The sequence below is a fragment of the Rothia mucilaginosa genome, assembly GCF_964210535.1.
In the GTDB taxonomy this organism is placed as follows: domain Bacteria; phylum Actinomycetota; class Actinomycetes; order Actinomycetales; family Micrococcaceae; genus Rothia; species Rothia mucilaginosa_F.
Genome location: NZ_CAXOMR010000002.1, coordinates 115,344 through 162,292, shown reverse-complemented (window position 1 = coordinate 162,292; position 46,949 = coordinate 115,344). Strand labels below are relative to the sequence as shown.

Annotated in this window: 35 protein-coding genes (1 of these 35 only partly in view); 10 read left to right on the top strand and 25 right to left on the bottom strand. The window is 61.4% G+C overall.

The features are described from left to right. Window positions 1-23: 23 nt before the first annotated feature. The 5 genes from AB8C10_RS01855 to AB8C10_RS01835 all read right to left on the bottom strand — a co-directional run bounded on the left by AB8C10_RS01855 (window position 24) and on the right by AB8C10_RS01835 (window position 4,998). Window positions 24-353 (bottom strand): metal-sulfur cluster assembly factor, encoded by a 330-nt coding sequence (locus tag AB8C10_RS01855; protein ID WP_060824818.1) that lies wholly within the window; start codon window positions 351-353, stop codon window positions 24-26. Between the two features lie 39 nt (window positions 354-392). Then, the gene (gene sufC / locus AB8C10_RS01850) at window positions 393-1,151 is read right to left on the bottom strand and encodes a Fe-S cluster assembly ATPase SufC (protein WP_368866653.1); all 759 of its coding nucleotides are present in this window, start codon (window positions 1,149-1,151) and stop codon (window positions 393-395) included. A gap of 19 nt (window positions 1,152-1,170) precedes the next feature. Beyond that, window positions 1,171-2,445, bottom strand: a complete 1,275-nt coding sequence (gene sufD, locus AB8C10_RS01845) for a Fe-S cluster assembly protein SufD (RefSeq protein WP_368866652.1) — start codon at window positions 2,443-2,445, stop codon at window positions 1,171-1,173. After that, window positions 2,445-3,902: a Fe-S cluster assembly protein SufB gene (gene sufB, locus AB8C10_RS01840; RefSeq protein ID WP_070643258.1), complete on the bottom strand. Its 1,458-nt coding sequence runs from the start codon at window positions 3,900-3,902 to the stop codon at window positions 2,445-2,447. Before sufB ends, sufD begins: the two co-directional genes overlap by 1 nt. 217 nt (window positions 3,903-4,119) lie before the next feature. After that, the gene (locus AB8C10_RS01835) at window positions 4,120-4,998 is read right to left on the bottom strand and encodes a helix-turn-helix transcriptional regulator (protein WP_219101480.1); all 879 of its coding nucleotides are present in this window, start codon (window positions 4,996-4,998) and stop codon (window positions 4,120-4,122) included. 176 nt (window positions 4,999-5,174) lie between these two features. Here AB8C10_RS01835 and AB8C10_RS01830 point away from each other — a divergent pair, with 176 nt between their 5' ends. The 8 genes from AB8C10_RS01830 (at window position 5,175) to AB8C10_RS01795 (ending at window position 15,684) form a co-directional block, all read left to right on the top strand. Then, a complete protein-coding gene (locus tag AB8C10_RS01830) occupies window positions 5,175-6,308 on the top strand; it encodes an ABC transporter ATP-binding protein (protein ID WP_368866651.1) in 1,134 nt (377 codons plus the stop codon). Continuing rightward, on the top strand, window positions 6,305-7,219 hold the full coding sequence (locus tag AB8C10_RS01825) for an ABC transporter permease (protein ID WP_368866650.1): 915 nt from the start codon (window positions 6,305-6,307) through the stop codon (window positions 7,217-7,219). Before AB8C10_RS01830 ends, AB8C10_RS01825 begins: the two co-directional genes overlap by 4 nt. 683 nt (window positions 7,220-7,902) lie before the next feature. Next, window positions 7,903-10,005, top strand: a complete 2,103-nt coding sequence (tkt, locus tag AB8C10_RS01820) for a transketolase (protein WP_368866649.1) — start codon at window positions 7,903-7,905, stop codon at window positions 10,003-10,005. Between the two features lie 200 nt (window positions 10,006-10,205). Next, window positions 10,206-11,306, top strand: coding sequence for a transaldolase (tal, locus tag AB8C10_RS01815; RefSeq protein ID WP_368866648.1), 1,101 nt, complete (start codon window positions 10,206-10,208; stop codon window positions 11,304-11,306). Between the two features lie 293 nt (window positions 11,307-11,599). Continuing rightward, window positions 11,600-13,147, top strand: coding sequence for a glucose-6-phosphate dehydrogenase (zwf, locus tag AB8C10_RS01810; protein WP_368866647.1), 1,548 nt, complete (start codon window positions 11,600-11,602; stop codon window positions 13,145-13,147). Further along, window positions 13,144-14,130, top strand: a complete 987-nt coding sequence (locus AB8C10_RS01805; protein ID WP_005506118.1) for a glucose-6-phosphate dehydrogenase assembly protein OpcA — start codon at window positions 13,144-13,146, stop codon at window positions 14,128-14,130. Before zwf ends, AB8C10_RS01805 begins: the two co-directional genes overlap by 4 nt. Further along, window positions 14,123-15,217, top strand: coding sequence for a 6-phosphogluconolactonase (locus AB8C10_RS01800; protein ID WP_049347572.1), 1,095 nt, complete (start codon window positions 14,123-14,125; stop codon window positions 15,215-15,217). Before AB8C10_RS01805 ends, AB8C10_RS01800 begins: the two co-directional genes overlap by 8 nt. A gap of 119 nt (window positions 15,218-15,336) precedes the next feature. Next, on the top strand, window positions 15,337-15,684 hold the full coding sequence (locus AB8C10_RS01795; RefSeq protein WP_049345365.1) for a type II toxin-antitoxin system HicB family antitoxin: 348 nt from the start codon (window positions 15,337-15,339) through the stop codon (window positions 15,682-15,684). A 153-nt stretch (window positions 15,685-15,837) separates the two neighbouring features. Here the strand turns inward: AB8C10_RS01795 and AB8C10_RS01790 are convergent, their stop codons facing one another. The 14 genes from AB8C10_RS01790 to leuS form a co-directional block, all read right to left on the bottom strand. Continuing rightward, a complete protein-coding gene (locus AB8C10_RS01790; protein ID WP_368866646.1) occupies window positions 15,838-18,426 on the bottom strand; it encodes a hypothetical protein in 2,589 nt (862 codons plus the stop codon). A 473-nt stretch (window positions 18,427-18,899) separates the two neighbouring features. Beyond that, entirely contained in the window at window positions 18,900-21,233 is a 2,334-nt protein-coding gene (locus tag AB8C10_RS01785; protein WP_368866645.1) for a DUF6493 family protein, read from the bottom strand. Next, a complete protein-coding gene (locus AB8C10_RS01780) occupies window positions 21,226-24,129 on the bottom strand; it encodes an endonuclease (RefSeq protein WP_368866644.1) in 2,904 nt (967 codons plus the stop codon). The genes AB8C10_RS01785 and AB8C10_RS01780 overlap by 8 nt, the downstream gene beginning before the upstream one ends. 78 nt (window positions 24,130-24,207) lie before the next feature. Beyond that, window positions 24,208-26,973 carry a DUF6493 family protein gene (locus AB8C10_RS01775; protein ID WP_368866643.1) on the bottom strand — a complete coding sequence of 922 codons (2,766 nt, stop codon included), beginning with the start codon at window positions 26,971-26,973 and terminating at the stop codon, window positions 24,208-24,210. 69 nt (window positions 26,974-27,042) lie between these two features. Next, entirely contained in the window at window positions 27,043-28,452 is a 1,410-nt protein-coding gene (locus tag AB8C10_RS01770; RefSeq protein WP_368866642.1) for an SWIM zinc finger family protein, read from the bottom strand. Window positions 28,453-28,642: 190 nt separating this feature from the next. Next, window positions 28,643-28,900 (bottom strand): preprotein translocase subunit SecG, encoded by a 258-nt coding sequence (gene secG / locus AB8C10_RS01765; RefSeq protein WP_012903590.1) that lies wholly within the window; start codon window positions 28,898-28,900, stop codon window positions 28,643-28,645. 108 nt (window positions 28,901-29,008) lie between these two features. Continuing rightward, complete coding sequence (locus tag AB8C10_RS01760; protein ID WP_049349692.1) at window positions 29,009-29,473, bottom strand: hypothetical protein; 465 nt, start codon at window positions 29,471-29,473, stop codon at window positions 29,009-29,011. Window positions 29,474-29,699: 226 nt separating this feature from the next. Next, window positions 29,700-30,476: a triose-phosphate isomerase gene (gene tpiA / locus AB8C10_RS01755; protein WP_005509126.1), complete on the bottom strand. Its 777-nt coding sequence runs from the start codon at window positions 30,474-30,476 to the stop codon at window positions 29,700-29,702. A 258-nt stretch (window positions 30,477-30,734) separates the two neighbouring features. Next, entirely contained in the window at window positions 30,735-31,586 is an 852-nt protein-coding gene (locus tag AB8C10_RS01750; RefSeq protein ID WP_368866641.1) for a DUF6318 family protein, read from the bottom strand. A gap of 16 nt (window positions 31,587-31,602) precedes the next feature. Next, window positions 31,603-32,193: a DUF6318 family protein gene (locus AB8C10_RS01745; RefSeq protein WP_368866640.1), complete on the bottom strand. Its 591-nt coding sequence runs from the start codon at window positions 32,191-32,193 to the stop codon at window positions 31,603-31,605. 419 nt (window positions 32,194-32,612) lie between these two features. After that, on the bottom strand, window positions 32,613-33,836 hold the full coding sequence (locus AB8C10_RS01740; RefSeq protein WP_070830725.1) for a phosphoglycerate kinase: 1,224 nt from the start codon (window positions 33,834-33,836) through the stop codon (window positions 32,613-32,615). A gap of 345 nt (window positions 33,837-34,181) precedes the next feature. Next, the gene (gene gap, locus AB8C10_RS01735; RefSeq protein WP_005506148.1) at window positions 34,182-35,186 is read right to left on the bottom strand and encodes a type I glyceraldehyde-3-phosphate dehydrogenase; all 1,005 of its coding nucleotides are present in this window, start codon (window positions 35,184-35,186) and stop codon (window positions 34,182-34,184) included. Between the two features lie 581 nt (window positions 35,187-35,767). Continuing rightward, complete coding sequence (locus AB8C10_RS01730) at window positions 35,768-36,826, bottom strand: DegV family protein (RefSeq protein WP_368866639.1); 1,059 nt, start codon at window positions 36,824-36,826, stop codon at window positions 35,768-35,770. Window positions 36,827-37,020: 194 nt separating this feature from the next. Beyond that, complete coding sequence (gene leuS / locus AB8C10_RS01725) at window positions 37,021-39,522, bottom strand: leucine--tRNA ligase (protein ID WP_439958516.1); 2,502 nt, start codon at window positions 39,520-39,522, stop codon at window positions 37,021-37,023. A gap of 216 nt (window positions 39,523-39,738) precedes the next feature. Here leuS and AB8C10_RS01720 point away from each other — a divergent pair, with 216 nt between their 5' ends. Beyond that, a complete protein-coding gene (locus AB8C10_RS01720; RefSeq protein WP_368866637.1) occupies window positions 39,739-40,782 on the top strand; it encodes an alpha/beta fold hydrolase in 1,044 nt (347 codons plus the stop codon). 23 nt (window positions 40,783-40,805) lie between these two features. Continuing rightward, window positions 40,806-41,933, top strand: coding sequence for a glycosyltransferase family 4 protein (locus tag AB8C10_RS01715; RefSeq protein WP_368866636.1), 1,128 nt, complete (start codon window positions 40,806-40,808; stop codon window positions 41,931-41,933). Between the two features lie 280 nt (window positions 41,934-42,213). Here the strand turns inward: AB8C10_RS01715 and AB8C10_RS01710 are convergent, their stop codons facing one another. The 6 genes from AB8C10_RS01710 to AB8C10_RS01685 form a co-directional block, all read right to left on the bottom strand. Continuing rightward, entirely contained in the window at window positions 42,214-42,456 is a 243-nt protein-coding gene (locus AB8C10_RS01710) for a DNA mismatch repair protein (protein WP_368866635.1), read from the bottom strand. Between the two features lie 362 nt (window positions 42,457-42,818). Continuing rightward, entirely contained in the window at window positions 42,819-43,070 is a 252-nt protein-coding gene (locus AB8C10_RS01705; protein ID WP_368866634.1) for a DNA mismatch repair protein, read from the bottom strand. 230 nt (window positions 43,071-43,300) lie between these two features. Beyond that, window positions 43,301-43,912 carry a hypothetical protein gene (locus AB8C10_RS01700; RefSeq protein ID WP_368866633.1) on the bottom strand — a complete coding sequence of 204 codons (612 nt, stop codon included), beginning with the start codon at window positions 43,910-43,912 and terminating at the stop codon, window positions 43,301-43,303. Window positions 43,913-43,941: 29 nt separating this feature from the next. Then, the gene (locus AB8C10_RS01695) at window positions 43,942-44,622 is read right to left on the bottom strand and encodes a hypothetical protein (RefSeq protein WP_368866632.1); all 681 of its coding nucleotides are present in this window, start codon (window positions 44,620-44,622) and stop codon (window positions 43,942-43,944) included. 144 nt (window positions 44,623-44,766) lie between these two features. Continuing rightward, complete coding sequence (locus tag AB8C10_RS01690; RefSeq protein WP_368866631.1) at window positions 44,767-45,288, bottom strand: hypothetical protein; 522 nt, start codon at window positions 45,286-45,288, stop codon at window positions 44,767-44,769. A gap of 219 nt (window positions 45,289-45,507) precedes the next feature. Further along, window positions 45,508-46,949 carry the 3' portion of a primosomal protein N' gene (locus tag AB8C10_RS01685; protein ID WP_368866630.1) on the bottom strand. The gene runs 925 nt beyond the window's last position, so only the last 1,442 of its 2,367 coding nucleotides appear in the window; the start codon falls outside the window, past its right edge — the gene reads right to left on this strand; the stop codon is at window positions 45,508-45,510.

The following is a 46,949-nucleotide window of genomic DNA, read 5'->3' as shown; positions in this document are numbered from 1 at the left end:
GTGTTTATTCAGCGTCTAGGAGCTTAGATGTTGAAGCCCAGCGCGCGCATCATATCGCGGCCGTCCTCAGTAATACGCTCCGGACCCCACGGCGGCATCCAAACCCAGTTCACACGCCAAGAATCAACCAGGTTATCCAGGTTCGCCTGAACCTGCTCCTCAATAACCTCCTGCAGCGGGCACGCTGCGGTGGTCAGAGTCAGGTCCAGAATGAGGGTTCCATCCTCATCCCAGCGCAGACCGTAGAGCAGACCGAGGTCAACAATATTGACACCGAGCTCCGGGTCAATGACCTCCTTGAGGGCTTCCTCAATTTCTTCCTGAGGAACACGACCCTGCACAGTCTCAGTCATAGTTCTATCTTTCTGTCAGAATCCGGTCAGGGAAGAAGCTTACTTCTTACTCACGTAAGCTACGTAGCCCTCTTCTTCCAGGCGGTCAGCCAGTTCGGGGCCGCCCTGGTCAACCATCTTGCCGTCCACGAACACGTGCACGAACTGCGGCTTGATGTAGCGCAGGATGCGGGTGTAGTGGGTAATCAGCATGACGCCCATGTCGTTAGCCTCGTGCGCACGGTTAACGCCCTCAGACACGATCTTCAGTGCGTCAACGTCCAGACCGGAGTCGGTCTCGTCCAGGATGCCGAACTTGGGCTTGAGCAGCTCCAGCTGAAGGATCTCGTGGCGCTTCTTCTCACCACCGGAGAAGCCCTCGTTCACGTTACGTGCGATGAACGCGGGGTCAATCTCCAGGTTCTTCATGGCTTCCTTAACGTCCTTGGTCCAGGTACGCAGGGAGGGAGCCTTGCCGTCCACTGCGGTCTTAGCGGAGCGCAGGAAGTTCGACATGGTCACGCCGGGAATCTCAACCGGGTACTGCATTGCGAGGAAGAGGCCGGCGCGGGCACGCTCGTCAACGCTCATCTCGGTGATGTCCTGGCCGTCGAGCAGGATCTGACCGGAGTCAACCTGGTACTTGGGGTGGCCAGCAATGGTGGAAGCCAGAGTGGACTTACCGGAACCGTTCGGGCCCATGATTGCGTGAATCTCGCCCGAGTTGATGGTCAGGTTAACGCCCTTCAGGATGGGCTTGGTGGTTTCGTCGTCGAGGATAACCGAGACGTGAAGGTCCTTGATTTCAAGAGTAGACATTGATTTCTCCTGGTAAAGCTTAGTTGTTGCTGAGGGCGAGCTCTGCCTCAAGGGCCTCGGTGAGCTGCTCTTCAAGTTCGGGAACACGAATCTGCTGAATGATCTCGTTCAGGAAGCCGCGCACGACCAGACGGCGTGCCTCAGCCTCCGGAATACCGCGAGCCTGCAGGTACCACAGGTGCTGCTCATCGAGCTGGCCGGTGGTGGATGCGTGGCCGGCGCCCTCAATCAGGCCGGTCTCAATCTCCAGGTTCGGCACGGAGTCGGCGCGGGGGCCAACTTCCAGCAACAGGTTACGGTTCAGCTCGTAGGTGTCGGTGCCTTCTGCATCCTTACCAATCAGAACGTCACCAACCCATACGGAGTGCGCACCCTTACCCTGTAGCGCACCCTTGTAGGTCACGCGGGACTTGCAGTTGGGTACGGAGTGGTCCACGAACAGGCGGGACTCAATGTGCTGGCCAGCGTCTACGAAGTACAGGCCGTACATTTCAGTCTCAGCGCCGGGAGCGGTGAACTTGGTGGAGGGGGTCACACGCACCAGGTCGCCGCCGAGGGACACCACAACGTGCTTGAAGCGTGCGTTGCGGCCCAGCTTAGCGTAGTGTGCGGAGGCGTGAATTGCGTCGTCAGCCCACTGCTGCACAGAAACAACGTTCAGCTCAGCCTCGTCGTTCACCACGAACTCAACGTTCTGTGCCAGGACGGTGGAGCCGGTGTGGCGCAGAACCACGACAGCCTTCGAGAAGGGCTTAGCCTCAATCACGATGTGCTGCGCGGCAGGCTCGTTGCCGGTGCCGGTGATGTCGATTTCCACGTGCTCAGCCAGTTCAGCTTCGGCGGGGATGGTCACCACGGTTGCCTCGGTGAAGCTGGACCATGCGTTCGCTGCCACACGGTCCTCGGGGATACCTGCGGAGCCGATGCGTGCATCCTCGCGGGAGACGGTCTCAACCTGAACCTGCTCGGGTGCAGTGATCTGCGGTGCCGGTGCGGTGCCGGTCAGCTTCTCCAGGTGCAGGCCGCCCAGACGCTTCAGCGGGGTGAAGCGCCAGTCCTCTTCACGACCGGTCAGGGGTGCGAAGTCCTCCACGTTGTAGGAGGTCTTACGCTCTGCACGGGATGCTTCGAGTACCTTCTGGACGTTGTTCGGGTTGGAGCCCTGGTGGTGTGCCTCGGTGGCACGGTACAGGGTGTCATCGTGGGCGAACTCGGTGGCGAGCTTCTCACCCTCCTGGTCCATGCCGGGGATGATCGGGGAGTGGTAACCCAGGGTTTCTTCGTTGGTCGGCATTAGCCCACAGATCCTTCCATCTGAAGTTCGATCAGGCGGTTCAGTTCGAGTGCGTACTCCATCGGCAGCTCACGGGCGATAGGCTCAACGAAGCCGCGGACGATCATCGCCATTGCTTCTTCTTCGCTCAGGCCGCGCTGCATCAGGTAGAACAGCTGGTCCTCGGAGACGCGGGAAACGGTCGCCTCGTGACCCATGGTCACATCGTCCTCGCGGACATCCACATAGGGGTAGGTGTCGGAGCGGGAGATGGTGTCCACCAGCAGTGCGTCACAGACCACGGAGGACTTGGAGTGCTTAGCGCCCTCACGAACCTGAACCAGGCCACGGTATGCGCTACGACCGCCGTTACGTGCCACGGACTTGGACACAATGGTCGAGGAGGTGTTCGGTGCAATGTGAACCATCTTCGAACCGGTGTCCTGGTGCTGACCCTCACCCGCGAATGCGATGGACAGGGTCTCACCCTTAGCGTGCTCGCCGACCATATAAACAGCCGGGTACTTCTGGGTGACCTTCGAACCGATGTTGCCGTCCACCCATTCCATGGTGGCGCCCTCGTGCGCAACCGCGCGCTTGGTCACCAGGTTATAGACGTTGTTCGACCAGTTCTGGATGGTGGTGTAGCGAACGCGTGCGTTCTTCTTCAGCACAATCTCAACCACTGCGGAGTGCAGGGAGTCGGACTTGTAGATGGGGGCGGTGCAGCCCTCAATGTAGTGAACGTAGGAGTCTTCGTCCGCAATAATCAGGGTGCGTTCGAACTGGCCCATGTTCTCGGTGTTAATGCGGAAGTACGCCTGCAGCGGGATCTCCACGTGAACTCCCGGGGGAACGTACACGAAGGAGCCACCGGACCATACGGCGGTGTTCAGCGCGGAGAACTTGTTGTCACCAATCGGGATGATGGAGCCGAAGTATTCCTTGAACAGTTCGGGGTATTCGCGCAGACCGGTGTCGGTGTCGACGAAGATCACGCCCTGCTTCTCCAGGTCCTCACGGATCTGGTGGTACACGACCTCAGACTCGTACTGTGCAGCCACACCCGCGACGAGGGAGTTACGCTCCGCCTCGGGGATACCCAGGCGCTCGTAGGTGGTGCGGATGTCCTCGGGCAGCTCCTCCCAAGAAGCCGCCTGACCCTCGGTCGAACGCACGAAGTACTTGATGTTGTCGAAGTCGATTTCGGAAAGATCCGCGCCCCAGGTGGGCATGGGCTTACGCTCGAAGAACTTCAGCGCCTTCAGACGCATGTCCAGCATCCACTGGGGTTCGTTCTTCTTTGCAGAGATGTCGCGCACGACGTCCTCATCCAGGCCGCGCTTTGCTACCTGGCCTGCTTCGTCGGAGTCTGCCCAACCGTACTCGTAGTTGCCAATGCCCTCGAGTTCGGGGTTCATCTCCAGGATCTCTGAAATGACGGTGTCGTTGGCGTTCTGCCCAACTTTCTCAGTCATTACGGCCTTTCTTCGATGGTTATTACATTTCTCGCCGCCACCTGCCGGTTGCAGGCGCGGTAGTTGAGGGGGCTGATACCGCGCTCAACCACAATGCGTGACGCGGTGTACGCAGTGTGCTTGCGGTGTACACCGCGTGGTTGCGGGCGGATTTCAGCGTGCGGCTCGCACCCTTGACGGGTTCATCGGGGTGTGCCGCTGGGTACTGCGGTGATCGTTACGCGGAAGGTTCTTCCGAAGGTTTCCCTGCGGATTCTTCTGCGTTCTTCTCACTCTCAGCGGTGACGCGATTCAGGGGCACGTGCGTGGTACACACGTGAGCACCCGAAGCCATGGTTGAAAGCCTACGAACATCAACGCCGAGCAGATCAGAAATAATCCCGGTTTCCTGCTCGCAGAACACTTGGAAGTCTCCAGCGAGGTCGCGTACCGGGCAGTGACCCTGACAGAGCTGAATACTTGCCAGGAAATGCTCGGGAACAGTTCGTCCTGCAGGAGGAGCGGTGACCTGCGCGGTCGCCACGAAACCGTCCTTACTCATTGCCTCTGCGAGTGCCTGCGCTCGGGCTGCCACATCGTCACCGGCGGCTTCTACGACGGGTCGGTAGCGGGCTTCCATTTCTGCGGCGCGGGCGGAGGCGAAAGCTTCGAGAGCTTCCTGGCCGACCGTGTCGCGGAGCATTTGCAGGGCTTCGCGGGCGATGATGAGGTAGTCGTTGCCGAGGCGTTCGTGGCCCTGGGGGGCGATCACGTAGCGGCGGGCGGGTCGTCCGGCTCCGGCGCCGTGCTTTTTGATGGGCGCGACCTCGATCATGTTGTTGGATTCGAGGGCGTCGAGGTGGCGGCGTACCGCTGCGGGGGTGAGGCTGAGGAGTTCACCGAGGGTTGCTGCGGATACGGGGCCGTTGTTGAGGACTTCACGCAGGACGCGGTCCCTGGTGCGTTCTTCTGCCTCGGCTTTGCGCTTGGATGTGCGTGCCGCGGAGGACTTTGTACTGGAAGCACCAGTAGAGCCCGAGGCGGCGGTTCGGGTGCCGTTTCGGGTCTGCGCCTCGTTCGTTGAGACGCGCTGAGGGGTCTTATTCACGGAATACACAAATAAAGTATGTCCTAATTAGTTTTTCTTTGGCTAGTTAGGTACCCCTACTTGCTAACTTTTCTACCTTAGGGTGAACTTTTAAGTCGTAACAAGTGTGCCTTAAACGTGAGTTAGGGCATAAGATGAAGGGGGCACACACGCTCATTCATCGAAAAAATCGAAAGTGACTGTCTATGGAGACCACCACCGCGGGCCAGCAGGACCACCCGGGGCGTACATCCGCCACGCCAACGGCACACGCTGAGCACCACACGGAGCCCAGCGCCTCCCCCACCGCACGACGACGCATCATCACCGAAGAACCGGCGCTCAGTATTAAAGACCTCATCAAAGAGTTCAAACCCTCACGCGCCTTCCGAACCAAATACCCCGAACGGCTCACCGCCAGCGGGCTCTACCGCGCCGTCAACAAGGTCAACCTGCGCGTCTTCCCCGGCGAGGTGGTCGTCCTCCTCGGAGCCAACGGCGCCGGCAAAACCACGACCCTCGCCTGCGCGCAGGGTCTGCTCAAACCCACCCGCGGTACCGTGCGCCTCCTCGGAGAAAACCCGCTACAGGCAGACCCGGAGCTGCGTGCCAAGGTCGGCATTATGCTCCAGGACGGCGGCCTGCCCAACGCCATGCACCCCATCCCGCTGCTGGAACACATCTCCACCATGTACACCGACCCGTACCCGGTCGAAGAGCTGGCAGAACGCCTCGGCATTGATGCCTTCAACGGCACCACGATTCGCCGCCTTTCGGGCGGTCAGAAGCAGCGTGTCTCCCTGGCTGCCGCCCTCATCGGCCGCCCGGACGTGCTCTTCCTCGACGAGCCCTCCGCAGGCCTGGACCCGCAATCCCGCAACGTCGTCTTCGACATCATTCGTGAACAGCGTGAACTCGGCACCGCCATTGTGCTCACCACGCACCTGATTGACGACGCGCAGAAGCTCGCCGACTACGTGTACATCATTGAAAACGGCACCACGGTTCAGGAAGGTACCGTCTCCGAGCTCATTGCCAGCGACGGCACGAACCGCCTGCAGTACACACTGGATGCACCCACCCCCACCCGTGAGCAACTGCTGCCCGCGCATCTGCGTGCCGGTGTGGAGCTCATCGAGAAGGTGCCCTACACCCCGGCTCGTGACGGCGCACCCTCCGTGCCTGGCGAGTATGAGCTGGTCGGCGCGCTACGCCCCGAGCATCTGGCGGCATTCACCTCCGCTCTCGCTGAGCGTTACCTCATGCCGATTTCTCTCACCATGGAACCGAAGACTCTTGAGGATGTCTTCCTCGACATTTCAGGACGTGATATCCGATGAGCAACACCGCACGCACTAACAACAACCGGGCTGCAGAAAACACTGTAAAAAACCCGGCAGAAGAGAGCCGAGCGGAAGGGAACCGAATGGAAGAAAGCGCCGTAGACACCCGTCCCAAGGTCTCTTCTATTGACGAAGATGAGGAGTACATTCCCCCGCGCGCAAACTACCCGCTCGTGCGCGTCATCGAGCAGGGCCGCTACGAGACCATGGCGATGCTCCGCAACGGCGAGCAGCTGATGCTGAACATTATTTTTCCCGTCATGGCGCTTATCGCCCTGCGTTTCACCGGTCTGATTGATGAGTACGCGAACTCGGTCGGTGTATCCCGCATGGACGCGGCGGTCCCCGGCGTTCTGGCGCTCTGCGTGATTTCTACGGCACTGTCCGGTCAGGGCATTGCGACCGGTTTTGATCGCCGCTACGGCGTGCTGCGATTCCTGGCGACCACTCCCCTGGGCCGCAACGGCCTGATCATGGGCAAATGCATTGCGGTGCTGGTGGTTGTGGCGATTCAGTTCACGCTGGTTGCGGTGCTCGGCTACGGTCTGGGCTGGCGCCCGGACGCTATCGCCGTCTCGCGCTCCATCATCACAATGCTCATGGGTGCCGGCGCGTTTACGGCACTGGGCCTGCTCATCGCCGGTACGGTGCGCGCGGAGGCGACCCTCGCCATCGTGAATATTGCCTGGGTGATTCTTGCCGGCGCCGGCGGCGTGGTGTTCCCGCTCAAGTCCTTCCCCGACTGGTACGCCGGGGTTGTGGCATGGTCCCCCTCGGCGGCTCTGGGCGATGCGCTGCGCGGCAACTTCATTCAGCATCAGTGGCTCGCCGAACCGCACTGGGTAATCATCGTGTGGACCGTGGTCATTGGGTTTATTGCCTCGCGCAAGTTCAAGTGGTCTGACTAGCTCAAATGGTCTGACTAGAGGCGGTTTAAAGTAACCGCAGGTTAAAAGGCGGGCGCCGGATATGTTCCGACCATATCCGGCGCCCATTTATTTAACACAAACCTTTAGCCTCAACCACACACAATGTGCACGGTCAGAGACTAAAAGATAGCACCCTTCTCCAGAACCTTATATCTCGCCACCACAGCAAGATAATCATCAGTTCCCACGCGGAGGAGGGGCTTCAATCACCGAGATGCAGACCGACCCAACCACTGTTTCGGTCCGCAACCTTCCTGCTCAACCTTAACATGAGCTTCACCACTTACACAAAAATTGTTACGTTACTGAACAATATTCAGCGCATAGCTCAGAAACACAGCTCAAACGTTCACCGTGAAATCCGCGGAGCCCGCGTTGTAGCGTCGCTTTTTCTCCATCTCAGCCCCGTATCACCCTGTGAATGTCTGCATTCACACACCGGATACTGCCGCCCAGTGAACTATCCTGTTAAAACGAAAGGGTCGAAACAACTCTCCGGACGCCCCGCACACAGCACCCCGTGTGCCCCGCACCTACCCTGGTACCTACCCCGTCACCTACCGGCGCGGGAATAAGCACCCCGGAAGGCACGTTACACCCGACGGACAGCGCGCTAGCACAAGCCTGCTGGCGCATCCACTCACGTTGCGAAAGGAACCCACGTGGCAGAGAACTTCCAGTGGACAGAAACCGACCAGCGCGCCGTAGATACCGCACGTATCCTCGCCGCTGACGCCGTAGAGAAGGTCGGCTCCGGCCACCCCGGTACCGCAATGAGCCTGGCGCCGGTCGCCTACCTGCTCTTCCAGAAGGTCATGAACCAGGATCCCTCCGACGACCGCTGGGAAGGCCGTGACCGCTTCATCCTGTCCCCCGGCCACACCTCCCTCACCCTGTACACTCAGCTGTTCCTCGGCGGCTACGGCCTCGAAATGAGCGACCTGGAAGCCCTGCGCACCTGGGGCGCCCTCACCCCCGGCCACCCCGAATACAAGCACACCAAGGGCGTAGAAATCACCACCGGCCCGCTCGGCCAGGGCCTAGCATCCGCTGTTGGTTTCGCCTACGCACAGCGCCGTATGCGCGGCATGTTCGACCCCGAAGCAGCACCGGGCACCTCCCCCTTCGACCACCACGTCTACGTCATCGCCTCCGAAGGTGACGTGCAGGAAGGCGTCACCGCCGAGGCGTGCGCGCTCGCAGGTCACCAGGAGCTCGGCAACCTGATCATCGTCTGGGACCGCAACCACATCTCCATTGAGGAAGACACCGACGTTGCCTTCACCGAGGACGTAGCAAAGCGCTACGAGTCCTACGGTTGGGATGTTCAGCGCGTGGACTGGACCCGCACCGGCGACTACGTTGAGGACGTCGCAGAACTGTACGCCGCTATTGAGCGTGCAAAGGCTGTCACCGACAAGCCCTCCTTCATTGAGCTGCGCACCGTCATCGGCTACCCTGCACCCACCAAGCAGAACACCGGCGCAGTACACGGCTCCAAGCTCGGCGCTGAAGAGGTCGCCGCAACCAAGGAACTGCTCGGCTTCGACCCCGCCAAGAGCTTCTTCATCGAGGAGAACGTCCTGGCACACACCCGCCAGCTTGTCGAGCGCGGCGCGGCTGCACATAAGGCATGGGACGAGAAGTTCGAGGCATGGGCTAAGGCAAACCCCGAGCGCGCCGAACTGTACAAGCGCCTCGTCGCAGGCGAACTGCCCGCAGACTACAAGGCTGCTTTCCCCGTGTTCGAGGCTGGCACCTCCGTGGCAACCCGCGCAGCATCCGGCACCGTCATCAACGCTATTGCTGACACCTTCCCCGAGCTGTGGGGCGGCTCCGCTGACCTCGCCGGCTCGAACCTGACCACCATCAAGGGTGCAGAGTCCTTCAACCCGGCATCTCGTAGCACCGAAGACTGGACCGGCAACCCCTACGGCCGCGTTCTGCACTTCGGTATTCGCGAGCAGGCTGCCGCAGCCATCGTGAACGGTATTGTGCTCTCCTCCCCGACCCGCGCGTTCTCGGGCACCTTCTTCGTGTTCTCCGACTACCAGCGCCCGGCTGTTCGCCTCTCCGCGCTGATGGGCGTTCCCGCACTGTACGTGTGGACCCACGACTCCATCGGTGTGGGCGAGGACGGCCCTACCCACCAGCCGATCGAGCACCTCTCCTCGCTGCGCGCTATCCCCGGCTTCGACGTGGTTCGCCCCGCGGACGCTAACGAAACCGCCGTCGCATGGCGCACCATCCTGGAGAAGTCCGACCGCCCCGCAGGTATCGTGCTCTCCCGCCAGAACCTGCCCGTCTGGGCTCGTGAGGACGTGCACGCGGACGCTGAGGGTGAGAAGTTCGCTTCCGCTGAGGGCACCGCACGCGGCGGCTACATCATGGCTGACACCGAGGGCACCCCGGACGTCATCCTGATCGCTACCGGTTCCGAGGTTGAGCTGGCTATCCAGGCTCGCGCAACCCTCGCCGAGCAGGGCATCGCGGCACGCGTGGTTTCCATGCCCTCGCGCGAGTGGTTCGCTGAGCAGGACGCAGAGTACCGCGAGTCGGTCCTGCCCTCCTCGGTTGCAGCCCGCGTCTCCGTCGAGGCTGGCCTGGCAATGAGCTGGTACGACCTGCTCGGCACCGCCGGCCGCGCCGTGTCCATCGAGCACTTCGGTGCATCCGCTGACGCGAAGACCCTGTACCGCGAATTCGGTATCACCGCAGAGGCTGTCGTGGCTGCCGCTAAGGAATCCATCGACGCCGCTAAGTAAGCAGTAACAACGCCGCGGTAACTGCCGCGCACACTGCGCCCCCTCCTGTACGGGCTCCTCTGTACGGGTGGGGTGCAGACGCAACGGGTAGGCTCCGGCTGACCACTCAGCCGGAGCCTCCCGCCGCCCAGAAGATTTCACTGATATCTCAATTTTCAATTTCGATATTTCAATCTCGACAAAGAATCGAAGGTTTTCACATGTCTGAGTCCACTCAGAAGCTTTCCGACGCCGGTGTCTCCATCTGGCTTGACGACCTCTCCCGCGATCGTCTGACCAGCGGCAACCTTGCCGAACTCATCAAGACCCACAACGTTGTCGGCGTGACCACCAACCCCACCATCTTCGCTGGCGCGCTCTCCAAGGGCGCCGCATACGCCGAGCAGATGCGTGAGCTTGCCGCCGCCGGCGCAAGCGTTGAAGAAGCAGTGTTCGCCGCAACCTGCGACGACGTGCGCAACGCCTGCGACGTATTCGAACCCGTCTACAAGGCATCCAACGGTTTTGACGGCCGCGTCTCCATCGAGGTTGACCCCCGCCTGGCACGCGACGCTGAAGGCACCGCCAAGATGGCACGTGAACTCTACGAGCGCGTGGGCCGCGAAAACGTCATGATTAAGATCCCCGCAACCCAGGAAGGTCTGCGCCCCATCGCAGAAACCCTGGCAGCTGGCATCAGCGTGAACGTGACCCTGATCTTCTCCCTGACCCGCTACCGCGAGGTCATCAACGCCTACATGCTCGGCCTGGAGCAGGCGCTGGAGAACGGTAAGGACCTGTCCACCATCCACTCGGTCGCATCCTTCTTCGTCTCCCGCGTAGACACCGAAATTGATGCACGCCTCGAAGCTGCCGGCGGCGACGCTGTGCAGCTCAAGGGCAAGGCAGGTCTGGCGAACGCACGCCTCGCCTACGAGGTCTTCGAGGAAATGTTCTCCTCCGAGCGTTGGGCACGCCTGCAGGCACACGGCGCGAACGTACAGCGCCCGCTGTGGGCATCCACCGGCGTGAAGGACCCCGCACTGCCCGACACCCTGTACGTGACCGGCCTGGTTGCACCCAACACCGTGAACACCATGCCCGAGGCAACCCTGAACGCTGTTGCCGACCACGGCGAGGTCACCGGCAACACCATCGTTCCGAACTACTCCGAGTCCAACGAGGTTCTGGACGCTATCTCCGCTTACGTCTCCTACCCGGAGGTCGTGGAGAAGCTCGAGGTCGAGGGCCTGTCCAAGTTCGACGTCTCCTGGGAAGAGCTGCTGCAGACCGTCCGTGAGGCACTCGAGCAGGCCAAGTAGCCGCTAGTAGCCGCCGAACTATAGCGCGGCACTAACCGCTGTCGGTGTGCACCGCCCGATGCGCACCGCGGCACCGCACCCTAATCCGCCGGGATTTTCGTCAGGGTTCCCGCCCGAGCTTCACCACTCAGGCCACCCCGGAGAATCTCGGCGGGTTAGGTGCCCCTCATATCATTCCGTCAAAAACCGGTACAATACAGGGACACACCTTCCAGAATGCGGCATCGCCTCCGCGCGACAAGGTACGAACCGCGCGCCGCACGAACCAACCAAGGCAATCAAAGGAATATATTGTGACTATCGGTCATGAAGCGAACCCTCTCAGGGACACTCGCGACCGCCGCATTACCCGCATTGCGGGGCCGTCCGCGCTCGTCTTCTTTGGCGTAACCGGTGACCTGGCCCGCAAGAAGCTGCTTCCGGCAGTGTATGACCTCATGAACCGCGGTTTGCTCCCGCCGAGCTTCGGCCTTGTCGGCTTCGGCCGCCGCCCCTGGAGCGATGACGACTTCCGCTCCTACGTGCGTGAATCTGTTGAGGCAAACGCCCGCACCCCCTTCCGCGAAGACGTATGGAACCAGTTCCAGCAGGGCATACGATTCGTCGTTGGTGCCTTCGACGACGACGCAGCCTATGAACAGCTCAAGAGCACCCTCGCAGAGCTCGACGAGCGTGGCGCTCACGGCAACCACGCCTTCTACCTCTCCATCCCCCCGAAGGCATTCGAGCAGGTCCTCACCAAGCTCGCCGAACACGACCTCGCATCGCGCGATAACGACACCGTCAACCCTGTCGATGGTTGGCGCCGCGTGGTCATTGAGAAGCCCTTCGGCCACAACCTTGAGAGCGCACGCGAACTGAACTCCATCGTGGAGGCAGTCTTCCCGCCCGACGCCGTGTTCCGCATCGACCACTACCTGGGCAAGGAAACCGTTCAGAACATCCTGGCGATGCGTTTCTCCAACCAGATGTTCGAGCCCCTCTGGAATTCCCACTACGTGGATCACGTCCAGATCACCATGGCTGAAGACATCGGCATCGGCTCCCGCGCAGGCTACTATGACGGCGTGGGTGCGGCCCGCGACGTCATCCAGAACCACCTGCTGCAGCTGCTCGCCCTCACCGCCATGGAAGAGCCCCTCAGCCTCGACGCGAAGCACCTGCGCGCCGAAAAGGCGAAGGTCCTCGAAGCTGTGCGCATCGACGACCTGCCGAACTCCTTCGCACTCGGCCAGTACGCCGCAGGCTACCAGGGCGGCGAACACGTCAACGGTTTCTTCGACGAGAACGACATCCCCGCAGACTCCCGCACCGAAACCTTCGCAGCGCTGAAGGTGTCCATCGCCAACCGCCGCTGGGAAGGCACCCCCTTCTACCTGCGCGCCGGCAAGCGCCTGGGCCGCCGAGTCACCGAAATCGCCGTGGTCTTCAAGAAGTCCTCCGACCGTCTCTTCGGCGAACGTGAAAACCCGCAGGTCGGCCAGAACGCCATCGTCATCCGCGTGCAGCCCGACGAAGGCATGACCATCCGATTCTCCGCGAAGGTGCCCGGCACCCAGATGGAAATCCGCGACGTCAACATGGACTTCGGCTACGGCCACTCCTTCACCGAAGAGTCCCCCGAAGCCTACGAACGCCTCATCCTGGACGTTCTGCTCGGCGAGCCGCCGCTGTTCCCCCGCCACGAAGAAGTTGAGCTCTCCTGGAAGATCCTCGACCCCTTCGAAGAGTACTGGGAAGAAAACCGCATTAAGCCTGAACCCTACGAGTCCGGTTCGTGGGGTCCGCGTTCAGCACACGAGATGCTTGAGCGTGACAACCGCGCTTGGAGGCGCCCGTGATCTCGCACCTGCATAACACCACCGTTTCCGCTATCAACAAGGAACTGAGCCACCTGACTGCCGCCAACGGTAGCCTCAGCAGCGGACGAGTTCTCACCCTTGTTGTCCTCGCGGAAAAGGGCCACTCCCGCGAAGCAATGCGCGCCGCAATTCGTGCCTCCCACGAACACCCGAGCCGCATTATTGTGCACATCTCTCACGACCCGCTCGACCCGGACCAGCTGGATGCAGAAATCCACCTCGGCGGCGACACCGGCGCATCCGAGATGATTGTTCTGCGCGGCTGGGGTAGCGCATCCCGCCCGACCGAAGCACTGATCTCCGGTCTGTTGCTGCCGGACTCCCCGATTGTGGTCTGGTGGCCGCACTCGGTGCCCGAGAACCCGGCACAGCACTCCATCGGTCGTATCGCGCAGCGTCGCATTACCGACTCTGCACGCGCCGACGACCCGAAGGAAGCGCTGCGCAAGCTCACCGACGTATTCCGTGCAGGCGACACCGACCTGGCATGGACCCGCCTCACCCTGTGGCGCACCCAGCTGGCGGCGCTCATGGAGCAGATGCCTTCCTCCCCCGTACGCCGCGTGGTTGTGTGGGGTTCGAGCAAGTCCCCGTCCGTGGTGCTACTCGGTACGTGGCTCGGCTGGAAGCTTGAAGCGCCCGTACACCTCGCCACCATCGGCGCGGCAAACCGTGGCCTGTACCGCGTCAGCATTGAGCGTGAAGACGGTTCCGTGACGATGTTCCGCCCCGGCATTTCCGTGGCGACCATCTCCACCCCGTACGCGCCCGATCAGCAGATTGCGCTGCCGGTGCGTACCCTCGCCGAGTGTATCTCTGAGGAGCTGCGCCGCCTCGACCCGGACGACACCTACGGTGACGTGCTGAAGCAGGCGCTGTGCACCGTAACCCTCGTGGACGATACCTGCCAGCCTGAAGACATGCTGGATCTCGAAGAATACCCGGAGGTTTTCGATGCCTAAGATTCAGAACATGGGCGCATCCACCCCCACCCTGGTGGCGCACCCGACCCGCGACGCTCTCGCAGCGGACGCGGTGACCCGCATCCTCGACATCATTGAGCACGTGCTCTCTGAGCGCACGATCGCCCACATTTCGCTGACCGGCGGCACGATGGGTATCGCCACTTTGAAGGCGTGGGCTGAGAACGAGCGCGTGAAGGATATCGACTGGTCCCGCGTGCACTTCTGGTTCTCCGATGAGCGTTTCGTACCCGAGCGTAGCCCCGAACGTAATGACGGTCAGGCTATTGAGGTGCTGCTCGCTCCCCTGCTGTCGCACGGCCTGGTCGTGGGCAATGTGCACCGCATGGGTCCGTCCGATATTTTCACCGGTCTTGAGGCTGCGGCTGAGCACTACGCCTTTGAGATGCGCGACTACGCCGGTTCTGCACCGGCTGTGAGCGTGCAGATGCCCGAGGGCGCAACCGAACTGCCGCTGGCTGGCGGTCACGGTGGCGGCGCAGGTCACGAGCACGGCGGCTCCGGCGGCTGTGGTTGTGGTGGCGGCGGTTGCGGCTCTTCCGCACCCGAGCAGTCCATCGAAGAGACCACTCTCGAAGACTTTGACGCTGAGGCTGCTGAGCCCGCAGGTGGTTGCGGATGCGGCGGCGGAGGCTGCGGTGGTGGCGGTGGCGGCCAGTGGCCCGCACCGGTCTTTGATATCACCCTGCTGGGCATGGGCCCGGACGGTCATATTGCTTCCCTGTTCCCGGGCCGTAAGCAGGTTCTGCTGGGTACCGGTCTGCCGGAGGACCCGGTTGAGGGCGGTAAGGCTGTGACCGTGATGGTGTCCGATTCGCCGAAGCCGCCGGCTGAGCGCGTGTCGGTGACCCTACCGATTATCAATAATTCGCGTCACGTGTTCTTCCTCATCACCGGTGAGGATAAGCAGGATGCGACCAGCCGCCTTCTGGCTGGCGCGAAGCTGGACGCTGAGGACCTGAACGCGCAGCTGCTGTTGGAAACCCCGGCGGTGGGTGCGCGTGGTAAGAAGCAGACCCTGATTTTTGCAACTGAGGAGTCGCTGGCTCCTGAGAACCGCCCCTAAGGTTCGGTTCTGAACTGCATTGGATAAAGGGTGGAGCCCCGGATAGTTTCAACTACCCGGGGCTTTTCTCTATGGTTTTAAACCAGCCCGAAATGGTACCAGAAGTGGTACTATAAAGTATGCTGAGTCACACTCTCCCCCGCCAAGAGCTCTACACCTACCGCGTGGAGTGGTCTGAAGACGACCAGGAATTTGTCGGAACCGTTGCCGAATTCCCCAGCCTCTCGTACCTGGCCCCAACCTCGACCGAAGCATTCGCAGGTATTCGAGAAGTCGTCGCCGACACCCTCGAAATTCTTGAAGAAGACGGCCGCGAGGCACCCGAACCGTTCTCCCTGCGTTCCTTCTCGGGACGATTCAACCTACGTGTTTCACCGCAATTGCATCGTCGTTTGGTCCAGCAGGCAGCGCTTTCTCACCAGAGCCTGAACCAGTACGTGAGCCAACAGCTCGAGGCAGTCGCCTAAGTAAACCAGTACATCTTCATCATCCAACGAAGATTCTAAAATGTTATGACATGACAAAAAGGGTGGAGCCCCGGATAGTTGCTATCCGGGGCTCCACCCTTTGCTATGCCCGTCTACTTCTCAGGGGTGGTAGGATTCTGCAGCTCTTGCTCCTTACGAAGATTCCTCCCCCTCGAAGCCCACGTACAGTGCCGCCAGCGACGGAACCGTCGCCTCCAGCACCTCCTGCGCCTCCTCGGGGCTCGCCGCAAGCTTCGCGCCGGTCAGCTGCAGGTACTCGCGCACCGTCATGGGCTGCGCCCAGTCAAAGTGCTCACGCACGGCGGTGATGTTCGCGCCAGACTGCAACACGTTAATACCGTGGGCAAGACCGATATCCGTCACCTTCACGATGGCGTCGGTCTCCTCCGGGATGTCGTACGGGTCGCGGTTCTGCAGATCCACGATGAACGGCAGCACACCGCGGCTCTCAGCGCGCAAGGTGAACTTGGTGTGCACCTGGCTCACCTCGTGCACCTCGCCCACGCCCACGGCGGGCACCACCATGAAGCCCGCCTGCAGGTCGTTCACCGCGGCCAGGGTGTGTGCCTCCCCGAAGCCGGAGTACAGCTGCACCACCGGCACGAGGTAGCACACCTCCGCCTTGAGCGCCTTGCGAGCCTCAATGTCGATGTACTCCCAGGCGCCGCCGGTACCGTCGGTAATGTCGCCGGAGTGGTGCGCGTAGATGGCGCCCTGGCTGTTCTTCACGGTCTGCGACCAGTAGCTGATCTTGTCCATGTAGTTGCCTTCGGCGTCGAACATCATCAGCGACAGGTCAATGTCCACGCCCTCATCCCAGAAGCAGAAGAGGCGGATCACGCCGGTGGGCGGCAGGTGCACCGTCGAGGTGTTGTAGCGGCCCATGCCGTCCAGGGAGGGGCGGGCGCTGCGGGTGTTCAGCGGCATGATCGTATCACCCACCTGCTCGGGCAGGTAGATGCTGGTCTCGGCAAGGCGACCAGACAGGCCAATCTCGACCAGGCGCTCCAGCAGGTCCAGCACCGCCGGATTGTACTCGCGCGCCGGAATCATGGTGGCGATGCCGGTCTTGGACAGGTTCATGCGCTGTGGGGCGGCAGGCTGAGCCTTCTGAGTGGAAGCCGCGACACGCTGAGTGTTTCGCGGGCTCTCGGGAACAGAGGTGTGCGGGTTAGACAGGCCGGCGTTACGGTCAAAGAACGAGCCCAGCGGGTTCGGGATGCCCGCGTTCTGCATGAGGTTCTGAACCCTCGCGACACCCTCCGGATTGCGGCGCGCGTAGTCAGCGAGCTCCCGGTCCTCCTGCACCGCCACCGGGTTGGCGGGGCGCTCCTTCGGCGGGTTCGCGAGCGCATTACGCTGCAGGGTCACCAGGTTGCGGATCTGCACCAGGATGGGCGCGGAAACGCGTGGCGCCACGGCGGCAAACGCGTCAAAGATGACCTGCTGGCCGGGGCTCGGCGCGGTGTCGATGCCGTAGCGCGGAGCCTCGAAAGCATCCAGGGCGCGCACCAGCTGGCGCGCAAACACGCCGGGGCGGGTAGAGAGCAGACGTGCCACGTTCTGCGCATCCCGGGTTGCGTAGGCGCGGTCCACCAGCGATTCGAAGCTGTACACTTCGCCGCGGTACAGGTCGTCAGCCCAGCGGCTCAGCGCGGTCAGTGACGGGTAGTCGCCGGGGTGAATCGCCTTGACGAGGCGCTTGTACATTTCGGCGGCGGGTGCGCTGTCGTAGCGGGCACCGACCGGGTCAGCCTCCAGTACCCGGTTGAGCAGGTGCGCGATGCGGGTGCGTTCGTTACGGCGTAGCTTCAGGCGCGGCGCGATGCTCAGGCTCAGGTCCCCCACCGTGCCGTTGTAACGCAGGCGCGAGTAGGCGGCGGCGAGGGCGAGCGCCTCCTTCATGGTGCGTAGGTGCTCAGCGTCTTCGGGGTGCAGGCAGGCGGCGATGAACACGCGGTTTTCGCGGCTGGTGTTCTCCGGTCGGGCAGCCGGCAGCGCGTCATGCTGGGCGAGGAAACGGCGCAACGCCACCAGGTCGCGCTGGTCGGTCTGGTTGTACGCCTGCTGCTGACCGAGCAGCTGCTGGTAGAGGGCACCCGCCATGATCAGGGCGTTCTGCACGCCGCTGACCATCTGCAGGGGTCGGCGGTTGCGTTCCATACTGGTGAAGTTGGAGCGGCTCATCGGCTGCTGCCACTCGTAGGGCACGTAGTTCTCGGGCAGGCCGCCAAGGATTCGCTCGGTGCCGTCCGGGTTGTAGTACGGGTTGGAGAGGTAGTGCATGATCTGCTCGGTGTAGCGCTGCTCGTCGGTGAGCGTCAGGGCGCGCAGATCAAAGTCGCGGCGGAACACGCGGCCGGGACGGTAGCCGTATTCGTAGGACCAGATGGTTGCGAACAGGGCAAATTCGTTGGCGCTGGCGTTCAGCGCCTGGGCGAGGGACTCAGGGCTGAGGGTCAGACCGCAATTGCTCAGGACGGATACTCGCCCCAGGTCGGTGTCGAATGCGCCGGAGTGGTGCAGGTCGTTAATGCTCGAGTAGTTCGAGCGGTAGTAGGGGCCGTACAGGTCGGTGAAGACGTACACGCCGTAGCGGCGCATCAGGATGAGGCGCACGAGGGGGCTGAGGCCCTCGGGCGCTTCGCCGTGAAGGTAGGCGGATTCGTTGAGGTAGGGTGATTCCTGCAGGTAGGGGGATGCGTCGTAGGGGGTAGTCACGGGTCGTCCTTTCCGTTGGTCTCACCCGACTGTCACCGTCGGTGGTGTGTCTATGTTCTTATCGTAGCGGCGTGGGCGCGGGTTGTCGCGGGGTTTGGTCATCGGTGACCTGCGGGGGTACATATTCGCGGGGTAACAGGCGGTTACGTATCGCGGAGCCTGGGCGGCACTTATCCGTTGCTTGTTGATCGGTCGCTTGCTGATCTGTTGGCCGCTTATCTGTCAGCCGCGTGGGAACTGGGTTAAAAGAAAAAATGGCGGGAAGCGAAGAATCCGATAAATATAGGAAAGATATTTCAGAAAGTAGGACTCTTCATGATCCGCCATTACCTATAGAGTACTCCCGCCCCGCGACGGCAGTCAAGCCGTTTCGTCACCGAAGCATACTAGGGGTTTCTACTAGGGGGTTTCTACCCGCCGGTGAGGCTCTAGCTAAGGGGCAAGTAGCCTCACCGGCAGGTAGATTTTTCGGGCTAGGACTCCCCGAGCAGGGCGAGCGCGGCTTCGCGGGCGGCAAGCGCCTCCTCCGTCACGCGCGGGGTCACCGCGGCCAGGGCGCGCAGTGCTTTCGCCAGCACGGTAGAGCCCTTCATCTTCGGCTCCAGCTCGGCGGGAATCTCAACCGGCGTACCGTACAGCTCGGCAAGCTCCACGGTAAGCTTCACAAGGGACGCACCCTGACCCACCTGCGGAGCCAACGGAAGGATCCGGCGCACCGTCTGGAAGACAGACCACCCCGCCAAGGGACTCAACGAAGCGGCATCGTTCAACGTCTGCACCAGACGATTCGCCCCGAACCAGCCGTGCTCCAGAAGGTACCCGAGCTCACTGGCGAAAAGGTGCGCATCCCAGTTGCCGCGGTCAATGAGGGAGGCAATCGTCTCCGCCGTCAACGCACGACGCTCCGGGGCGTACACTACAGAAGCCCACGCCAGGAAGTTATACGACGGCACACCCAGAGCACGCTCCGCCGCACCGAGCGTCTGCATAATCTCCTCAAAACCGTGAAGACGAGAGAACTGATACACGCTCAGCAGCGGCTTATACTGCGCCGCCAGAAGGTCCGGGTTGTGGCGCATCGCCCAGGCGTACCAGCCGCATACTAGGGCAACAGACGGCACCTCGGCATGTTCCAGAGAACGCCCCGGATACTCCACACAGGCACCAGCCACCGTGTATGCCGCCGCCGTGAACGTACTCCGCTCCGTGGCAAGCTCCTCCCCCGGCACCTGCCACAGCTCATAGGTGGAATCATTCACCTCATACTCGCCGTGCAGAACCTTCGGAAACGCCTCACGGTATGACTTGAAACGAATCACCGTACGCTCAAAAGAACGCTCCACCGCAGGTAACGGCTCAGCCAGCAGAGGCGCAAAGCCCTGCCCAGCCGCGCCCTCGCTACTATAGGGCTGATCCCCGAACGCTACGCGAAGCTGCTCGTGGAACAGCGCCGTGGGCGACCGGTACGCCCAATATTCGCTACCCTTGCGCGGGTACCCCTTGAAGTGAAAATCAGCACCCTGAAAACGACCCGTGTGCTCGGTGAGTGCTGCCTGCGGGTCAGGGTCTGCGGCGTGCACATGCTGAACCAGCAGACGGTACGCCAGATACCGCAATTGGTCGCGACCGTCATGCCAGGCACGGCTCAGGTAGCGGCGCAGATGCTTCTGAAAAGCGGGACTGAACTCAATGACTCGCCCCTCCTGATGCGCCCGATGCAGGTAGTTCAGCAGCGCCGGGATGCGGCGGGCAGACTGCTCCCTCTCGTTGAGGTGGTAGAGGGCGAACAGCAGCTCTTCGCAGTCCCGGTCGCTGCGAATAGCATCCCGGGTAGCTTCGGAGGCGCGCCCCGCCTGCGGCGCCGCGTTGAGGGCGGCATTCACCTCCGATGCTGAGAGCCCAAGGGCAGGGACATCCGGAATCCGCACACTACGGGGCGGCTGATCTGAGGCAGGCTGAATCGAACTAGGCTGTGCAGGCACAGTGTCAGGGCACAGCTTCTGCGCGCGATCGCGCAGCTCCAGAGGAAGAACCTCCACAGCATCCTGCGCGTAAACAGACACCTCCCCGGCACATTCCGGCACCGCCCGAACACACAACTCAAGCACCTTCAAACCGGCAGTCATCAGCTTCTTCTCACGCCGGAACAGCAACTGCGCGGCGGCAGGTAGCGCCTCCGCCACTAGGGCTTGAAGCTCACCAGCAGTCAGCGGCACCTGACCGGCAGAGGTAGAACCGCCAGACGGCGCGCAGACCTGCAGAATACTCTGCAACATCTGCGCACCCACAGCAGCCGTGGTCGCCACCGGCGAAGCCAACAACGCCGGAATCAGCGCACCGTGCCGAGCATAGGATTGCGCCTGACCTACCAAAGCCTGCTTACGTTCAGCACCGCGCAGCCCCTTCGGAACCGCCGTCAGAGCCTCAAAAGCACGCGAGAAAACGCGGGCGTTCTGCGGCGCATAATCACGTAGCAACGCCTGAACGCACTCCTGCTCAATCCGGGCTCGATACTGCGGAAAACGCTCCGCCAAATACACCAGCAAATCATGACCGCAAATAGTCAGCTGCGCATCATAAATAAACCAGAGTGCTAGACCATTCGAGGGCATGGCGCCCTCCACGGTAAACAGCGCCCAGATTTTTTCCCAGTGTTCCGGATGCTCCCTGAAAAACTCGGCAATCACCTCATCATCCATAGAGCGCATGGAACGACCCGGCACAATACGCCACAGGAACTCCTGCAGGTATTCGGCGCTCCACGAAGGTTTAGCCGACTGCACGCTATCAGGCACGGTATTAGGCACCGCGCTCACCCAGTAGCGCGAGCGCGGCCTCGCGGGCGGCAAGCGCCTCCTCGGTCACGCGCGGGGTCACCGCAGCCAGGGCGCGCAGGCTCTTCGCCAGCACCGTGGACCCCTTCATCTTCGGCTCCAGCTCGGCGGGAATCTCAACCGGCGTGCCGTACAGTTCGGCAAGCTCCACCGCCAGGCGCACATAGTCGCCGCCCTTCGTCAGCTCACCAACCATCGGCAGGAGCAGACGCAGAACCTGCAGCACACGCCAACCCGCCAGAACGCCAATACCCGACACCTCACGCAGGGTCGCCACCAGGCGATTCGCAAGGACCATCCCGTCCTCCAGAGCCCACTTCAGGGTCTCTGCGAAGGTGGATGCATCCAGCAGGCCCGCCTCAAAGAGCGCCGCGATAGCTTCTGCCGCCGCCAGACGGTACTCGGGGTTCTTCGCGCTCGCCACATAGCCGAGCAGAGTGCAAGTCGGAGCGCCCACCTGCACGGTGGATTCCCTCAGCGCGCGCATCAGCACGGGGACGGGGGTTACGGTCTTCTCCTCAATGCACTCCGAAGCGGCAAAAAGGAAGTATGCAGAGAGCAGGTCCGGGTTGTTCTGAAGCAGCCATGAGGACCACTCAGTCAGTGCCATCATGAAGTCGCCCTGCCAGCCGTACGATTCAGAAGCATTCGGTTGGAAAGCGAAGGGAATAAACGCGGTGTTAAGAGCCTCGTAGGCGATAGCCTCCTCGGGGCTCATGCCAGCGGTTGCACGGCTCAGCACCTCGCGTGCCTCATCCACGGTATCCGTGATATCGCTCTCGACCTGCCACATCGGTTCATGACGAACAAAGTCGGCGGCAATAAATTCTCCGGTGACTTCTCCCGCTTGGCTAGCTTTACGGTATTCCTCAACCTTGCTGTCATTAAGGCCCGAAGAATAGATGCTCCAGGGGATATCCAGGGCAGAAACAGTGCGATAAGTCCAGTCGCTGTAGGTCAGCTGACGGGCGGGGAGCGGTGCGCTCAGCAGGGGCACCGTGCGACCTTCCGTGTGGTACTCTCCCCCGGCGGCGACGGCACGCATCTGTTCCCGGAAAATCTCGTGGAGGTCGCGGTAGCCTTCTAGCGACGTGTAGCCGGGGTCCCAGAGGTGGTGCTTATTCTGGACGACCAGGCGCACCATCTCTTCCGTAGAAATGAGCTTGCTATGATCGCTGGAGCGCCGCCATATCAGCTGGCTACGTTCAAAACGCTGCATAATCGAAGCCATTTCGGAAATTTCCTCAGACTTGTATCCCGCAGCCTCGGCGTTAGCCTCCAACACGGCGCAGAGCGCAGGCATGTACGCGACGTTGTTGTAGCTGTAATGGTCAGCAATTTTGCGCAGGGTGCGAAGCTGCTGCTGTTCCACCGGTGCAAGCTTGCCGGTCGCCGCAAAGTGGTAAAGGCGCGCCAGGTTCTCTCCCCGGGTGGTGGGAGATTCGTCCCCGGTAATTCGACCCGAGGTGGTGTTCGATTCCTCAGTAATGAGGGTGCAGAACTCATTCAAGTCCGCGATGGACGCGACGGGTTCTCGGTGCTCAACGCCGGGCAACAGCACCGGCGGCACCTCTACGGAGGCGCCCGCCGCCTCCGCCTCTTCCGCCTGTGGTAGGCGGTCTTCGGGCAGGCAGGCTTCCGCGGCGCCGCGCAATTCCAGGGGTAGCACCTCGTAGGCTTCGAGGACGCGCTCAGCAACATAGTTGGCGAGCGCCACCTGCTCGGCGGTTTGCGCCTTCTTGCGCTTGGCCTTGCTCACGCCGGCGTACTGGGTGGCGATGAGCTTGAGCAGGCGCAGGGCGCCGCGCTGAATCTTCTTCTCGGTGCGGTACAGGTTCGCGCCGAGCGCGTCGATGAGCTGTTCCAGGTCGAGCTGTTCGAGGAGCTGCAGGTCGGGGGTCTTCTGCAGGGCGGCGGGTGCGCAGGCTTTGAGGACGTTCTGCAGCATGGCCTGGGCGAATCCGACGGAGGCGCTGGGCTCCGCAGTGAGGACAGCCATGAGCTGCCCGAGTCGTGCCCGGTTTTCTGCGTCGGTGGGCTGCAGGTCCGTGTAGACGGAGTGGAACGCTGCCGAGTTGAAGGCGCTGAAATCGCTGGTCAGGCCGCGTAGCAGGGCGTCCAGGATCTCGTCGCGAATATCGAAGTATTCGCCCATGAGGCGGCAGAGTTCCGCGCTTTCGCCCATGTAGTTGCCGTAGCCCTTGAAAAGCACCCCTTCGGTGCGGAAGATTGCCCAGAATTCCTGGTCGAGCAGGGTCATGTCACGGGTGAAGAAGGTCTTGAGCTGGGCGTGGTTGCTGGTGCTTCCCTTCTTCACGCAGGGCAGGGCCTCGTGCAGGAAAAGGACCAGGTATTCGGGGGCATCGCAGCTCAGGTTGCGGGCGCGAAGCAGCGTGTAGCAGGTTTCCCAAATTTTCTTCGAACGAGCCCAGGAGTTGGGCAGCCCCTCAATAAAACGCAGAATCCACTCGTCAGGGCGTTCCGTGGCACCGAGTAGGAACGCGTCAATCAGCTGCTGATCCGGGCGCCCTTCCCAGAGCAGGGTGCGCATGGCGCGACCGGCGGAGCGGTGGTATTCCCACGGGTCGCCGTCGGGGGTGCGCACGAGCGCCCCGGCAACATAGGCGGCGAGCGGGGTGCGGTTAATGTGGTCGCTACCGATGACGCTCCTGGGGGTGAGGGTTCGGGCGAGGGAGGCGCGTTCCTCCTCGGTGGCGCCGGTGATGACGGCGTGGTATTCCTGCACGTCAGTTGATTCTGCCGCCATGAGGGCTTTGAGGGCGGCGCGGCGCTCTTCGAGGGTGCGCTCGCCGGCGCTATGTTCGCCGGTGCCGTGCTGGCTGGGGTTCGGCTGGGCGGTATCAGTCATTGGTACCTGCTTTCGGAGTTGATGGTGAATGGTTGTGAAGAGTTGAACGGAAACGTTGAACGGGTGCGGGCGGGGCGGTTAGCCTTGCACCTGGTTGAGGATATTCCGGGCGTACCGCGCCTTCTGCGAAGAACCGGTCAGCGTACCCAACCAGGCACGCAGCGGCTCATCCACGAGCTCCGCACGGGTGGCGGGGTCGAGAGTCGCCAATGCCTGGCTGAAGGCGCCCAGCAGCTTACCGAGCGAGTTCGCCCCGGTATCCAGGTGCGGTATGAGGCGCGCGAAGAAGCGCACCGCCGCCCGCGCATCCAGCTGGGCGAAGTCGGTGAGGGCGAGCGCCCAACGGTTCAGCATTGCCAGCGGCACAAAGTTCACGAAACCGGTGGTGGCGTCCTCAAGGCTGAGCTGATCGTCCAGCACGCGGTGCATGATTTCCACGGCGAGGGAACGAATCTCAACGCGCTGTTCCGAGAAGCCCGCGGCAAACACGAAGGCGCATGCAGGACCCCACGCGCCGGGGTGCACCGCCAACGCCAAATACAGGCTCCGGTCGAAGGCGCTGTGATCCAAGATGTACCAGTTGCTGCTAGCGCAGTAGTACGCCAGCGGTTCTGCCCGCGAGGGGTAGAGCAGGGCGTACTGTCCTTCTTCGTCATGGTGGGCGGTGGCGAGGCCGCGGAAAGCGTTCAGCTCGGGGGTGGAAGCACCGTGCGCCACTCCGTTCAGCTGAAGGCCCCAGCTGGTTTCCCTCTGGGCTACCGTGATGGATTCTAGGTAGGGGTTGATGCGCCCGGTGGCGAGGGTGCCGTCAAGGGCGGAGCGGAGCACGCGAATCTGGGTAGGAGCAGAGCGCGGAGCGTCCTCCTGAGCGTTCTTCACGTATTGCTCTTCGAGGCTTTCAAGCAGGGTCAGCGCCTCAGCGCGGCGGCGCTGTGCGTCCTGTCGCTGCTCGTCGGTAGCGTACGGAGGCAACACCTCGGGCACACGCACACGCAGTAGCGCCGCCGTGAAATCCTGGCGTAGGATGGGGGCTCCATCAGCCAGGTTCTTGGCGTACCGGCGCACCAGGGTATCCGGATGCACCCACCCGCCGAACAGTTCGGGGGTGGCGAGCGGCGTGTAGCTCTGCCTGCTCTGCAGCACGCCGAGGGAATCCTTGAAGCCGGTGCTGAAGAACGTGGCGTGGCGGGAGTACATGGTGTGCAGGTTCGGCACCGTACCGGGGTCTTCCTTCGGAGTCATCTCCGACGCCTTCGGGCGCTCACGCAGCTTCCCCGCGGCGGCAAGAACCGTCAAGTGCGCGCGCATGTCGAACCATGTCAAACCCCAGTGGTTCAGCTTTTTCAGGCAGATAGGAACAAGCTGTTCGAGCAGTTTGGGGCTCTGCGCGGTGCCGTCGGCGCTGAGCAGGTAGGCGGTGAGCAGTTCCAGCTCCAGCTCGCATCCGGCGTGCGTTTCGGGAAGTTCCGCTTCATTGAGCGTATTGGGGGTGGCGCAGGGCGCGACCTGATGGTGCAGGAGTGCACGGGCGCGTTCTTGCACGTCGGATGCGGTCACGGGGCGCACGGGGGTGTCCCAGTACCGGTGGATTACGGCGCGGGAGGCGGCGAGCGCCTCCGCGGCGGCGGCCTCAATGTCAGCAGCTTCAGTGAGGGCTGCGTCTTCCGTGCCGCTCCCCCGGCTATTCTCCGGGCTGTACCCATCTTCGAGGAGCGGCGAGCCCTGAATCTGAGCCACAACGAGCGGATCCAGCTGGGAGCGGTAGTCGCGGTAGAGTTCGCGGGCACGCTCAGCGAACACAACAGCGTCGGCGCTCGCATTGTCTGCGGCACCCGCTTGCACCCATTCTTCAAGGTGTTTGAGGGCGGCTGCCTGCACCTGCGCGTGGGTGTGGCTGAGTGCCATAACTACCGCATCTTCGCAGGCGGCAGCGTCGAGGGTGCCCGCACGGTACAGCGCCTGGAGCATGGTTAGGATTTTGAGTGCGTTTGCCTTGGTTCCGGCGCATACGGCGGGTGCCGCGTGGGCGAAAGCGGCGGCATCCAGCGCCTGCGGGTTTTTGGTCCAGAGACGGTGAATATGCTGCACGCCGAGGGTCACGCTCGGGCCGATGGGCGAGGAGAAAAGCGTCAGAAATTCGCTCTGACGTGCCGCGATTTCTTCGGCGGTGAGTTTGAGCCCGGTGACCAGGCGCGAGAACCAACCCACCCGGTACGCCGGAAAATCGCTCATGAGGGAGCTCAGGAGCGCATCAATCAGGCGGTCACGGCTGATTAGCCCGGTTTCGGTGGCTTCGATGAGGGCGCAGGACCAGCCGGGGTTATTCTCCTTCTGCCCGGGCTTGTAGGAGTCGCGCTGGGTGAGGGATACGTCCCGGTTGCCTTCGACGGCGAGCATGCCCCAGATGAGTTCTTCGCGGAGCTGCTCGTCCTCGCGCAGCAGCGGAAGAATCAGCTCGGACTCGCAGTTGATGAGGGCGGTGTAGTATTCCTCATTGTGTTCGAGGCGCGCCCTGCCATAGAGCTCAGCTAGGCGCATGGCAACACTTCCGGTGAACCAGCCGAACTCTGCGTAGGCTTTAACGCGGTCCTGCGTGACGGTTCCGGGCGTGTTTTTACCGAGCTGGGAGCCGTAGGGGGTGGTGGTGATGTCGAAGTACTGCCAGCGGCGGTAAATCTGCTCGAGGGTGCCACCAACCGCCAGAATGTTGGCGAGGTTGCGGTTGAAGTGCATGATGTCGCTCCAGGTTTTCTGTTGCCTGCGGAGCGGGTGGATGACTTCGCCGGGGAGCGGCTCGGTGATGACCCCTTCGGGGAAGGTGTGCGTTTCGGGTCGTGCGTTCATGGTGGTCTTTCGGGTGGAAGCTGAGGCGAGCTTTTGGGGCGTCGTCTTTTAGTGCGGTGCGTGGTGTGTCTAGCCGGCGGCGTGTGCTCGGTAAAGAATACTGACCGCCAGCGCGTGCTTGCAGGGGCCTCGCGTACCGCGGTACTTCAACCACCAGGGGCAGGAGCAGAGGTACCCCTCCACAGCGTACGGGTCGGCGGGCAGCACCACGGTGTACGTGTTCGCGCCACTGCGCACACTGTACTCACCGGTGCCGTGCTCCCCTGCCCCGACCCGCTCAATAGCGCCGGAGTCGGCAAGCTTTTTCGCGCCGACTAGGCGCGGGTGCATGGCGGTCAGCGCCTCCGGATGCACGGGCAGCGGGCGGTGGAAATACTCGCCAGCATGCGCGTCAAAACCAACCTGACCGGAGGAAGCCAGCAGGGCGAGAGCGTCGCGGGTTGCCGCCTCATCCAGGCCGGCACGGGCAGACATGACGGGCACGTCAATGCGCGGCTCGAAGGAAAGCAGTACGCTGAGCATGTCAGCGTTCTGGGCGGTGTTCGGGTTAGACAGCGCCTGCAGCACGGATCCCTCACCGGAGAACCCGCGTGACTTTTCGGGGCTCAAACCAATGCTCAGGCGTGCGCCGGGCAGGTGCGCCACCCACACGCTGGGCACGGGCGCGTTACCGGCGCTCACGGGCTCACTGTACGCGTCCAGGCGCTGAATGTGGCGGATGAGCGGCTCAAGCACGCGCAGACGCTCGGGGCCCGCCACGCATACGGATCCGGCGGTGGCGCGGGTGGCGAGGCGCAGGGACCGCACGGCACGGGTTGCCCACAGGACCGCCTTGGTGCTGGAGTTGCGCGGCAGGGAGTGGATGAAGGTTCGGGCGGCGGCAGCGTCCAGGCTGTGCACGGGGCTCATGCGGGATGAGAGCATCTGCGTTTCTGCAAAGCCTTTGAGCCAGCGGATGGGTAGCGGCACTTTTTCTTCCATGACGGAGCCGTCAAGGGTGGTGGTGAGTAGCCCGTCGTCGCCGACGTTCAGGTGGATGGGCTCCCCTGCCCTGAGGGAGGCGAGCGCGGCGCGCAGGGGCGGGTTGACGTCTACGTTGGTGACGCCTACGGCACTGTGGCTGGCGTCAAGTGCGCTGGAGTCAACGTCAAGGCGCGCATACACTCCGCAGCAGGCGCTGAACGATTCGAAGCGCAGGCCTTCGGCGGTGCTGGTGACGACGGGGTCTGCGGCGCGTAGGGCTCCGGCGAGGGAGCTGGGCGGCACGTAGAAGCGGGTGCGGGCGACCCTGGCGACGACCAGTAATGCGGTGGCGTAGACGTCTGCTCGTTCGAGGAACCCGGAGAAGAAGTACGGGTGGGAGGCGGCACCTTCAGGGGTGCTGCCGCCGCTGGTGGCGAGGCTGAGCGCGCGGGAGTCGGCGCCGTCGATGAGGGCTGACGGGGCGGTGTACGTGTAGTCGAGGGTGTAGGCGCTCATGGCTTCTTTGCCTTTCGTATGTGGTGTATATGTCCTATCATGCCGTAAAGATTCGCGCCCCGCTACCGCTTTCGTCATTGCCGTTTGGTGCATAAAAAATCCCCGGCATTCTCGGTTGAGAAGTGCCGGGGAGAAGCTCTATTGGCTCACCCTCGGTGGGGTGGGCGTGGGCTCTGATGAGAGGCTCTGACTAGACCACAATCTGGCCGTTGAAGCGCAGGGCCAGGCCGTACAGGACCACTGCGATAACCCAGATGACGATTACGGTCACGGTCAGGCGAATCAGGTTCTTCGACGCCATACCGGAGGAGTTCAGGGAGTTGGTCATACCGCCACCGAACATGTCGGAGAGGCCGCCGCCCTGACCGCGGTTGAGCAGCACAAGCATCACTGCGATCACGCTGGTGATGGCAATGATGACCATGAGTACGTTCATGATGACGTCCATGGGGACCTTCCTTCGTTGTCTTCTGGTGGGGTGCCTGGGCTGCGGGGCGCAGACAGACGGGTTTAACTATACGCTACAGCCGCCATTCGGTCACGTTGAGGCGGCTTTTTACGCGGCGCGGTTGGTGCGGCGCTGGTACTCGCTGGGGGTCAGCTGCAGGGCCGCGGGCCGGTCGGTGAGCACGCGCTGGGCGGTGAGCTCATCGCCCTCAGTGTCGTAGGCGCGCACGTACCCGCCGTCGATGAGGTAGTAGGTGAACTGCTGCGCGGCTGCCCAGTAGGCGCCTCCTCCGGCGTAGAAGCCCTGGTCAACCCAGTCGCGCAGGGTGAGGGTCACGGGGATTTCCGGTGAGGAGGTACGGCTGTAGAGCTGGTCGAGGAATGCTTCTCGGCGGCTCTCGAAGTACTGGTATTCGGGCGAGGGTTCCTGGTATTCTGCGCCGCCTGCGTAGCCGATGTTGCCGCCGTCATTGCCGGGTAGGCGCGGGGCACTCACTTTGCGGTTGCGCAGGTAGCTGTAGAGGATCATGCCGACGAGGGCTGCGACGACCAGAGAAAAACCAAAGCTGAACATGCCGTTAAGTGTACGGGGCGAACCGCGGGGTCGGCGTATTCTGGGCGGGTTTTGCGGTTAGGGGCGAACGCGCCCGGCTCTTACACCTGAGTCATACACCAGCCTTCCTACGCTCGTCTCTTGCCCCCCGCCGCTAACTCGGTGGCGGTTTAATGGTTCAGCGCCCGGTCGGGTGGGTACCCGCCAGGCGCTGTAACGCTATGAGACGCTATGGTGCGTCAGGGTTTTATGCGTCGAAGCGTGCGATTGCTGCGAACTCGTCAGCCTGCAGGGATGCGCCGCCGACGAGCACGCCGTCCACGTCTTCCTTGCCCATGATGGAGGGTGCGGAGGAGGACTTGACGGAGCCACCGTAGAGAACGCGGACCTTCTCTGCAACGTCTGCGGAGTAGAGCTTAGCGATTTCTGCGCGGATTGCTGCGGACATTTCCTGTGCGTCGTCTGCGGTTGCGACCTTGCCGGTGCCGATTGCCCAGACGGGCTCGTATGCGATGACGAGGGTTTCTGCCTGCTCTGCGGTCAGACCTGCGATGGAGCCGCGCAGCTGCTCGAGGGTGTACTCGACGTGGGTGCCTGCTTCGCGGATTTCGAGGGGCTCACCGACGCAGAGGACGGGGGTCAGGCCGTGCTTGTATGCTGCCTGGACCTTTGCTGCGCACAGCTCGTCGCTTTCGTGGTGGTAGGTGCGGCGCTCGGAGTGGCCGACGAGCACGAAGGTTGCGCCGAGCTTGGAGAGGAATGCGCCGGAGATTTCGCCGGTGTATGCGCCGGAGTCGTGGACGGAGAGGTCCTGGCCGCCGTAGAGGATGTCCAGCTTGTCGCCTTCGACGAGGGTCTGCACGGAGCGGATGTCGGTGAAGGGCGGGAAGACGGCTACTTCGGTTGCGGAGAAGTTGAAGTTTGCGTCGTCGAGGGTCCATGCGAGCTTCTGGACGAGGGTGACTGCCTCTGCGTGGTTGAGGTTCATCTTCCAGTTGCCTGCGATGAGGGGCTTACGCGACATAGTTCGCTCCTTAGCTTTCCCGTACGGTACGCCGTGCGGGGTTGTTGTTCGGAATTTTCCTTTTCTATTTTAGAGGGTTGGCGGCATATTTTCACCGGTTCGGCGCGGTTTTATGCTTCACGTTGACTATTCTCACCCCGCGCTCATTGGTTTCTTTCGGCCCTTGCCATTTTGCGGGTTCTGTAGCCATTTAAACGGGTGCAGGGGAAGCCTCATATCGACTTCCCCTGCGGATGCGCTTCCTCGGTTTGTTGGAAGCTACAGCTGCCCGAATCCTTGCGGGTAGATCGGCTCGTAGGTGTTGCGGATGCTGTAGCCGTCGCGGTCAGCCACAATCACCCACTGCCCGCGCAGATGCTCCACAGCCAGCGAGAAACGCCCCAGGTACCTCAAATATTTGTGAATATCCTGCTTCTCGCCCGTCTCCTTAACATAAAACGCGAGGTTCGTAGCCTTATTCGTGTACAGGGTGCTCACCAGGATATTTCGGCTCGTATTTTTAGGTTTCTCACCCGCAATAAGATCATCAACAACGTTGGCGCTCAGCACGTTCTTGTCAGCCGAAATAACCCATCCGCGCTTCTCCCTGTACAGGCGAAGAATTTCGGGGTGTAGCACCTTTTCCGGGTCCGTGACCTTAGAAAGAGGCTCCGTATCGCCCGTGTGGTAGAAGTAATTCATCGACGCGAAGTAGTACGCCAAGAACGCGTACAGGCCAGCGCGGTCGTAGTTATCCATTCCGGGCTGTTGAATAGGGTACGGCACGTTCTGCGCCGCCTGCGCCTCAGTGGCAGGAATGAAACGGCCCTTACGTTCGAACGCTGTGTAAACCAACGGCCCGGATGAGGGCCCCAAGCTGCGGAGCTCATCGTACTTTTCCGTAGGTTCCAGTCGCACAAATTCCTGGTCACGCTTCTTATCGGTTTGGGGTTCCGAACCCGTCCCACTGAGTAGTTTGGTACCCCAGCCAAACGCTACCGCGACGAGGGCGGCGCCAGCGAACACGCCAGCCCGTATAAACTTGGCGCGAGTAATCACAGACCTCATGAGCGCTCGTTGCTCGTTGTATCCGGGCCCGCCGTATCCGGGTCCGCCAAAGTTATTCGTCATGTTGCTCTCCCCTCCCCTAGCTCAAACTATTTTCTGGGATGAATTGGACGGGCCTCCACTCATTCGTGAATTGTGTGCGTAGAGTCCCGTGTATTGCGCCGTCACGGATGAGGCCGCGCGTATCAAAATCGGTGATGGGGTACACCTGGTTCGTGTCTTTGCGGTACACCTGAACTTCGGGCAGGATATCGAACCGCACGTTCCATTCCACAATTTTTAGCGTCTCGTCGATGAGGCGCGGCTGCCCCTCCAGAAGGTTCATGGTCAGAATCTGGGGGTTAGGGGTAATGACCCAGCCTTTACCTTCTTCGTAGAGGTCCTGAATGGCGGGGAAGAACATTTCTTCGCTGATATTGTCCATCCGCAGAATTGCAGGTTCCGAGGCGAGAATCATGTAGTTCTGGCAGGCGTAGTAGTAGCCCAGGTAGGGGCGCAGGTTTGATGCAGCGTAGCGGTTCGGCGTGTACCTTACCCCGGGTGCGGGCGCCGAGTAGGCGGGGTGATCCCGGTTTGCGGGCGTGTAGGGTCCAATCACGCCATCGGCAACGTACGGGTATGTTCCGGTGTAGTCTTTTTCGTCAAAAAGCGCTTGAGCGTTTACGGTCATTCTTTCCCTCCCTGGATTCCATGTTCACTAGTTGCCGTTTTCACGAGCTGCCGAGGCGGTTCTGGGCTGCTCGGGGCGGCTGGGCTCAGCACCTGGGCGTCTTCGCCCGCCTGTATTTGCTTGTTTGTAGAGGTGCGTGCGCTCCCCCGCAACCGTCTTGAGATTGCAGGTTTGGAATCCTCTACATTTCCAGTCTAGTAAAGCCACTCCTCAGCCTCCCCGGCACAAGCCGCATACCCAGGGAACCCACAGCATATAGCCAGGAAACAGAGCCAACACCCCCGCACGTGCAGGATGGACCGGGCATGAGCGGGCGTGCAGAAACCCCCGCCAGAACGGTACCGAAGTACCGCCCCAGCGGGGGTTTCTTACGCTAAAACTCTGCGCTACTGTACGTAGTCAGATGAGGCGCGCCCAGATTAGGCGCCCAGTGCCTCCAGGCCGGGCAGGGTCTTACCCTCAATGTACTCGAGGGAAGCGCCACCACCGGTGGAGATGTGGCCGAACTGCTCATCCTTGAAGCCCAGGTTACGGACTGCAGATGCGGAGTCGCCACCACCAATGATGGAGAATGCGTCAGAGTCGACGATAGCCTGTGCTACCGCGCGGGTACCCTCAGCGAAGGGAGCAATCTCGAACACGCCAACGGGGCCGTTCCAGAAGATGGTCTTTGCGCCCTTGATCTTCTCAGCGAAAATCTCAGCGGTCTTGGGGCCAATGTCCAGGCCCTCTGCCTCTGCGCCCAGCTTGCCGCCGGTCAGGTCCTCAATCGGGCGGATCTCGGTGTTAGCGTCAGCGGAGAATGCGTCAGCCCAGACAACGTCCACTGCGGTGATGATCTCGGTGCCCTTCTCGGGAGCTTCCTTCAGGTAACGCAGAACGTTGTCGACCTGGTCCTTCTCCAGCAGCGACTGGCCAACCTCGTAGCCCTGTGCGTATGCGAAGGTGTAGCCCATACCGCCACCAATGAGGATGGTGTCAGCCTTACCGATCAGGTTGTCAATCACGGCGAGCTTATCGGAAACCTTAGCGCCACCCATGACCACAACGAAAGGACGCTCGGGGTCGTTCAGGGTCTTAGCCAGAACGTCAACTTCCTTCTTCACCAGGTCACCCAGGTATGCGGGCAGACGCTTAGCAACGTCGTAGACGGAAGCGTGCTTGCGGTGAACTGCACCGAATGCGTCGTTCACGTATGCGCCGTTCTCGCCGGTCAGTGCGACCAGCTCGTCAGCGAATTCGCCGCGCTCTGCGTCATCCTTGGAGGTCTCGCGTGCGTCGTAGCGGACGTTCTCAACAACCAGAACTTCGCCGTCAGCCAGGGCTGCTGCCTTAGCCTTTGCGTCCTCGCCTACCAGGTCGGTTGCAACCTTCACGGGCACGGATGCCAGCTCAGCCAGGCGTGCAGCTGCCGGTGCGATGGAGTACTGGGGGTCGACCTTGCCCTTGGGGCGGCCCAGGTGTGCGGTCACGATAACGCGTGCGCCAGCCTTGGCAAGCTTCTCAATGACGGGCAGGGATGCGCGGACGCGGCCGTCGTCGGTGACAACGCCGTCCTTCAGGGGTACGTTCAGGTCGGAACGGACGAGAACGTGGCGGCCTGCGACGCCTTCTTCGAGCAGTTCGGACAGTGCCTTAGCCATAGGAATTCCTCCTGGATAGGTGGGTTTATATACCGTTTCCATCATACCGAACATTAGGGTGATTGACAGCCTAAAAAATAGCTTTTATATGGTGTTTTTCCGCAGAATATCGCGGATATTCGCACTCTCTATCAGCTATCTTCTTACGGTATTTTTGACCCAAAAAGGGCGACGGAAAACAGTATGTTTATACGTTTTTAGGGGTTTTATTCAAGGCCCTTACACATGGGTCTTGGTACAGCAAACCCCGACTCCCCCGCTTGATGCGGTGGTGCCGGGGTTCACTATGCGTTAGTTACGCTGGGTGACGCTTACACTCGGTTAGCGTCGTAAGCCTATTGGGGCTTAGAGGGATGCCACAACCTTGTTGGTGAACATCACGAGGCGTGCAACGTAGCCGTACTCGTTGTCGTACCAAGCGATAACCTTCACCTGGTCGCCGATGACCTTGGTCAGCGGTGCGTCGAAGACGGTGGAGATGGGCTCACCCTCGATGTCCTTGGACACGATGGGATCCTCGTTGTACTTGATGATGCCCTTCATGGGGCCCTCAGCTGCTGCCTTGACTGCTGCGTTGACTTCCTCAACGGTGACCTCGCGCTCAGCGGTGAAGGTCAGGTCGGTGATGGAGCCGGTGATGGTGGGAACGCGGACTGCGAAGCCGTCCAGCTTACCCTTCAGCTCGGGCAGAACCAGGCCAACAGCTGCTGCTGCACCGGTGGAGGTGGGGACCATGTTCACAGCTGCTGCGCGTGCACGGCGCAGGTCGCGGTGAGGAGCATCCTGCAGACGCTGGTCAGCGGTGTATGCGTGGATGGTGGTCATCAGACCCTGCTTGATGCCGAATGCATCGTTCAGAACCTTAGCCATCGGAGCGAGGCAGTTGGTGGTGCAGGATGCGTTGGAGACGATGTGGTGGTTAGCTGCATCGTACTGGTCGTCGTTCACACCCATGACGAAGGTGCCGTCAATGTTCTTACCGGGAGCGGAGAGGATAACCTTCTTAGCGCCAGCCTCGATGTGAGCCTTTGCCTTGCTGCCTTCGGTGAAGAAACCGGTGGACTCGAGGACTACGTCAACGCCCAGGTCCTTCCAGGGGAGGTTCTGGGGGTCGCGCTCAGCGAGGATCTTGATTTCCTTGCCGTCAACAACCAGTGCGCCTTCCTTGACCTCGACCTCTGCGTTGAAGCGACCCATGATGGAGTCGTACTTGAGCAGGTGTGCCAGGGTCTCAACATCGGTGAGGTCGTTGATTGCGACGATCTCGAAGCCGACGCCTTCGGTCTGAGCTGCGCGGAAGAAGGTGCGGCCGATGCGGCCGAAGCCGTTGATTGCTACGCGTACAGTCACTGGAGTATCTCCTTGTCAGTGCGTTGGTGGCGGTGTACAAATCCGATGCCTTGTGGGCTCTGGTTTAGTCGGATTCGTCCGTGCTCTATGTTGCCCGGTGCGTTCCGCCGTTGTTGGTAATAATCCTACCCTAGTTTGTGTGTGTTTTGGTGTGTTCTATCGAGAAATTTTTGTGAGTTGTGCCATAAAAACCGGCAAAAACCCGTTGTTTTCTGTTGGTTTGCGTTGTGTTCACCCTTAGAAAATGTTGCGATACGGTTACGGCAACATAAACACACATGAAACGCACATTTGCTAAAAACCGCGCCATATCAAGGCAAAATGTGAGGGTAAAAAATACCCTTTCACTTGCGAATGGCTTTCAAAGAGGCCCCTCGAACTCACGGGCAGTGCAATTTCTCACGCGAAAACAGACGACCCCAACGTAAGACACACCACAGCCCAAAACGGGTTAAAAACACCCCCGGCACACAGTTTTCGTGTCGCAATTCGTGTCGCCCGCGGCGCGGGGACATGTTACACGGGACGAACTTTGGGCACACCGGGTAGGCGGCTAGTACAGGATCCTATAAACAACCAGCCTAATAAACAACCAGCGCCACAGCACCCAAGCCCGAATGAGCCGACAGCACTGGCGGGAGCGCGCTCACCAAAAACTCCGATGCCGAAGAAGCGACAGAATCATGACCCAGGGAGCTCTCCCCCAGCATCTGCTGAACCTGCTCATACAGCTGCACCGCCTGCGCCGCATTACCCACATGATGCACCGCAACCACCTCACCGCGCGGGGTTGCACTAAGAGAAGAGTTAGCGGGGTCGGCGGCAGTAGAGCCCACGGAAGCAGAGTTGAGCGCCGCCGCATGCCGATGCTCGCGGCAGGCCTGCACCGTCACCTCCACCAGACGCTCCAGGGCGCGCGCCGCCGTGCGGGGGCGCTCCACATACGCCAGCTTGCCCTCGGTGATCGTGCCAATCGGCTTGATCTGGAACATCTGACCCACCATCGCCAACGCCGGAGACACACGACCGCCGCGGCGCAGAGCATCCAGGGTCGGAATATAGAAGTAGAGCGTGGACTGCTCGCAGACGGACTGAATGTAGTCCACCAGCTGCGCGGGGCCAGGGTACTCAAAACTCAGCTGTTCAGGGCTCGAAGTAGAGCCAGCGGATGCAGAGTTCAGCACCTCCAGAGCGCGCACCACCGCGTGACCGTAGGCGCCAGCGACCGTGCGGCTATCCACCACGCTTACGCCCTCGGAACCCAGGCGGCTCAGGCGGGCGCCGGTGCGCGCCGCCTCCACCGTGCCCGAAAGCTCACCGGAGAGGTGCACAGAGATTACGTGCGTAAAGCCGCGCGACGCCAGCTCGTCGTACACATCAGCAAACACACCCGGTGCGGGCCCGGAGGTGCTCACCGTCTGACCCATCACGTGCGCCAGCATAATAGCCTCGTCTACCTCGGCGGCAGTCAAGCCCTGCAACTGGCGGTCCGGTTGACCGGGCGTGCGAATAGTCACCGGCATCGGAACCAGCACAAAATTACCGCGAGCGCTCAGACGCTGCACCAGCTCCGGGTCGAGGGCGGCAGCACTATCGGTCACCACGGCAATGCGGTTCTCTGCGTTGTTCTCTCGCTCCATATTCCGACCCTTCTTCCGGTTCGTCAGTGCCTGATTCGATGACGAACCCTCTCCTAGCGTTCCCTGAACATTATGGCACTCATCACTACCGCAGTACAGCAAAGCCCCGCCGCGCCTCCGGCACGTTCCATAGAACGAACCGAAGCCACAGCGGGGCTTGTACTTTATCTAAGAAACTTCTTTATCTAAGAAGCTTAGATCACGATGTTCACGAGCTTAGGCGCACGCACAATCACCTTGCGGATCTCGGCGTCACCAATCGAACGCTGAACAGCGGCATCCGCCAGAGCCAGCTCCTGAAGCTCCTGCTCGGAAATGTCCTTCGCAACCTCCAGGCGAGCCTTGACCTTGCCCTTAATCTGCACGATAGCGGTGACGGTGTCATCCACCAGCAGAGCCGGGTCAACCTCGGGGAAGCCCGCAGTCAGAACCGGGGTGTCGTGGCCGAGAGCGTGCCACATGTCCTCAGCAGTGTAGGGTGCATACAGAGACAGCAGAATCGCGATGGTCTCAGCAGCCTTGCGGACAGCCGGGTCAGCCGCGCCAGCGCCGGAGTCAATAGCCTTACGGGTAGCGTTCACAAGCTCCATGGTCTTCGCAACAACCACGTTGAACTTGCCGTTATCCAGCAGGCCCTGAACCTCGTGCACGGTGCGAGCAATCAGCTTCTGCAGCTCCAGGTCACCGGTGGTTGCGTCAACGCCGGGTTCGCTGGTGACGTCCTGAGCCACACGCCATGCGCGAGCCAGGAACTTCTGCGAACCGGCCGGGGAAACATCCGCCCAGTCCACGTCATCCTCGGGCGGAGAAGCGAAAATCATGGTGGTGCGGATAGCGTCCACACCGAACTTGTCGAGCTGCTCGCCCAGGTTCACGCCGTTACCCAGCGACTTGGACATCGCCTTACCACCGTTGAGCACCTGACCCTGGTTCATGAGCGCCTTGAACGGCTCATCGTGCTTAATCAGGCCCAGGTCGCGAACAACCTTGGTGAAGAAGCGTGCGTACAGCAGGTGCAGAATAGCGTGCTCAACACCGCCCACGTACATGTCGACGGCACCCCACTCGCTCATAGCCTGCGGGTCGAAAGGAGCCTTGTCGTAGTTCGGGGAAACGTAACGCAGGAAGTACCAGGAGGAATCCACGAAGGTGTCCATGGTGTCCGAGTCACGACGAGCCTGCTTGCCACACTCGGGGCAGGGCACGATAGCCCAGTCATCGGCAGCTGCGAGAGGCGACTGGCCCTTAGGAGCCAGCTGCTCACCGCGCAGGTTATCGGGCAGCAGCACCGGCAACTGATCCTCGGGGACCAGAACCTCGCCACAATCCTCACAGTGAATCACCGGGATGGGGGTACCCCAGAAACGCTGGCGGGACAGCAGCCAGTCACGCAGACGGTAAATGACCTTGCCCTCACCGGTGCCGGCAGCCTCAACCAGCTCAATAGCCTTAGCAATCGCCTCAGCCTTCGGCAGGCCGGTCAGCTCACCGGAGTTGATGAGCACGCCGTCACCAGCTGCAGCAACACCGCTGGTTGCAGGATCCTCAGCGCCCTCAACGTCCAGGACCTTCACGATGGGCAGGTCGAACTTCAGGGCGAACTCGAGGTCGCGCTGGTCGTGCGCGGGCACAGCCATAATCGCGCCGGTACCGTAATCGGCGAGCACGTAGTCAGAAGCCCAGACGGGCAGCTTCGCGCCGGTCAGCGGGTTAATCGCGTAGCGGCCGGTGAACACGCCGGTCTTCTCACGGTCGGAGGACTGGCGGTCAATATCGCTCAGTGCCTTAATGTCTTCGCGGTACTGCTCCAGGGCAGCCTTGTGCTCGGGTGCCACAATCTGCTCGGCGAACGCCGCATCCGCAGCAACCACGATGAAGGTTGCGCCGTACAGGGTGTCCGGGCGGGTGGTGAACACGGTGAAAGACTCAGCAGCCTGATCCTCGGTCGCCTCAATCTCGAAGCGCACCTCAGCACCCTCGGAGCGACCAATCCAGTTGCGCTGCATGAGCAGAACACGGTCAGGCCACTTGCCCTCCAGCTGCTCCATGTCATCCAGCAGCTGCTGTGCGTAGTCGGTGATCTTGAAGTACCACTGGTTCAGCGACTTCTTAGTCACGGTGGTACCGCAACGCTCACACGCACCGTTCACAACCTGCTCGTTCGCGAGCACGGTCTGGTCCTTGGGGCACCAGTTGACCATGGAGTCCTTACGGTACGCCAGGCCCTTCTTGTAGAACTGCTCGAACAGCCACTGAGTCCACTTGTAGTACTCGGGGTCCGAGGTGTGCAGGCGGCGGCTCCAGTCAACGGCAATAGCGTAACGCTTGAAGGACTCAGCCTGAGTGTCAATGTTCTTGTACGTCCACTCCTTGGGGTGAGTGTCGTTCTTAATGGCTGCGTTCTCAGCGGGCAGGCCGAAGGAGTCCCAGCCAATCGGGTGCAGAACATCGTAGCCGCACTGCTTGAAGTAGCGGGCGTTCATGTCACCAATAGCGAATGCCTCCGCGTGACCCATGTGAAGGTCACCGGAGGGGTACGGGAACATATCCAGCACATACTTGCGGCCCTTGGGGGCGTCACCGGTGGGCTGGAAAACCTTCGTTTCGTCCCAGTAGGGGCGCCACTTGGCTTCCATAGCGCGGAAGTCGTACGCATTTTCGTTGCGTTCGGTCTCTACCTGAGCAGACACAGCGATTCCTTAAATAAAGACAGGTTGATAAAAACTTAACCCTCCAAGTGTAACGCGAAACCCGCACCGCGCCAGAGTTGAGGCCGCCCCGACTACCAAATGGACGGCACCACCCATCCGGCTGTCGATGCGGGAGGCGGGTTTCAGAGCCCTTTCAGGCTTCTCCCCTAGAATTAAGAACGGGACGTTGCCGCCCCAGTGCCCAACCCGCGAAAGGTACCCATGACCTCCACCGTTACCCCGGACTCCCCCAACACCTCAGTTCTTGAGGGTGTGCCCGGCCCGCTCATTTCCGGCACCCGCCACGACGCCCTCATCGGTGACGGCGCGCAAGCGGTCATGACCCGCTACTGGCAGTACGGCAAAGGCATGAACGACGGCACCTTCCCCGAAGGCTCCTACCCCGTGCTACTCGTGCACGGCTTCCGCGGCGACCACCACGGCCTGGAAATCATCGCGAACTACCTGCTGAAGCTCATCCCGAACGTCAGCATCATCAGCCCCGACCTGCCCGGCTTCGGCCGCTCCGGCGACCTGCCCGAAAATACCCCGGGGGAAAATAACCAGGGCGAAGACAACATCAACGCGTACGTGGCGTGGCTGAACGACTTTGTGAAGCACACCAACCCCGCCCGTGAGGATGCGCAACCCCTACCGCTGCACGTGGTCGGCCACTCCTTCGGCTCCATCGTCACCAGCGCCTTCGCCGCCGCACACCCGAACTCGCTCGCACTACTCTCGCTCATCAACCCCATCAGCGAGCCCGCCCTCGAAGGTAGCCAGCGCGTCGCCTCCCGACTCGCCTCCCTCTACTACCGCGCCGGCGCGGCACTCCCCGAAAAAATCGGCTACCCGCTGCTGCGTTCGCAGCTGATTACCCGCGCCTCCAGCGAAGTCATGATGCGCACCAAAGACAAGGCAATGCGCCGCTTCATCAACGGCCAGCACGCCGCCTACTTCGGCTCCTTCGGCTCCCGCCGCGGAGTGCTCAGCGCCTACGAAGCGTCCATTACGCACACCGCCGCCGAATACGCCGCCGCAATCCAGGTACCGGTGCAGATGCTCGTCGCCGAAGACGACGACCTGGGCACCCCCGAAACGGCACGCGCCATGTACGCGACGCTGACCTCCCGCGACCTGCCCAACGACTCCTCAACCGGCGCCCGCGAGCGCCTGGACATGATCCCCGAAGTCGGGCACCTCATCCACTATGAAACCCCTCGCCTCGCCGCGGAACTCATCGCCGATTTTGCCGCCGAGCACTAAGGGAACGAACAGAAGGAACCAACATGAAACTCATGGTTGACGCCCGATACACCCGTATCGGCTTCCACGACGGCATCAGCCGCTACACCGCGTCCCTGTTGGGCGCGCTCAAAACCCTCATCGACACCGGTGACGAAGCTGCCGCCGACCTCGACCTCACCATGATTATTAGCGACGAGCGTCAGCTGGAGATGCTGCCCGATTTGCCGCACGTGAAAATCTGCTCGCCCACCGGCCCGCTCGAACCGACCGCCTCACTGCAGCTGAACAAGTACGCGCCGGACGTGGTGTTCTCCCCCATGCAGACCATCGGCTCCACCGGACGCAAATTCAAGCTAATCCTCACCCTGCACGACCTGATCTACTACTCGCACCCGACCCCGCCCGGGTTCCTGCCCGCACCGGTGCGCGTGGGCTGGCGACTCTTCCACAAGACCTACACCCCGCAGCGCTTCCTACTCAATCACGGCGACGCGGTCGTGACGGTTTCTGAGTCGACCGCCTCGCTGATTCGTGAGCACGAGCTGACCACCAAGCCGCTGTTCGTGGTGCCCAACGCCCCGCAGCCCGGAAGCGTGGTCTCCCGCCAGACCGCGCTGGAACGCGCCACCACCCGCGAGGAGCAGCCCGTTAAGCACCTGGTGTACATGGGTTCGTTCATGCCGTACAAGAACGTAGAAACTCTACTGTTGGCGATGCGTTCTCTACCGGATTACCGCCTGCACCTGCTGTCGAAGATGCCGCCGCAGCGCCTGGTGCAGCTCACCGACGAACGCCTCATCGGTGAGAACGTGGAGGTGCACAATGGTGTGAGCGACGAGGAGTACCAGCAGCTGCTCCGCCAGGCGCACGCCCTGGTGACTGCCTCCCGCGAGGAGGGTTACGGCCTACCCGTGGTCGAGGCTCAGGCGGCAGGTTGCCCGGCGGTGATTAGTGACATCCCGATTTTCCGTGAGATAGCGCCGCACGCCGTGTTCGCGCCGGTTGACGGTGCCCCGGAGGCGCACGCCGCCGACTGGGTCAAGGCAATCCGCTCCCTGGAGGACACCGCCGTTCGCGAGCGCGTCATCATTGATGGCCTGTCGGATGTGCGCCGCTACTCCTGGCGCGACTCGGCACTCAAGCTGCTGGAGGTCGTGCGCGGGCTCTAAAGTCTGCGTGGTTTCTAGGGCTTGCGCGGCTTATACGACGCGCTGCTAGATACAGAAATGCCGCCGCACTCCCCCGAAGCTCGGGAGGGTGCGGCGGCATTCTCGTATTTGGTTTGTGGTTGCCGGTAGGTGCGTGCGGCTTGCGGCAATGATGTACAGCGGCGGTTCGCTACACATTTCCTCCGCGCCTACGCAGGGAACCCGCCCTCGCAGAGCTCGGGCACCCTGAGGGCGCATCCGGAAGGTGCAGCCTCACCGCATTACACCGGAGCAGGAAACCTTACACGTACGCGCCGCGCGCCGCTTCCTTCGCAGCCAGCTCATCCGCATGACCATACGCGTAGAAAATCTTCGCATCATCCAGCTCAGCAAAACGAGCCAGATAACGGCACACCGCGCCACGCTGAGCCTTCGTCATCGAGGACAGCAGAACAGCATCCGGGTGAGTAATGCCGTTGTCGCGGGCCGGTGCCGAATCGCCAAACTCGGGCTCGTAATCAGAGGTGATATTGGTGAAACTCATCGGTGAGTACCTTTCCTTAGGGCGTTTCTTAGTGGAGCGCCGCAACAACGCAGACGCAACCGGAGGCAACACCGCGAAAAGAACCTACGGAGAACACCAGAAGTCTCTTCGCAGAAGTGGTTGTGATACCTCTAAAGTACCCAAGAGCTAACCAATGTTCAAGAACCATCAGGGAACGACCCCATAGTGGACACATACCCGGTTGTCAGGAAGAAATCAGGGGCTTCATGGCGGCATATGACCGCCGGGGTCCCAGCCGAGCTCAACCAGACTGAAAGCCAGTCCAAAATCCACCCCGAAAAACAGAAATGCTGCCGCACTCGTAAAGAGTGCAGCAGCATTTCAAAAGCTAATAATGCAGGCTACGCCATAGTTGCGTAGAGACCGCGTTCAGCATCCTTACGAGCAAGCTCGTAGGCGTGACCGTACGCGTAGAAAATCTTTGCGTCATCCAGCTCCGCGAAACGAGCCAGGTAGCGGTAAACAGCTCCTCGTTCCGCAACGGTCATATCGGCAAGCAAAACGGGGTCAGGGTGCATGACGCCGTTATTGTGTACAGAAGCAGACCCGCCGCATGCAGGTTCGTATGCGGGGGTGATCATAGTCTGAGTCACCAGTATTCATCTTTCGTTGGTGCGCACGGTTGTGAGGCATGCGCGAAGTTGAGTGATAGATACCGCTGATACCCTCTCGACAAGCGCCGAAATAGTATCCGCAGTGCTGAATATTTTACCGTGGATACGGCGACTACGCCAATTAGGATTAGCCAAACCCCAGCAAATCTTAGGTGCACACGAATGCATAAAAATTCTGGGGTGCCCTCCCACAGCACCACCTAAGCGCCCTAAACTACAGCGCTCTGTCCTGCTTTACTCTCCTGTTTTTTCTCCCCTGCGGGGTTATGTTCCTCTACATCCTCAGCGTCTTCATCCTCACCGTCAAAGCCCAGAAGAGCCGTCACCATCGGTAGCGGGTTGAACTCACTCAGCCGGCCCGTACGGTCAACCTTGCGCATCATGAACGCACGTTGCAAGCGCCGCTGAGTCCACGGCGAAAGCACCATCATCAGCAGCGCCTCCACCACAAAAATGCCGACCAGAATCCACAACAGCAGATCCGAAGAACCCGCCTGCTCACGCAGATGCTGAGCCTCCGCCGCCAAACGATCGAAGCCCTCCGAACGCAGGTGCGAAGCATCAAGCCACGTCAACGCCGATGCACCCGCCGGCGACGCCACATTCAACAGCACCGACAGCATCAGCAGAAGCACCGCATACAGCCCGTAATGCACGGTGCGCATCAGCTTCTTCACCCGCGCAAAACCACGGTTCAGTTCCGTACCAATATCGGTGAAAGCCGCCGCCTTCTGCGCCTGCTCCCCCGCCGGCATCATGTGCGGCACCAGGCGGTGCGAAAGCATCAACGGCACCGGCGAGCACGCGTCAAAATACTGCATGTGACTATTCACCGACGGGCCCGGCAGAGTCACAAAGCTGACATCCACACCGGCGGGCTGGGTAATATTCGACCTGCCAATACTGTCACCACAAGCGGAAATCTCGCACCGGTCAGCCACATCAAGGCACTGCAACAAGGCGCCGGAATGTCGTTGCGGTCACTAGCGATAATGCTAATCGGGACCACACCACTACCCAAGCCATAGAAAAAACGAATCGGCTTCTTACCCGCCGCCGCACGACGACGCAGCAACTCATACCCCAGGTAGCCGCCCTGCGAATGGGCAATAATACCCACCGCATCGCTACGGGAACTCAAATCGTCCAGCTGACGATCCAGACGCGCATAAATACGCTCCAAATCGCGCGAATCCGGGCTGGTTGCCGTCTGAATCAGCTGCGTCGGAATAGCCTTCACCAGCGCCCACAGCTCACGGGCACGACGAGCCAAAACCCAGCCCACAATACCCAGAACAAGCACCGCCGCAAGACCCGTAAACGCACCCTGCGGAGTACCCAGGGACGCCACAAAAGCATCACGGAATGTCATCACAGCCATTACCGCCAGCACCAGCCACAGCGCCACATTCACGAACCGAGCCGTAGACCGCAGCAGGTGCCCGGCACGCTCACGCCAGGTCGCACCGGGGCGCTCATAGTAGAAGCAGAACATCAAAAACAGCGGCAAAACCGACACCAACCAGGGCAAATGCTCCTTCAACGGGCGGTAATGCCTGGGCCGCCAGAAGCCCTCCTGAAAGAGGAGGCTGCGGCGAGTGACCGTGCGAACCGGGCGCGGCTTCGGCTGAGGCAGGCGCGGAAGCTCAAGATTAGGCAACTCGATGTTCGGGAGCTATACCTTGGGAAGCTCAATTTTCGGCAGATCAATTTTCGGCAAATCAATCTTAGGGAGCTCCACTTTAGGCAGTTCCACCTTGGGTAACTCCACTTTGGGCAACTCAACCTTCGGAAGTTCAATTTTCGGCAGACTGATTCTTGTAGATTCTTTGGGCTCGGAGGCTTCGGCTGGTTCTTCCTGAGCGGAGTTCGCTTCAACCTGCGGGCTTTCCTCAGCCGGGTCGGCAGGGTTTGCAGGGTCGGCGGGGTACTCCGTGCGCTCAATCGTCAACGAATACGTCAACTCGCTGTGGTGGCTCGTCGGGCTCACCTCAGCGGCAGGCGGGAGGGTATCACCGTCAGGAATCACCTCAACACGAACCCGCGCAGAAGCCTCCGCGGCGGAGTTCTCTTCGGAGAGCGCGACAGAATCTGTGTTCAGCGCCAGCAGAGTCTGCACACTATGCGCCACAGGCTTGCCAAAATACGCGAGCGTCTCGCCGTGATTCTGGTAGCCGATACCGTGAACCAGCAGCACCGCCGCATCATGGTGCTGGCCCTTGCGGTGCAGGGCACTCTCGGATGCGCAGAAGCATACTCAGCCAGCCGTTGCTGCTCACCGTCAGGCAGCGCACTACCCTTCAGCAGATGAGGCACCTTCGACACGCCTCTCACCTCCTCGCCTCTGCGCACAACGCGCTCGCAAACCCGCGTGCCAACGCCCAACCCGGGGCAAAAACCGCCCCTCACTAGAACACTACAGTACGTCCAGACCGTCACAACGAATCTGAACTGGCCGCTCCCCCACGGTTTTCTTGAGGGCGGCCATCGTGGCGCGCGTAGCACGCAGCTCATGCGTCACCTGCTGGGCAATGCCGTACGAGAAGAACAACAGGGTACGCCAATCGCCCTGAACCGGCGCCTCCTCAGAATCCTCCTCAAGAGACTCCGACCAGGCAAAATACCCCTGATCCAGAGGAACCGGACCCACAATACGCAACTGCTCACGCACCCGCTCCGGCAACGCAGAAGAGCCCAAGAACTCCTCCATGAAGGCGCGAACATCCGCCTCCGCACCGGTCACCGCAGCCGTACGAACCGCCGGAGGCAGACCCGTCTGAGCGCGCTCCTCCAGCTCCCGGCGAGCAAACCACGCCGGATCCCAACGCACCAGCGCCTGCTCCACCGGCGACGGCGAAGCAGTCGTCACCACCGTGCCCTCAAGAGCCGCCGGACGAACCAACGCCGCCGCGTTCAACCAGCGACGCAACGCCGCCTCCGGGGCACGCAACGAATCAAAACGAAGCATCTTATCAGCGTCCAAAAGAAGCGCCGCCGCATAGCCGCCAAAAGCCACCGGCTCAGCACCCGGAGTCGCCACCACCAACGCAGGCTCAGGACCAACCGACGCCCGCACATGGTCACCCGCCGAAGAAATCACCGGAACATTCGGGAACGCACGACCCAACTCCTCAGCAGTACGAGTCGCACCCGCCGCCGAATAACGCCAATGCGTAAAACCGCACTCAGAACAACGCCACTGCTGCGCCAAATGACCGCACCACGAACACGACGGAACCGACGAACCCGAAGCCACCGACAAAGGTCCACTACACTCGCCACAACGCGCCGGCATGCGGCAACGCTCGCACGAAAACGACGGAATATAACCGCTACGCGCCACCTGCACCAACACAGGACCACGCGCCAACGCCCGACGAGCATGCTCAAACGCCAAGTGAGGAATACGCGCCATCGCCGCCAACGGGTCACGCGCCAACTCAAACTCCGAACCTGTCGAAAAAATACGCGGCGAATAATCACGCACCAACGCACGCGGCGCACGCACATGAGACGCCCAGCGGGTACGCACCAGACGCGCCGCCTCACTACTCATGCTGAACCCGGCAAACAGCGCCGCAGTATTCTCAGCAGAAGCACGCAGAAGCAACACATCACGGGCATGACAATACGGGGCGTGCTGCTCCACCAGCGAAGAATCGCCGTCATCCCAGCACACCACCAGGCCCAGGTTCGCCACCGGCGCGTATGCGGCGGCGCGGGTACCAATCACCACCGGAACCTGCCCCAAACGAGCCTTCACAAAACCGTGATAGCGAGTATGCGGAGTCGAATCAGAACTCAAACGCACAAACGAGTCAGCGGGCAGACGCTCGGCGAGCGCCGCCTCCAGAAGAT

Excerpts from the sequence above, each read along its gene's own strand:
- sufD (WP_368866652.1), bottom strand. The coding sequence starts at position 2,445 with ATGCCGACCAACGAAGAAACCCTGGGTTACCACTCCCCGATCATCCCC.
- AB8C10_RS01740 (WP_070830725.1), bottom strand. The coding sequence starts at position 33,836 with ATGGCTAAGGCACTGTCCGAACTGCTCGAAGAAGGCGTCGCAGGCCGC.
- AB8C10_RS01825 (WP_368866650.1), top strand. The coding sequence starts at position 6,305 with ATGAGCAACACCGCACGCACTAACAACAACCGGGCTGCAGAAAACACT.
- AB8C10_RS01795 (WP_049345365.1), top strand. The coding sequence starts at position 15,337 with ATGCTGAGTCACACTCTCCCCCGCCAAGAGCTCTACACCTACCGCGTG.
- tpiA (WP_005509126.1), bottom strand. The coding sequence starts at position 30,476 with ATGTCGCGTAAGCCCCTCATCGCAGGCAACTGGAAGATGAACCTCAAC.
- AB8C10_RS01830 (WP_368866651.1), top strand. The coding sequence starts at position 5,175 with ATGGAGACCACCACCGCGGGCCAGCAGGACCACCCGGGGCGTACATCC.
- AB8C10_RS01770 (WP_368866642.1), bottom strand. The coding sequence starts at position 28,452 with ATGAGCGCCTACACCCTCGACTACACGTACACCGCCCCGTCAGCCCTC.
- sufC (WP_368866653.1), bottom strand. The coding sequence starts at position 1,151 with ATGTCTACTCTTGAAATCAAGGACCTTCACGTCTCGGTTATCCTCGAC.
- AB8C10_RS01800 (WP_049347572.1), top strand. The coding sequence starts at position 14,123 with ATGCCTAAGATTCAGAACATGGGCGCATCCACCCCCACCCTGGTGGCG.
- AB8C10_RS01775 (WP_368866643.1), bottom strand. The coding sequence starts at position 26,973 with ATGAACGCACGACCCGAAACGCACACCTTCCCCGAAGGGGTCATCACC.
- AB8C10_RS01720 (WP_368866637.1), top strand. The coding sequence starts at position 39,739 with ATGACCTCCACCGTTACCCCGGACTCCCCCAACACCTCAGTTCTTGAG.
- AB8C10_RS01855 (WP_060824818.1), bottom strand. The coding sequence starts at position 353 with ATGACTGAGACTGTGCAGGGTCGTGTTCCTCAGGAAGAAATTGAGGAA.
- AB8C10_RS01715 (WP_368866636.1), top strand. The coding sequence starts at position 40,806 with ATGAAACTCATGGTTGACGCCCGATACACCCGTATCGGCTTCCACGAC.
- sufB (WP_070643258.1), bottom strand. The coding sequence starts at position 3,902 with ATGACTGAGAAAGTTGGGCAGAACGCCAACGACACCGTCATTTCAGAG.
- AB8C10_RS01780 (WP_368866644.1), bottom strand. The coding sequence starts at position 24,129 with ATGACTGATACCGCCCAGCCGAACCCCAGCCAGCACGGCACCGGCGAA.
- AB8C10_RS01760 (WP_049349692.1), bottom strand. The coding sequence starts at position 29,473 with ATGTTCAGCTTTGGTTTTTCTCTGGTCGTCGCAGCCCTCGTCGGCATG.
- tal (WP_368866648.1), top strand. The coding sequence starts at position 10,206 with ATGTCTGAGTCCACTCAGAAGCTTTCCGACGCCGGTGTCTCCATCTGG.
- AB8C10_RS01750 (WP_368866641.1), bottom strand. The coding sequence starts at position 31,586 with ATGACGAATAACTTTGGCGGACCCGGATACGGCGGGCCCGGATACAAC.
- AB8C10_RS01745 (WP_368866640.1), bottom strand. The coding sequence starts at position 32,193 with ATGACCGTAAACGCTCAAGCGCTTTTTGACGAAAAAGACTACACCGGA.
- AB8C10_RS01700 (WP_368866633.1), bottom strand. The coding sequence starts at position 43,912 with ATGCAGTATTTTGACGCGTGCTCGCCGGTGCCGTTGATGCTTTCGCAC.
- AB8C10_RS01730 (WP_368866639.1), bottom strand. The coding sequence starts at position 36,826 with ATGGAGCGAGAGAACAACGCAGAGAACCGCATTGCCGTGGTGACCGAT.
- AB8C10_RS01710 (WP_368866635.1), bottom strand. The coding sequence starts at position 42,456 with ATGAGTTTCACCAATATCACCTCTGATTACGAGCCCGAGTTTGGCGAT.
- secG (WP_012903590.1), bottom strand. The coding sequence starts at position 28,900 with ATGGACGTCATCATGAACGTACTCATGGTCATCATTGCCATCACCAGC.